The sequence below is a fragment of the Bacillus sp. FSL K6-2865 genome (assembly GCF_040311405.1).
Lineage (GTDB): Bacteria > Bacillota > Bacilli > Bacillales > Bacillaceae > Bacillus > Bacillus velezensis.
Window position 1 is genome coordinate 3,009,684 of sequence record NZ_CP152036.1, and the last position, 57,671, is coordinate 3,067,354.

Below are 57,671 nucleotides of genomic sequence, written 5' to 3' on the forward strand. Positions count from 1 at the left end.
CGTTCAAGAAGCCGGATACAATGTCTTATGGCCGAAACATTTGAGGGATCAGCCATGAGAGACAGCGTTTTTGTTTACTCGCCTTCTTATCAGACGTATCAATTTCATCAGGAACATCCGTTCAATCAGCGTCGTGTGCTTTTAACATACGATCTGCTTCAGGCGGCGGATGCGTTTGACGAAGGAGATATCGTCACACCGCGCACGGCCGCTAAAGAAGAGCTGGCTCTCGTTCATACGGAGGATTATATACAGGCGGTGGAACTAGCGGGTGCGGGCCGGCTCCCTGCCGCAGAAGGAGAAAGCTACGGTCTCGGAACGGAAGACACCCCCGTTTTTGCCGGCATGCATGAAGCCGCGTCACTTCTGGTGGGCGGCACCTTAACGGCGGCTGATTATGTCATGACGGGACAAGCCAGGCACGCCTGCAATTTAGGAGGCGGCCTTCACCACGGCTTCCGCGGCAGGGCCTCAGGCTTTTGTATCTATAATGACAGCGCCGTGGCCATCCAATACATCCAGAAGAACTACGGGGCAAAAGTGTTATACATTGATACAGACGCCCATCACGGCGACGGCGTTCAATTTACGTTTTACGACAGGTCTGATGTCTGCACTGTTTCTTTTCACGAGACTGGGCGTTATTTATTTCCCGGGACGGGACAGGTACTGGAAAAAGGAAGCGGGCAAGGCTACGGCTATTCTTTTAACATTCCGCTGGACGCTTTCACAGAGGATGATTCCTTTCTTCACGCTTACAATACGGCCGCCTCAGAAATCGCGGCTTTTTTCAAGCCGGATGTGATTCTTACCCAAAACGGTGCGGACGCCCATTATTACGACCCATTGACACACCTGTCCAATACAATCTCCATTTATCAGGAGATCCCGCGGCTTGCTCATTCATTAGCCCATCAATATTGCAGCGGCAGATGGATCGCGGTCGGCGGCGGCGGATACGATATTTGGAGAGTCGTCCCGAGAGCATGGAGCCGCATTTGGCTTGAGATGAAAGGGATTGATCCCGGGGAACGCATACCGCAGAAATGGATTGATAAATGGCAGAAGCACTCCCCCTGCACGTTGCCCGCTTTTTGGAGTGATCCTGAACAATTATATCCTCCGATTCCCCGCAAAGAAGAAATTTCAGAAAAAAATGCCCAAACCGTGGAAAAAGCACTTTTTGCCATCCGGTCTGAGCAGCGGTATAAGACTAAATAAAAAACGACCTTATGAGGAGGTCGTTTTTTTGATCACAATTTCTACACGGCGGTTTTCTTTCATATGTCCGGGACTTTTGTTGTCCTTCACAGGTTTCGTATCCGCATACCCGGCAGAGATAAACCGTTTGGCGGAAAAGTCTTCATTCGCGGTAAAATACCGGATCACACTCGCCGCTCTTGCAGACGACAGCTCCCAATTTGACGGAAATTGATAGGTGGAAATCCGGCGGCTGTCCGTATGGCCTTCTACCTGTATGTCATTCGGAATTGTTTTTAAAAGCACCGCGATCTGATGCAGAACCGGCTCGGCGTTTTTCAGCACATCCGCTTTTCCCGTCTGAAACAGAACGGCCTCCTGCAGCACCAGAACCACTCCGCGCTCATCGCGCTTCGCCGTCAATTTCGAACTCAAATGATGCGCTTTTATGTATGTCTTCACGTTTTGTAACAGCAAATCCTGTTCTTTATTTTCGTTTGCTTTGTCTGATGACGCCGGTTCACCCCCGCTGCCTTTTGTATGAATCGATGAAACGGCAGATTGAAATTTTTCCGCGTCTATTTGCGACATCGAAAAAAGCAATATAAAGAACACGAGAATGAGCGTGATCAAGTCAGCGAACGTCACCATCCATCTCGGTGAACCGCCGGAATGTTCCGCTTTGTTTCTTCTTTCAAAACGCTCTTTTCTAAGCTTCATGGACAGCGCCCTTTTTCTTGTTCGCAGGCTGTCCTTTACGCCAGTCTTCTCTTGAGCTGAAGACGACGAGCTGACTTTCGAGGTTGCGGGGATTTTTGCCCGATTGGATGCCGACAACCCCTTCGATCATGACCTGTTTGATGAAAATTTCACTTTCCGTTTTTTCTTCAAGCTTTGCCGCGATTGGGATAAACACCAAGTTGGCAAGCAGCGCTCCGTACAGCGTCGTCAATAGCGCAACGGCCATGTTCGGTCCGAGGGTATGCGGGTCATTTAAGTTTTTGAGCATGAGAACGAGTCCGACGAGCGTCCCGATCATTCCCCAGGCGGGTGCGAAATCACCGGCTTTTTCAAAAACGCGTCTTCCTTTTCTGTGTCTTTCTTCCATCGCGGCGATCTCAGAATCCATTACCAGCCGGATCGTTTCCTCGTCCCAGCCGTCAATCGCAAGCAAAAGCCCTTTTTTTAAAAACGGATCCTTGATCTCACGCGCCTGGTCATCCAGAGACAGAAGCCCCTGCCTGCGTGCCTGCTCCGAAAGGCTGACAAATACTCTGACAAGCTCTTTCACATTGTCATCCTGACGGGAGAATACCTGTTTCAGAACAGAAGGGGTTTTCTTTAAATCCCTCGGCGGAAAGCTGATAAAGATCGCCGCAGCAAGGCCGCCTGTGACGATTAAAAAAGAAGTCAGATCTAAAAATGAACTGATTCCCGCCAGTCCCGTCCCTGACAGAATACCGATTGCGACAATAATACAGCCTAACATAAAGCCAACGGGCGTCAGATAATCAAAACGTTTCATATCTTCTCCTTACTCAAGTAAAAAAGCAAGATTCCACCCCTCAGAGTGAAGCTTGCTTTTCCGTTTTTTTATGACTTGGTTGATTGTCTTAATTCGATGCGGTGAGGCAATTCGACGATATGCTCTTCAACCGGCTCTTTGTTCATCAGTTTTGTCAAAAGTCTCATCGCCACGGCGCCGATATCGTACGTAGGCTGCACGACTGTTGAAAGCTGAGGGCGGACCATCAGGCTCAATCTCGTATTGTCAAAACCGATAATATCAAGATCATCAGGTATCGAAAGACCTTGATCTTGGGCCGCATGGATAATGCCGAGGGCCATTTCATCCGTCGCAGAAAGAATCGCCGTCGGTTTCCGGTCAAGGCCCATCAAGCTTTGAAGCGCCTCCATACCGGAATCATAGGTGTAATCGCCTTCCGCTACGAATTGCTCGTTAAACGGAATCGCCGCTTCTTCAAGCGCCCGTTTGTACCCTTGCAGTTTTTTCGAACGGTTGATCGGCTCTTGCATCGGTCCGGAGACGAATGCAATATCGCGATGCCCTTTATCAATGAAAAGCTTAACGGCATCATAAATCGCCTGTTCGTAATCAATGGCGACAGAAGGCGTCTCGCCCTGTTCTTCCACTGATGCCGCCAAGACGATCGGCACAGGAGAGCGCTTAAATTCTTCGACATGCTCGTCCGTAATGTTGCCGCCCATAAATACGATACCGTCCACTTGTTTGCCAAGCATCGTATTTAACAGATGCAGTTCTTTCTCAAGATTTTGGTCCGAGTTGCTTAAAATAATATTATATTTGTACATCGTCGCGATATCTTCAATTCCACGCGCAAGTTCAGAGTAGAAAATGCTTGAGATATCAGGGATGATGACGCCGACCGTAGTCGTTTTTTTGCTTGCAAGCCCTCTTGCCACCGCATTCGGGCGATAGCCGAGCCGGTCAATGGCTTCCAATACTTTTTTTCTGGTCGTCGGTTTTACATTCGGGTTGCCGTTCACGACGCGGGAAACAGTCGCCATACTGACATTTGCTTCTCTGGCCACATCGTATATCGTAATGTTGCTCACTGAAACCACTCCTTTTACTGGATACACTTATCCTTATCTATAGCATAAACACTTTATGTAAAGAAATGTCGTACGATTTCGCATTCTGTCGTTTATGATTGTAAGCGTAAGTCAGTAGTGTACATTATTTTTCATTATTCATCAAATTTAAATATCTCTCATGAAATTATACACGTTTTTCCCAGTGATGAAAACGTTCACTTTCATTTTATAATTAAATAAAATGAAGATACGAAAAAAAGCCGCGCGAGGCGGCCTTTAAAGAGCGAAACGTTGTATTATGCTTTTACTTTCAGCATTGGCTTTAATTCGTTCAGCCATTTCTCGAATTCAGGTATATCCATCTGCTGCGCAGAGTCTGAAAGGGCAACGGAAGGATCAGGGTGAACCTCGGCCATCACGCCGTCAGCGCCGATCGCAAGCGCCGCTTTTGCTGTCGGAAGCAGGAGATCACGGCGGCCTGTTGAATGTGTGACGTCAACAAACACCGGCAAGTGAGTTTCCTGTTTCAAAATCGGCACGGCAGAAATGTCGAGTGTGTTTCTCGTTGCCGTTTCGTACGTTCTGATACCGCGCTCACAAAGAATGATTTGGTCGTTTCCTTGTGACATGATGTATTCAGCTGCATTGATGAACTCTGAAATTGTTGCGGCAAGACCGCGTTTTAACAATACCGGCTTTTTAACGGAACCGGCGGCTTTCAGCAATTCAAAGTTTTGCATGTTCCGCGCGCCGATCTGAATGACGTCAATGTAATCAATCGCTTGCTCAATGTGGGCGGGCGTTACGATTTCACTGATCACCGCGAGGTCATATTCATCAGCGACGCGTTTAAGAATTTGCAGGCCTTCTACGCCGAGACCTTGGAAATCATACGGACTTGTGCGGGGTTTAAACGCGCCCCCGCGGAGGATTTTAATGCCTTGTTTTTTCGCTGCGGCCGCGACTTCGGCAACCTGCTCATAGCTTTCGACGGCACAAGGTCCGACGATGAATCTCTGATCGCCGTCACCGATTTTTTCACCTTTAATATCAACGATCGTATCTTCTGCTTTTTTCTTCCGGGAGACGAGCAACGCTTTGCTGTGATCCTCTTCTTGAAGTTCAAGTCCGGCTTTGAAAATTTCTTTGAAAATATGCTGGATCGTTGAGTTTTCAAATGGGCCGTCATTGCTTTCAATTATGCGGTTAAGCATTGTACGCTCTCTGACAGGGTCAAATCGGTTGACACCCTGTGCTTCCTTTGCTTTACCGATTTCTTTTACAACGGCTCCGCGTTCATTGATTAATTTAAGGATTTCTAAGTTTAGTGCGTCTGCCTGCTGTCTTAGGCTCTCTAATTCCTTGTTGCTCATCTTTTTCATCCCTTCTATGCTATGTTTTATTTTAATGGTTAACATGCATCTTACTACAGTTATGCGAAAATAGGAATATGAAATAATAAATTTTTTCACATTCGACTTTATCACAAAAACGCTTTTAAGCTTTTATGCGTTGAAGCAGTATATATTGATATCCTACATGATCCGGCTGAAATGATCAATAGTTTTTTTCAAAAAAAAACCGCCGGTATCAACCGGCGGCCAGCAATTATGAAAGGTGCTGCTCTATTGCGTTTTTTGTGATTTGTGAATGAGACGCGTGCCATTTCACTTCGCCGTTTGCAATGACGAATACTTGCGGGCTTTCATGTTTCACGCCGTATGTCTCGGCGATATAGTTTGAAAGCGGCCGGCTGTCCTGCACCTGCAGGTAATAAGAAGGCACTTCCGAATGCGCCGATGCAAAGGCGTCAAACTCCTGAAACGCGGCTTGGCTGATCGGGCAGGTTGTGCTGTGTTTCAAAAACACGAGCGTGTTTTCTTTCTCAGCGGCATTTTTGAACTCTTCCTCAGACGATATCAGCTGTTTTGTCATGTCGGTTATCTCTCCTTATTGAGGATCAGCGATTTGCCTGACCGGCTTTTTCCCCGGCGTCTTCCGCTTCGGCCTTGATGCTTTGGGCCGTGTCCTGCATTTCGCTTCTCGTCTCTTCGGCTTTCTCGGTTAGTGTGCTCTTAGAACGGTCTTTTAAATCCTTCACTTTATTCATAATCTGGCCTGACTGATCAGCTACCAGCTGGGTGATATTAGATGTTTTGTCTTTGGCGATGCTGACATATTGAGAGCCTTTTTCTTTCGCGTCGGCCGTCATTCTGTCCGTCTTATCCTTTAACGCAGAAGCCTGACTGCCGAGATCGTCGCGCAGCTCCTTACCTGATTTAGGCGCCAGAAACAACGCCGTTGTCGCGCCGATAATTCCCCCGATCAGCGTTCCGATTAAAAAATCCTTACTATTGATTCCATCTTTACTCATTATGATTCCTCCTTAGTGGATTTTTCTTATGATTAAAGCGATGTTTTTTTCTTTTGCTTCCACTTGTCCCATATTTCCATAGCGGCCTGGCTCCAGGTGACAACCTGACTGATCTTATCCTGATTCTCTCTTACAGAGGCCGTAACGGAACCTGCTGCCTGCTTTATGGATGTATTAAACTGCTGGACGGAAGTTCCCACTTCCTGGACAGCATGGACAACCGTATTTAATTTCTCTGATTTTTCCTGAATGTCTTCCGCGAGACGGTTTGTCTTATGTAACAGCTCGGTTGTCTCTGCGGTAATGCCTTTCATCTGCCCTTCAAGGCCGTCTAAAGTCGAGGCAACGTTTGTTAAAGTCATCTGCACGGACTTTAATGTTTTGGACAGATAGATGACGAGGATGAGAAATGCAACGGCAATGAGTGCGACGCTTAAGTAAAGAATGATGATCATCTAATACCTCCTTAATGCAGGATATAGTGGTATATACCCAATTCTTAAAATGATAAACATATATGAAAGATCTGTATGTATACTATTTCTCCGTTTCTCGGTAAATCCCTTTGCAGCACGCGCAAAAAAGCAGTGAGAGCCCCACTGCTTTTTCGTTACGCTATGACGTTTTCATAGGCTCTCATATATTTTTGAATGTCTCCGGCGCCCATGAAGATCAGCACTGCGCCTTCATGCGCTTTTAACACGGATGTGTCATTTTCTTCAATGAGTTCTGCGTTATCGATTTTTTCCTGAAGATCCGTGATCGTGAGCTTGCCGACGTTCTCGCGGGCTGAGCCGAAAATGTCACACAGATACACGCGATCGGCCGCGCTTAAACTTTCTGCGAATTCATCAAGGAATGATTGCGTCCGTGTAAACGTATGCGGCTGAAATACCGCGATAATTTCACGTTCGGGATATTTTTGGCGCGCCGCCTCAATCGTGACTTTGATTTCAGTCGGATGGTGGGCGTAGTCGTCGATCAGTACCTGGCTGCCGATCACTTTTTCATTGAATCTGCGTTTGACGCCGCCGAATGATTCAAGTCCGCGCTTAATCATGTTCACGTCTATCTCTTCATAGTGGCAGAGCGCAATGACCGCTAAGGAATTGAGGACATTGTGATGGCCGTATGCCGGGATGTAGAACGTATCGTAAAACGTATTGCGGACAAAGACGTCAAATGTCGTGCCTTCCGTATTTTTCACGATGTTTCTCGCTTGAAAATCATTTTCTTCTCCCGTGCCGTAATACACGACAGGCACATTGGCGTGAATTTTCGGCAGGTACTCGTCATCACCGCAGGCAATGATGCCTTTGTTAACTTGAAGCGCCATGTTTTGGAAAGCATCAAACACATCGTCAATGTTGGCGAAATAATCAGGGTGGTCAAAATCAATATTCGTCATAATCGCATAATCAGGCTGATAGCTTAAGAAATGACGGCGGTACTCGCAGGCTTCAAATACAAAGTATTCGCTGCTTTCATTTCCTCTGCCCGTTCCGTCCCCGATAAGAAACGAAGTCGGCTTCGCCTGCTGCATCACGTGTGCCAAGAGGCCCGTTGTGGACGTCTTGCCGTGTGCGCCCGTTACCGCGACACTTGTGTATTTTTTCATATATTCAGCTAAAAATTTATGATATCTGGTGACAGGAATCCCTTCAGCGAGCGCCTTTGCGATTTCCGGATGAGAATCAGGGAATGCGTTTCCGGCGATTACCGTTAAGCCGGGTTTGATGTTATCGGCGCTGAACGGATAGATCGGGATATTTCTTTTTTCAAGGGCAGCCTGAGTGAAAATCTGCTTCTCGATATCCGATCCCTGCACCTGATACCCTGTATCATGCAGGATTTGAGCAAGCGGGCTCATACCTGTCCCTTTTATTCCAACAAAATGATAAACAGTCATAATCGTACCTCCAACAAACGTCTATCTGTTCCCCAGTATATGACGCTCATTTCATTTTGCGACCGCCGCGGGCGAAAAGCCCGCACAGCGGCGCTTCCATTTATTTTTACGTTATCGTCAGTATCTGTAACTTTCTTTTTGATTAAACCTGCCGCATGATATTTCAGCGCGTGACAGTGATGCAGTTTTGATGGTCCATCCACTATCATACCATGTTTGTGAGAAAAATGAACGATATTCTTATTCTTGAGCAATGTCAGCGGCCGTAATCAGCACTTCACGGGGTTTGCTGCCCTTCGCTTCTGAGATCATGCCTTCGGCTTCCATCATGTCAATCAGCCTCGCGGCGCGGTTATAACCGATTCTGAACCTTCTTTGAAGGCTTGAGGTGCTGGCACTGTTTTGCTCCACGACGAATTGGCACGCCTCAGGAAACAGTTCGTCTTCTTCCTTAAGGGCGGTTCCCTGCCTGATCAGTTCTTCCTGTTCAAACAAATAAGAAGGCGGCAGCTGCTTTCTGACATGAGAGACGACGCGGTCAATTTCTCTGTCGGATACAAAGTTGCCCTGCAGGCGCACCGGTTTTCCGGTACCGTTTTCCCAGTACAGCATGTCGCCTTTTCCGAGCAGCTTTTCCGCTCCCGCCATGTCGATGATCGTTCTGGAATCTACCTGGCTTGAGACGGAGAATGCAATCCTCGTCGGTATGTTTGCCTTGATCATACCGGTAATGACATCGACAGACGGACGCTGTGTCGCGACAAGCAGATGAATGCCGCAGGCTCTCGCTTTCTGCGCGATTCTGGCAATGCTTTCTTCCACATCGTTCGGCGCGACCATCATTAAATCGGCAAGCTCATCAATGACCACTACGAGGTACGGAAGCTTTTCGCCTGTCTTATGATCGGCGGTTAATTCATTAAAGCGGCCGATATCTCTCACACCCGAATGGGCAAACAGTTCATATCGCCGTTCCATCTCTTCCACAACCCATTTTAACGCGGCGGTCGCGGCTTTTGCGTCCGTGATGACGGGACTGACCAAATGCGGAATTTGGTTATAAGGCGCAAGCTCGACCATTTTCGGATCGATCAGAAGCATTTTGACATCACTCGGATCCGCCTTATAAAGCAGACTGACCAAAATGGTATTGATGCAGACGCTTTTTCCCGATCCTGTCGCACCCGCTATCAACCCGTGCGGCATCTTTTTCAAATCAATGACGACCGGGTTTCCGGAAATATCGACACCGAGCGCGGCTGTAAGCGGAGACGGATTCGTCCTGAAAGCGGCGCTTCTGATCATCTGCCTTAAATCGACGACTTTGCTTACGCGGTTCGGAACTTCAATGCCGATCGTGTTTTTACCGGGGATCGGCGCCTCAATCCGAATATCCTTGGCAGACAGGCTCAGTTTAATATCATCTGCTAAGTTTGTAATTTTGTTTACTTTCACTCCGGGCTCAGGATGCACTTCAAAACGTGTGACGGACGGGCCTTGTGTGACATGAACGACTTGGGCGCGCACATTAAAGTTTTTCAGTGTAACGTTTAAAAGCTCGCGCTGTTCTTCAATCCACGATTGGTCGTCATGTCTTTGCGCCGGCGGTACGTCCAGAAGCGACAGATTCGGAAAGACATAGCTCGCTCCGCCCTCTGGCGTCTTCGCCTGCTTGTGTTTATCGCTTTTAAGCATCATGACGTTAAACGGAACATTGCGCTCTTTCGGCCGCTCCGCTTTTTTCACAGTCTGAGGCTGTCCTTGATGCTCCGTTTTTTCTTCGGCAGGCCGGGACGGGGCATCGGCCGTCTCGATGCTTGCAGGTTCAGGCTCGGGGTCTGAATGCCGCGTGACTTCATTGTACTCAGGCTGCGAGTCTGTTTCCTGTTCCGCGTCGGTTTCAGCTGATTCGGGCTTGTCTTCAGACTGCGGCTGAACTTCCTCATCGTATCCGGGTTCTGTGTATGTATACACCGTTTCTTCTGCGGTTTCAAAAGGCGGTGCTTTTTCCGGCTCAGGCTCCTGATATTCCTCCTGCGGCGCCGCTTGTTCCTCTGTGTTTTCAGCCGTTCGGGATTCTTCATACTCAGGCTCTTTAATAGGCTGCGGGCGGGTTTGTTCATGCTCTTGTTCTTCTGTAAAGCCGGCAGACTCCGCGCTTTCCGTGTGCTCCCGCTCTTCAGTCTGCTGCGGTTCTGCTGCTGCAAACACTTGCTCTTTTGCATTCTCAGCCTCGGTGTGAAGCTCCTCTTTTTTAACGGCCGGGATTTCTTCCGTTTCTTGTTTCGCAAACGGTTCTGGCCGGTCATTCGTCTGTTTTGTTATGCCGGATGTTGTGAAGACGGGCTCTTTTTCTGTTTCCTGGCCGGCTTTTGGCGGAACAAATTGCTCCTCTGAAAGCAATGTTACGTTCTCTTCACGCCGCTTTTCGGAATTAGGCGCTTTTTTTATGCTGTGCTGAGATTGAAAGCCGTAAACCGGTGAAGGAATGGATGACGGTTTAAAGGGCTTTTTCACCGTTTCAGGCTCTTTATGTGTATGCTGTTTCCGCTCGGTTTGCTCCTTCCCGGCGGCATAATCCCGGGACGGCTGGCGGCGTTCGTGCCTTTCCCGCTGTCTTTGGTTTTGCTCCGTTCGCTTATAGCCGTCCGGAACGACGGGGAAGCGGAAATTCCCTTTCGGATATTCGTAATATATTTTAGGATCTTCCATGCGCGTGAATTTGCCTTCTGGCTGATCCGGTATCTGCTGTTTCGGGATTTGGGCATGCGTGTTTGGTTCACGTTCATGCTCTTCTTCTTTTTCACCTAAAAATAAGTCAAAAAATTTATTCAGCCAACTCATGTTTAATCACTCTCTAACTCCCTTTTTAGTAGTCTGGGACGATATTTAGTATACCATTGCCGGGCGGCTCAGAAAAGATTAAGCTCCCAACTGAAGAAAGCCGTTAAGCAGGCCTGCTTAACGGCTTTCTCTCACATCATTCGATTCTGTGCGCTTATTTATGGGAGTTAGAATTGAAATGCTTCGCCGGCCTCGCGGCTGTCTTCAAGAACAAGAATCCCTTTTTCCGCCGGCGCATCCGGCAAAGCGAGTTCTTTCGCGGAGCAGATCATGCCGCTTGACGGAACGCCTCTTAATTCAGCGTCTTTAATCACAAGTCCGCTCGGCATCACCGCGCCGACTTTAGCGACGACGACTTTTTGCCCTTTGTCCACGTTCGGCGCGCCGCAAACGATTTGGAGGGTTTCCTCTCCCACATTCACTTGGCAGATATTCAGTTTATCCGCATTCGGATGTTTTTCTTTCGATTCAACGTGACCGACAACAAATTTCGGAGAAAGGTCAACCGTCAGCGTTTCTGAAACGCCGTTTCTGTTCAGTATTTCATTCACATCCTGAACGAATGTCTCAGACAAAGCGACGGGGCCGTTGTCCTCAATCTGTAGATAAGAAGACACATTAAAAATGTTAAAACCCGTCGTTTCTTTTGTTTCTTTGTTAAAGATTCTGATGACATCGCCTTCTCTTTCATAGGCGATTTCTTCGCGTGCCGCATCTTTAAGAGAGATCAGAAGCGTATCTCCCACACCTTCTTTATTGTAAAAAGCGTTCATAAGAAAAATCCTTTCTAATCCTTTTTCGGCCGGCTTTTCGCCATGATAAACACAGGTTCCAGTCTGCCTTCATTATACAGAAATGAAAGGGCCGTAATCGGCACCGTGCCGCTTGCAAAGAAGCTCATGGACATTTGCCCTAAAATATCATAACCCGATTCATTTCGAATGTCAGCAAGTATTAATACATCCTGATGCGGGACGGAAATCGCCAATTCGCCTTCAGCGGCCTGCTTGTATTCATGAAGAATCGAATCATTGAGAATCCGGCTGGCGTCATAGCCGTCATTCGCCCTGAAAAAATAAAAATAATTGTCCGCAACCGTATCCTGTTTCACAACTGAAGGAAGAGAGCGAAGATTGAATGACGCCGTCTCCCTGATCCGTTCTTTTGTCCAGTTTTCTTTCTCGAGCATACGGCTGTCAATTAAGCGGTACGTCTTGCCGAGGTCAAGCGCGTAGTAGATTCTCGTTTCGGCCGTATGGTCATCATACACGAGGGGAATGCCGTCGCTCGTTTGATCGGGAAATGATGTGGAGCGGATGACCGGATAGATACCGGCTTCCTTTCCGGACATCTCCTGTCCGCTGCCTTCCATCGCCTCCATTGCTTCTGACACATAGTAGACGATTTCGTCGATCGCTTCTTCTTTTTTCGTCTCCCACTTCGCAATGATCGGCGGGAGCTCCAATGTGATGCCTTTTTTGGTCGTTTGATCCTCAACACGGAGGGTGTCTTTTTCTCTGTCAAAAAAGAAGGATCGGTTCTCGTGCTGCAGGCGCTGTTTTAATAAATCCGCCAGCTTCCTTGACGTCATTTTCAAAGCCCGTGGCCTCCTTTATGCTTTAGCAAGGGAATCGGTTAAAAATTGCTCAATTTCTTCTTTTGTTTTACGGTCTTTGCTGACGAAGCGGTTCACTTCTTTTCCTCCGTTAAACACAACAAAGCTCGGAATGCCGTAAATTTCCCATTCCGCGCATGTATCAATAAATTGATCGCGGTCTACGTAGTAATAAGTGAATTCAGGAAAGTCCGCTTCCAGCTCAGGGAGAAACGGCTCCACAAAGCGGCAGTCCGGGCACCAATCCGCTGAAAACATAAATACCGCCCAATCGTCTTGTACCGCTTTTTGCAATTCTTCCGTGCTTTCAATCTTTTTCATTGTCATTCCTCCATCTGGATTATGAGTTTTTTATATGCTGATGTTTGTCCAATTGGATCATACCAGACTGTTTACAGCAAGACCAACTATATGCAATATCATTATCATATTTCATTTGCATTATCAAGCAAGTTTCGTTTACCATTTTGCTTGTAGCCGTACGAAAATCTGAATATGTACATAAGGAGGGGCAAAAGATGCATTTTGTCGTGTATTTAGCGGGTGAAATCCACAGTAATTGGCGGGATGAGATTAAGCAAAAAGCAACGGCGCTGGACCTGCCGATTACGTTTGTCGGCCCGATGGAAAACCATGAACGCTCAGACAATATCGGAGAAGAGATTATGGGCGTGCAGCCCGATTCTGTTTTAAAAGACGCCAGAGCTTCTGATATCAACAATTTCCGTACAGAGGTGCTGATGGAAAAAGCCGATTTTGTGATCGCCCTGTTTGGCGAGAAATATAAGCAGTGGAATACCGCGATGGATGCTTCTTATGCCATCGCAAAAGGAAAGCCGCTCATTCTCATCCGCCCGAAAGAACTTCATCATCCGCTGAAAGAGCTTTCCGGAAAAGCGAATATCACGGTCGAAACCGTCAATCAAGCGATGAAAGCACTCTCTTATTTATTTGAAACAGAATAAGCAGGCCGCCTTTATGCGGTCCTGCTTATTTTTTCACACATTTTCTCTGATCGTTTCGACCGTCTGTTTGTCACTCGCCATGACCAGCTTAATGAGCATTTCTTTCGCCGCGGCATAATCATCGACATGGATGATGGCGGCATTTGTATGAATGTATCTTGAACAAATGCCGATGACGGCAGACGGAACCCCGCTGTTTGATATGTGGACCCGTCCGGCATCCGTTCCCCCGCCTGAAGCGAAATATTGATAAGGGATATTGTGCGTTTCCGCCATATCAAGGACGAACTCTCTCATCCCGCGGTGCATGACCGTCGTTCTGTCGAAAATGCGGAGCAGCACCCCCTCGCCGAGACGGCCGAACAGCTCCTTATCGCCGCTCATATCATTTGCCGGGCTGGCATCAAGCGCGAAAAAGAGATCAGGCTGAATCATGTTGGCCGCTGTCTGCGCCCCTCTCAAGCCGACTTCCTCCTGAACGGTGGCCCCGGCGTACAGATTGTTCGGCAGGTCTTTTCCGTGCAGCTCTTTTAATAGTTCAATGCTTAACCCGCAGCCGTAGCGGTTATCCCACGCTTTGGACAATATTTTCTTCTCGTTGGCCATCGGGGTGAACGGGCAGACAGGCACGACCTGCTGTCCCGGTCTGATCCCCATTTTGACCGCGTCCTCTCTGTCATCGGCACCGATATCAATCATCATATTTTTGATCTCCATCGGCTTTGCGCGCTGGGCATCCGTTAAAATGTGGGGCGGGATGCTTGAGATGACGCCGATAATCGGTCCGTTATCCGTCTGCACCTCGACGCGCTGGGCAAGCAGCACCTGACTCCACCAGCCGCCGAGCGTCTGAAATCTCAGCATGCCGTTATCCGTAATCTGCGTTACCATAAACCCGACTTCGTCCATATGGCCGGCTACCATAACGGTCGGCGCATCTTCAGCGCCGCGCCTTACTCCGAAAACACTTCCGAGTCTGTCCTGCACGATGTCATCCGCATATTTCGCAAGCTCCCGTTTCATAAAGGAGCGGACCTGATGTTCGTTTCCCGGTGCGCCGGGAAGCTGCGTCAGCGTCCGGAAAAGCGTTTTCGTTTCCTCATTCATATTTTCCCCTCATTTCTATGTAATGCTTTTATTTTATTAGAAAAACAACCGTTTTCCAAGCGCTCAGATTGAATGGGCTGGAAAACCGCCGCTTTACTTAACACCGTCTGGCATCTTCTGTATAATAAAAATTACGACATAATTGGAGGTGCTTCATATTGAAATTACGTCATTTTCTCTTAGGTGCAGGAGTCGGATTATGCGCTGCCATCGCAGTGAAAAAGTATGCGATGAAACCTTATATCTCTTCAGAAAAAGCGCTCCGTATCGTGAAAGCGGCTTTTAAACAGCGCGGGCCGATAGACGGATCATGGATTTACACAGAGCCCGAGCCCTACCAGGTAAACGGAGAAACCATCCAGGTATACAAGACCGGCGTGACACGTTCGGCATTCGGCGAACTGGAGCAATATGAAGTTATGGTCAATGCAAAAACAGGCCAGATTGTCGATGTCGTTGATTCTGTCGCCTCATAATTCGGACAAGCAAAAAATAAAGCCCAAAACCATCAGCGTTTTGGGCTTTATTCGGTTACATCGGCCGAATTCGTTTATATACGGGGTGCCACATCGCGTCCTGCACCGCTTGGATCAGATCCTCGGGTTCCGTTTCCGCTACACCGTCCTGAATCGCAGCTTTAGCTACAGCTACCGCCACAGTTGCCGATACCGTCCTGAGATCCTCCACTTTCGGAAGCATCGGCGCCCCCGGCTTGCCGACATCCACCATACCGGCGATGGCATTCGCGCAGGCAACGAACATATTGTCCGTAATGATCCTTGCTTTCGTCACAATCGTGCCGAGTCCGAGTCCCGGGAAGACGAGCGCGTTATTCGCCTGTCCGATATGGTAGGTAACGCCGTTATACGCAACAGGCGGAAACGGACTACCCGTAGTGACAAGCGCGCGGCCTTCCGTCCATTTAATCAAATCTTCAGGTTTTGCTTCTGATAATGTCGTCGGGTTTGACATCGGCAAAATAGCGGGCCGTTTGACATGCGAGGCCATTTCTTTGACGATTTCTTCCGTAAATGCGCCTGATACGGTGGATGTGCCGATCAGAATCGTCGGCTTGGCCTGACGCACCGTCTCCGCCAGATCAATTGATCCGCCTTCACCGCTGCGGCCGTACTCTTTCACTTCATCAGCAGGGCGCGCGTACGGAACCTGAAAATCACGCAAGTCCTTCATATCATCCGTTAACAATCCGTTTCTGTCGATACACCAAAAATGGCTGTAGGATTCTTCTTCGCTTAATCCGTCATGCACCATGGCTTCGCGCAGCTGCTCAGCAATTCCGATACCGGCCGTTCCCGCGCCGAAAACGACGACTTTATGCTCTTTTAAAGGCACTTTTGATGCTTTTGCACACGCTAAAACAGCCGCAAGCGATACCGCGCCTGTTCCTTGAATGTCATCGTTAAACGTACAGACTTTATCTTTATACCGTTTTAATATGCCGCGGGCGTTAGCCGTACCGAAATCCTCCCAATGAAGCAGCGCATTCGGGAATGTTTCCCGGGCAAGCGAGACATACTCATCAATAAAGCGGTCATATTTCTCGCCGCGCACTCTTGAATGCTGGTTTCCGACATACAGCGGGTCATTTAAGAGGCTTTCCTGATTTGTCCCCGCGTCCAATACGACCGCAAGCACTCGTGACGGATCAATTCCGGCCGCCGCCGTATACACCGCGAGTTTTCCGACAGAAATGGCGATGCCGCCGACGCCCCAGTCACCGATTCCCAGAATGCCCTCGGCATCTGTGGCAACGATTAAATCAATGTTTTCATTTTTTCCGAACTGCTGAAATGCGGCGCGCATTCCCTCAGGATCATCTATTGACAAATACAGACCGCGGGGTTTTCTGTACTCATGGCTGTAACGCTGGATCGCGGTGCCGACGGTCGGCGTATATACGATCGGCAGCATTTCGCCTAAATGATCATTTAACAGTTTGTAAAATAACGTTTCATTCCGGTCATGGAGAGCGGTCAAGTACACATTTTTGCTCAGCTCATCAGGCTGCGAACTGAATTGTTCGTAGGCCCGCCTCGCCTGCTCTTCGATTGTCAATACTTTCGGCGGAAGAAATCCCTCGAGCCCGAGTTCCTTTCTTTCCTCCTGTGTAAAGGCCACCCCTTTATTTAAAAAAGGCGTAGAAAGCACTTCTAATCCGCGCAGTGTTGTTTTGATTTCTCCATCTTTCGTCACTTGAAATTGATTCACCTGTCTCTTCCTTTCAAAGCAATTTGTCTTAGGTTTGCTTTTATTCCCGAAATTCATACAGGCAAATCATCGATCCGCTTATTTTTTCTCCCGTTTGACAGAGGCAGCCACTTCGCCGTCTTCTCCCCATTTTACCGCTCTGTAAATCGCGTCGTGATAGAAAATCAGCCAGGCGTCTTTTTCTGCCGCGAACGTCTGCCATTTCTGCTTTTCTGGAATAGAGGTCATCGGATAATCATCATAGGCCAGCACCCATAACGGATTTTTATGCGCATTCGTCGGCATCAGGTCGGCAAAATGCACAGCCGTCTCCCCTCCGTCTTCTAAGACGATGACGCTGTGGCCGTCGCTGTGGCCGCCGGTGTGGTGCATCGTAATGCCTTCTGTCAGCTGATACTCGTTCTCAAAGGTTTCGACCTGACCTTGTACCGCCTCCCAATTTTCTCTCCAATATGTATTTTTCGATCTGATATTAGGATTTCTCATTTCGCGCCACTCTGTTGCAGAAGTGATAATGCGGGCATTCGGGAAAACAGAGACAAGCTCCTCTCCGCTGTACTCCGTCAGGCCGCATGCATGGTCAAAATGAAGATGGGTCATCGCGGCAATATGAATGTCCTCACAAGAAAGCCCGAGGTCACGAAGAGATTGTTTCAGATTGGATTCCTGTGTTACGCCGTAATTCCTTTTTTGTTTATCAGAGAATTTCCCTCGGCCGATACCCGCGTCAACCAATATATTCAGGCCGTTTTTTCTGATCAGAATCGGGTCTGTTCTTAATTCAATCTGGTTTTTGTCATTTACGGGGTATTTTCTCGACCATAAAGGTTTCGGAACAACGCCGAACATCGCTCCGCCGTCCATATGCGTTACACCGCCGTCCAGCCATGTTAATGAAATATTCCCAATATTCAATGTCTCCATCTTGATCCCTCCTGATGTAATGGTAGCAAATGGCGGCATAAAAAAACAGACTCCCGCATCAGAGTCTGTCTTTTGTTCTCCATTCAACTTCGGCCCGATAAATCGGCTGGCCGAGCGCGGAGAATTTTTCTTCGTATTCTGTCATAATATTGCCCTTCGGATCGCTGTTGTGCAGATCAAGGCTGACTTCCGTCAGAAGCAGGCCGTATTCGGAAAAGCTTTTCAGAGAGTATTCGAATAAACCGCGGTTATCGGTTTTGAAATGAATCTCACCTGTTTCGCCCATCACTTCTTCGTATTTTTTCAAGAACGTTTTAAAAGTTAAACGGCGCTTTTCGTGGCGGTTTTTCGGCCACGGGTCAGAAAAGTTTAAATATACGCGCTTGATTTCTCCCCGTTCAAATACGTCATTCAGTGTTTCCGCGTCTATATTTAACAAACGGACATTGTGAGCCCCGCTGTCCTTAACTTTTTGGACGGCAGTGACGATGACGCTTTTAAACAGCTCAATCCCGATATAGTTGATATCCGGATTCTGCTTGGCCATTCCTGAAATGAACTGCCCTTTTCCGGTACCGACTTCAATATGGATCGGGTTGTCATTGCCAAAGACCGTGTTCCACCGCCCTTTATACTGGGCCGGATCACTGATGGCGATGTCAGCGTTTTCTGCCAGAAAATCATTCGCCCAAGGTTTATGGCGCATTCTCATATGATTGACACCTCTATCTATAATTTCGAGTAACAACATACCATGAAACATAAAGAGCCGCAAGCGCCTTTTAAAGGCGCCGGCTGCATAAAAAAAGAGGCTCCCCGGTCCGGAACACTCATGTGATGCATAAAACCGCACCGCTTTGCACAATGTATGACACAGAAAGGATGTGTATATGAATCATGGGCTTAACAAGCGAACATCAGGTCCGGTTATTAAAGGACATACTGGCCGACCATCAATTGGATTGCTGCGGCACGGTTGCCGAGTATGAACAGCTGGAGCGCGTCATCAAATCACTGATGGCCAACACCGGGCTTGATTCAAATATAAAAAACGTGCTCGAGGATGTCTACCGCTACAGCCAGTCCGGCATCACGGCCGATTCCATCGACACGCATATTCAGGAGCACCAAAACCATTTGTCCCAATGGGTGGAGCAGATGGATTCGTACTCCTGACTACTTGACAATCCGCTTCATCAGGGCATGAAGCTCTTCCATGGCATCATGATACGCTTTGTCGTTTCCTTTTGATTTGTGCCAGGCGATGAAGGTGATGGTCTCCGATAACATGTACCACGCCATCCGCAGCCGAAGCCCTTCCGTGAGCTTCATGCCGTACATCCCAAGCCAGCTGTCCCACGCTGGCTCTTCGACGTAATGATACAATAAAGGGCCGAGATCCATGGCCGGATCAGCTATCATGGCGCCGTCCCAATCTATTAAATACAGCTGGTTGTCTTCAGACAGAAGCCAGTTATTATGATTCACATCACAATGGCAAACGACTTTTTCACCGAATTGCACCTGATCCACATGAGCTTCCAAATAAGCAAGGCCTTCCTGAATAAGCGGCGAAAATTGCCGCACGGCAAAGACGGCCTGCTTCAGCTGCGACAAAAGGGCGCCCGGATCAAGCGGTTCTTTTCCCAATCTTTTCAGCATGTCGAGCAAAGCTTTTGATGTGTGGATTTTGCGGAGCAGCTCAGCCACCGGGCGTCCGCTCATATCCTTTGCCTTCAGCTCCCTGCCCGCCATCCAATGCTGAGCCGTAATGACGTCCCCGTTTTCCATCCGTTTCGTCCAAACCAGCTTCGGAACAATGCCTTCGGCAGATAACACGGCTAAAAAGGGCGAGCTATTACGTTTTAAAAAAAGCTGTTGGCCGTTATGTTTCGCATAATATGCATCTCCTGTAGCTCCTCCGGCGGGGAAGATCTCCCAATCGCTACCTAGTAATTGTCCCAACCAGTTCATATCAATGTTCAACCCATCATTTCTTAAAATATTTTAGAATAGGCCTCCAGCCTGTCTCTATTGGCGGAGCGGCCTGTCATAAACAATTTCATGAGAATAAAAAAGACAGCTATTGAGAGTCTCATATGCTAATCAATAGCCGTCCTATAAATTTTAGCGCTACAGCACAAACTTCGTCAAGCATAACTAGCAAGAACACCTGTGAATTCTGAAGATTTATGCCGCGAACCGCTCTTTGCCGTGAAACATTTGACGGGTTTCATTTGTTTATTATGTTTTTATTTTCAACGGCGTACCGCCCGGCATAAGCCGAAACGGCGTCGTTCCGATCAGCTCGCCGTCAGCGTGAAACGGAATTTTCCCATCTGTTTCAAAAACGAATTCCTTCCCCTTTATCATCGTCACTCCGTCCATTTTGATATGCCGGCCGAAGCTCATCGCCCATAAAAAACGATACAGTGAGAAAAAGGACAGGTTTTCTGCGATGACAATATCAAAATGGTTTTGACGGGGATTTGCTGAAGGCGCCGCTTTCATGCCGCCTCCGTAATAAGGGTGATTAGCCGCAATGACAAACCAGACATTGCGGAATTCACGCTTCTGGCCGTCTGCCGTGCAAACAAATCTGAACGGCTGAAACCCCGAGGCCGTATGTAAATGCGCGAGCGGGTAAATCACAAAGCCGAGACGCAAAAACCGAAGAACGCGCGATAACGGAAAATTCGCGGCTGCCTTCAAAACTGAGGCATCGAAGCCGACAGACAGGTGGTTAATAAAATAAAGTGATTGCGCTTTGTCATGAAAAAAGTTGATGTTTCCCGCAAAAAATTTCCGTGTGAGCGGGCGGTGCAGACTTTTGATTTCTTGGAGGAGCGCCGACTTCTTAATACCGAGCCCTTTGGAAAAGTCATTGTACGAACCGGCGGGCACAAAGGTCAGCTCAATCTGATCCGTTCCTTTCAGTCCGTTAATGACTTCATGCATCGTCCCGTCACCGCCGATGACGAACAGCCGCTTAAGCTTATGATCCTGCATCATTGAAATCTGTCTCGCCAGCACCTCCGCATGTCCGGGATGCCCGGTCAAAAAAGAGCGGTGGCTGACCCCGCGCCTGGTCAGCTCTTTTTGAACTGATTTCCAGACACGCCGGCCCCGCCCGCCTCCTGAGACCGGATTAATAATAAAAAACCATTGACTCATCGTTTGTTTTCACCTGCTTCATAGATGAAGAGACAGCCGGCAAACGTCCGCTTTAATCAAGCCATTCCTGTCTCCGGCTTGAATCGCTCAAGCCGTAAGACAAAAGAGCCTTCGCCGCCTTCAGCTGGTGGTGCTTGATCGGCGCCGTATTTTTCTGCTGCTTTTCCAGCCACCCTGCGGCAGTCCGTTTATCAGCTATTTCCAGCCCGTACGGCGGCTCCGGGTAATCAATATAAGACGTTCTGCTGAGTAAAAGCTTCCGCACGGGAATGTCGGCCTGCTTTTCTTTTACGATTTGCGAAACGACCGAGCCCGTCCGCTGCAGGCTGAGAGCCGGATTCAATACTTGGCGTGTGCTGCCGGAGCCTCTTTCTTCCCAAAAACGGTGTTTTGATCCGATATATACGCTGTCCTCTTCCGCTTCCATAAAAGCAGCGCAGAAAATCTCCAGCGGCGAGATGATGATCATGCTCAGTTCGACGGACGCCTGCTGAATTTGCAGAACCGGATGATACATCACAAAATAGGAATCGGGCAGCTTTTGAGCCAGCATTTTTAACATCCCGTCCCTTTTGACCGCCTGCGAAAGCTCAGACTTTTGAGAAAGCGTGGAGCTCGCCCATTTTAATTGAAAGTCATACAGCTGATCTTTGAAAAAAGGCGCAAGCTCAGACTTTTGAGACGGAAGGTTCCCGAACAGCGCCTCTTCTCCCTCCGGCTCATCAAACCATTGGTGCCTCTTTTCATTTATATCGGCCGTATTTTCTTCTTTTCTCTTTTTTAAGGAAAATTTTTTCCTGGCCGGCGCTTGATCGGTTTCCCCGCCGGCAGCCGTTTCCGTTTCTTTTTCTTCCGTCATCCGGTCAAACGCTTCAAGAAGCGCCTCAAAGCGTTCTTTCTTCAGCCGGATAAACTGGTTCATATAATGATATGGATCAAGTTCATATCTGGATATGCAGTCGTGAATTTTGATGATCTGTGCCATGTGATTTCTCCACTCCGAATATTTGTTTATGTCAATTGAAACTGTGCGATTTCTTCGTATTTAGGCGACCGGTCAAGATGGGTCTGAAACAGGGAAAACCGGCTGACGGCACTTTGCACCCTGCCGCTTTCAAACGGCACATCGTCAGGAAACGGCCGGTCTCCCGCCCACTTCCGCGCCATCGTCATATGAGGGTGATACGGGCGTTTTTCCACTTGAAAACCGGCTTTCAAAACAGCCTGTTTTGTTTTTTCCCGCAAATCAAAGAGCAGTTCATTCCGTTCGGGCTCAAGGTGAAGCACTCTCGGCTGTCTGCGGTCGCCGAAAATATCCAGATGCTGAAACTGTACGGTAAACGGCTGCGCTGCCGACGCAGCATCTGCGAGCAGAGACGATAATTTCGCAAGCCGTTCTTCATCCGCGGCTCCGAGAAAAATGAGTGTAATATGATAGTCATGCGGGTGCACCCATTTTTTGAATGATAACGCCGGCTCCTTTTTGGCTGCTTCCCAAATCGGTTCAGCAATGTCAGCCGGAATCGGAATGCCGATAAAATAATGCGGCAATGAAGCTCTCATACGAGGATCTCCCCCTCTTTGGTTATGGTGTTATTATAAAACGGATAAGCGGAGAGGAGAACCCTGTCCGCTCATTATGATAGGATATTATGTACCGAACGTTTTATACAGAAAGGAATGAGCCGGCCTTGAAAATCGTAAACAGCACGGCGGAGCTGATCGGCGGCACACCGATCGTAAAGCTCAATCGTCTTCAGCCAGAACATGCAGCACAGGTCTATTTAAAATTAGAATCGTTTAACCCGAGCGGCAGTGTCAAAGACAGAGCGGCTTACAATATGATCATTGAAGCGGAAAACAGCGGGCATTTAAAACCCGGCTCCGTCATCATCGAACCGACAAGCGGCAACACAGGCATCGGCCTGGCGATGAACGCGGCGGCGCGCGGCTACAAGGCAATCCTCGTCATGCCTGACACGATGACGAAAGAACGCATCAACCTCCTGAAAGCGTACGGCGCGGAGGTTGTGTTAACACCGGGGGCGGAAAGAATGCCCGGCAGCATCAAAAAAGCGAAAGAACTCGCCGAACAGATTCCGGGAAGTTTTATCCCGATGCAATTCGATAACGGCGCAAATCCAGATGCCCACCGAAAAACGACCGCCATTGAAATCTATCAGGCCGTTCAGCAGCTCAACAGACCGCTCGGTGCTTTTGTGGCAACGGCGGGAACGGGCGGAACCATTACCGGAACCGGAGAAACGCTGAGGGAGCTTTTCCCGGATATGATTGTTCATGTCGCCGAGCCCGCGGGATCTCCCGTCCTGTCTGGCGGAAAACCCGGCGCTCATAAGCTTGTCGGGACAAGCCCCGGATTTATTCCCGGCATACTGAATCAGGACGTTTACGATGAAATCATGAAAATATCTGATGAAGATGCGTATACGACAACACGCCGTCTGGCCCGGGAAGAAGGTATACTCGTCGGCCCGTCTTCAGGCGCCGCCTGCTTCGCCGCCATTGAAACCGCAAAACGCCTCCCTTCCGAACAGATCGTCATCTGTATGACGGCCGATACGGGAGAACGTTATTTATCAACGGATTTATGGTCATTTGAATGATAAAAAGGGATGCCGCTTTCGGCGTCCCTTTTTATTATCACTTGGCAAGCTCATAAATGGCTTCGGCGTATAAAGCGGTTGACCGGAGAAGGTCATCGATTTCAATGTACTCATCCTTTTGATGCGCGCTGTCAGGCCGGCCGGGGAACAGCGGCCCGAACGCGACGCCCGCCGAAAGGGATCTCGCATACGTTCCTCCGCCGATTGAAATCAGATCCGCTTTCTTTCCCGTCTGTCCTTCGTAAACCTTTTGAAGCGTCTTTACGAGCGGATGATCGGCAGAAACGTGGTGCGGTTTGCTGTCTTTAAATTCTTCAAGCCGGAATTCTTCAGCAGACGTAAAAGCATCACGGATGACTTTGCTGTCTGAAGTGACGGGATAACGGATGTTGATGCCGAGTTCTCCTTCCTCACCCTTTCTGTATGTAAAGGTGCCGACATTCAATGTAAGCTCTCCGCTGATGTCATCCCTGCAATTAATTTTCAGTTTTTTGCCTCGTGTATCATTTGAAAAATAGTCACTGACGGTTTTGACAAAGTGCTTTCCGGCTTCATCCAGCTCTGTTCCGTTAAGGCATTCAGCAAGCTTTAAGCCGGCATTGACACCATTATCCGGTTCCATCGCGTGGCATGATTTTCCGTATACCCGAAGCGTCAGTTTTCCATTTTCCGAAACTGCTTCACCCTGTGTTTTTGACTGCTCAAGCCATTTGCTGAAATATGCGTGCACGGCATCAAGACCGTCCCCTTCAATAACCGCTTCAGCCGCATCCGGCACCATGTTCAAGCGCAGTCCTGAACGGAATGACAGAAGCCCGTTTTTTGCGTCTTTGTCAGAAGCGCTTTTTACAATGCGCAGTGATGCATCTATAATTCCTTTTTCCGCGTTAATGATCGGAAAATCCGCGTCAGGAGCAAAGCCGATGTCAGGCATTTTTTCGTGTTTGAAGTAGTGATCCACGCATCTCCAATCACTTTCTTCATCCGTTCCGATGATGATTCTCACGCGTTTGGATAAAGGGAGCTGCATGTCTTTGACGATTTTCAGCGCATAAAACGCCGCCATTGTCGGCCCTTTATCATCTATGGCGCCTCTGGCATATATCCGGCCGTCCCTGATATCGGCTGAAAACGGATCGCTCGTCCAGCCGTCTCCGGGCGGAACGACATCGACGTGGCACAGAACGCCGACGATTTCGTCACCCGTTCCCCATTCAATATGGCCCGCATAGCCATCAAGATTCTTTACGGTGAAGCCTTCTTTTTCACCGAATTCCAGCAGTGACGTCAGGCTGGCATTGACGCCTTCTCCAAACGGCCGGCCGGGACCGGCTGTTGATTCGTCCATTACGCTGTTGATCTGCAAAAACTTCTGCGTGTCACGGATCAGATCTTCTTTGTTTCTGATGACTTCAACTTCCCAGTTCATCACAAATCCCCTTTCTTGATAAAGACTTGCAAAATGTCGATAAAACGAATAATATAGATGATGTTTTGAAAAAATGTTCGTCATTGGAGGTACTTATGTTTCATCTCGACAAGCATCAAACGACAATAAAAAGAGAAATTACCGCGGGATTGACCACCTTTTTCACAATGGTGTATATCATTGTCGTCAATCCGGTGATCCTTTCCAATGCGGGAATTCCGTTTGACCAGGTGTTCACCGCGACGATTATCGCTTCCATTGTCGGAACTTTATGGATGGCTCTCGCTGCGAATTTTCCGATCGCCATTGCCCCCGGCATGGGCTTAAACGCGTATCTCGCCTTTCACGTTGTCGGCACAGGCAGCGGCATTACGTATCAGACGGCTTTCAGCGCCGTTTTTATTGCGGGAGTCATCTTTATTATTTTATCGTTAACGCCTTTAAGAAAACAACTTATAGAAGCGATTCCGGACAATTTAAAATACGGAATTACGACCGGCATCGGCTTATTTATCGCTTTTATCGGCTTACGCCAATCCGGAATCATCACGGCTGATAAATCTAATCTGGTCGCACTCGGCGATCTTCATTCGCCCGCCGTCATTTTAACGCTTATCGGACTTATCATCAGTATTGTACTGATGGTGCTGAATGTTAACGGGGCTCTGTTCATCGGCATGGCGCTGACCGCTATCATTGCCTTTTTGACCGGACAGATCCATTTCGCGAAAGGATTCATGTCCTTCCCGCACCTGCCGGAGGGGCTTTTGATCACAAATCCGTTCGGAGCCCTCGGGGATGTCGTGCATCACGGTCTGTACGCCGTTGTGTTTTCTTTTCTTCTCGTTACGATTTTTGACACGACCGGCACCATGATCGGTGTCGCCGAACAAGCGGGACTGATCAAAAACAATCAGCTGCCGAATGCCAGAAGAGCGCTTTTGGCTGATTCGACCGCTACGACGGTGGGAAGCATCTTCGGCACCAGCCCGACGACCGCGTTCGTTGAATCTTCAGCAGGTGTGGCGGCCGGCGGAAGAACGGGTCTGACGGCGCTGACGATTGCGGTTATGTTTGCCGTTTCCATGTTTTTCAGCCCGCTTGTCAGCGTCTTATCGGAAGTGTCAGCGATTACGTCACCGGCTCTGATTATTGTCGGCAGCCTGATGATGGGTGCTGTGTCGAATATCCGCTGGAATGAGCTTGATGAAGCGTTCCCGGCCTTTCTCGTCATTTTGGCGATGCCTTTAACGTCCAGTATTTCAACCGGAATCGCACTCGGCTTCATTTCATATCCGCTTGTTAAAGCAGCTAAGAAAAAATGGCGCGAAATCCATCCTTTAGTCATCATCTTCGCCGTGCTGTTTTTTATTCAGCTTTTTATTTTGAACGGACATTAAGAAAAATCCCTTTCCTTTTTCGGAAAGGGATTTTCACATATAAAGAACGGAAAGAATCGCGGCAATGAGACACCAGGCGGAACAGATGACTTGGATGACGGTTAATGCGCTGTTTCGCGCCCTGAAATAGTCATCACTGTCTCTCTTGATACCGCTTAAAACCGGTTTATCCGTGATCCGGTCAAATAAAAGTGACGCGGCATAGCGGCTGACGATCGCAAACAAAATGAGGACTGCCGGCTTCATTAAGAGCGGAAGAACGAGAATAAGAGCCGTAAAAGCCGCGGTTAAAAGGTAAAGCTGCCGGAGATACCCGCCGTTTCGGATCAGCACTTTAAAGAATAATTCTTTCCACGCCGTATACGCCGACCGTTTTGTAAAGATGTGCTTTGAGCCGGGATATAAAAACGGCTTGCTCCGCCCTTTATGTTTACCATTCGGGAGCTGCACATCATGGCTGAGCATCAAAACAGAGGCCGCGAATGAAAGCTTGCGCCTGTTCTCCTCAAGCACTTCTTCCTCAAAGGCCGATAATGTCTCCGTCCCTTTCCAAGTCAAAAGAGCGGAACAGATGAACAATATACATCCCGCCGGCCAAAGCCAATACCATTCGGCGGCAAAGACGATCATAAAAAACGCACCCGCCATCAGAACCATCACTTTCAGCCAGCCCGCCGCCTGATTCCCGAATGTCCGCCTGCTGTTTTTTCTGTGCCGGTGCACCGCTAATATCGCGGTATGGAAGCCGAACAGACAGCAAAACATACCTGAATATGCCGGTAAGGTACAGTCACCGTATTGGCGCCATAAGGGAAATAACAATACGGCAAGCGCACCCCATTTGATAAGGGAAAGGAACATCGAATACAAAAGCGCGTACCGTTTCAGCTTTTGCATCAGAAGTTTTGCATGCACCAAAAATACGTGATCCGCTTCCAGCAAAAAGGTATGAATAAAACCCGTGCACAACAGCAGGGCACTGAATACATACAGCCAGCCCCATCCTAATACTCCTGCCGCTCCATTAAGAAGCCCCCTGCCGTTCAGCCATTCAGCATATTGATAAACGGCAAATGCGGCAGCGGGAAGAACGATATACAGCGCGACCGTCCAATCAATGACCGTCTGAAACACCTTCCATTGATACCGCCAATAATGAAACAGCCTTTGAAAAAACAAAGCCCGCCCGGTCATCGCTGACTGCTCCGAACCGCTGAATAAAAGCAATCCAGCAGTGAACGGCTCCCCGTTTTTTCCTGAAGCTCCTCTAACGTGCCTTGAAGAAGCAGAGCGCCCTGATCCAGCAAATAAAACCGGTCGCAGATTTTTTCCGCTGTATCCAGAACATGAGTGCACATTAAAATCCCCGCGCCCCTTTCTTTCTCAGCAATCAGCATGTCGGTAAACAGCTTTGTTGAGATCGGATCAAGTCCGATAAAAGGCTCATCAATGATGTAAATATCCGGCTTCGCCAAAAATGCCTGTATGAGCATCAATTTTTGCTGCATCCCTTTTGAAAAACCGGAAGGCAAATCATGTGTTACAGACGTCAGCGAAAACTCTTCAAGCAGCCGCCCTGCCCGCTCACGGCATTCTTCCCCTTCTATACCCCGCAATGACCCGGTCAGCTCGAGGTGCTCCCAAAGCGTCAGTTCATCATAAAAACTCGGACGCTCCGGTATGTAAGCATAAGATGAATCATTCCACTCAATACCGCCTTCTATATCCCGGGACAGCCCGAGAACCGCCTTTATCACTGTGCTTTTCCCCGCGCCGTTCGCTCCGATTAAACCGGCAATTTCACCCGCATTGACTGACAGAGATACATCAGAAATCACCTTCGGCCTGTCAGCATAACCGGCGCAGACAATGTTTGCATTCAATAATTCTCCCAAACTTCTCACTCCCCCGTTTTCATACGGACATGTATAAAAAAAGTTTCAGTTTCCATAATAATAAAAGCGGACCGGGCATAGTAATGCACCAAGGCGGCACCCATTTGGAAAAAATTATCTGCGCTTATTCCTAGATTCATGTTGTCCATATCGTGTATAATGGAGGCAGTTAAAAGAGAAAAAACAGAATGTCATCCTTTGTTGCTTATTCGTACGAAGTTTTAGAGTCGAAAGTTGTGGTATATCAAGTCCATCCGATCTTATGATAGGGAGTGGTTTTTTGAAACCTTCAACAAATCGTATGCTGACTCGGATTAAATCAGTTTACATGTTCATCCAGGAAAAAGGCCTTGTGACAACACAGGAACTGGTTGATGAATTCGGCATTACACCTAGAACCATTCAGCGAGACTTAAATGTGTTAGCATACAATGATCTTGTTCATAGTCCTAGCCGAGGCAAGTGGGAGACAACACGAAAAAAAGTGAAAATTACATCTTAAGCGAACAATTACATAAGGCCCTTTTCGGCCTGACATGCTGCAAGGCAAAGCAGCGTCTTTGCCTTGTTTTTTGTTCCTCTATATAAAAAGCCCAAAACAAATCTGTTTTGGGCTTTTCTGATATCGATTACACTTCAGCGCCTCTCAGCGTTTCGAGCTCTTCTTCAGTCAGCTCGCGGAATTCTCCCGGTTTAAGATCCGGGTCAAGAGAAACAGCCCCCATCGAAAGCCGCTTCAAATAAGCCACTTCATTTCCGACAGCCTTTGCCATCAGCTTCACCTGATGATATTTGCCTTCTGTAATGGTCAAGTGAATCACCGTTTCATCCGGGCTTTCTGTAATGATTTCAACGGCTGCCGGCTTCGTTTTATAGCCTCCTTCAATGACGACGCCTCTTTCCAGATGAACGATGTCTTCCGGTGACAGAGGCGAGGTTAACCGGACCTCATATGTTTTAGGCACATGCTTTTTCGGAGAAAGCAAGCGATGAGTGAGCTGCCCGTCATTAGTCAGAAGCAAAAAGCCTTCCGTATCCTTATCAAGACGTCCTGCCGGAAACGGTTCAAATCGCTGTTCTTCAGGCGTCAGCAGATCAACCACCGTTTGCTGGCGACTGTCTTCGGTAGCGGACAGGACTCCTTGCGGCTTATTCATCATGACATAAATAAATTCACGATAGTCTGCCGGCTCTCCGTATACCGTGATGTCCTGTTTTTCCGGATCGACATGGGTTTTCACATCTTTCGCCGGCTCTCCGTCAATCATGACAGCCCCGGCCTTGACGATTTTTTTCACATCTTTTCTTGAGCCGAATCCGCTGTTGGCAAGCAGTTTATCAAGTCTCATCCTGATCCTCTCCTTTAAAAAGAAAAGCCCGCGATAAGCGGACTATTCATTATTTCTCAATGGGCGGAATGCCTGCCTCTCCTCAAAACACGGGGCAGACGGTTTCCAAACATTTTCTGTAAAAATCCGATTCGGTACGCGGCAAACATGTACACCGCACCGCCGACAGCGGCGCAGACAAAGACGACAATCGCCGCATGCACCTGGCCGCTTTGGTATGTTACAAAGAAACTGAGCAGCCATTGAGTCAGCTTGACCGCGACTCCCATCACGACGGACAGGACTGCGATTAAAATGACCCGTTTTATAAGTACCGTATACGAATAGCCCGCATGGCGCTTAATCATAATAAAACCGTACAGAAGAGAAGCGATATAACCGAGCGCCGTTGCCAAGATGGCCCCGTCTCCCTGAAACAGCTTGATCAGCGGCACGTTCAGCACCACTTTTATAATGACGCCGATGAAAAGGCTCACGACAGCAAATTTCTGCTTATTAATCCCTTGCAGGATCGCGGCGTTTACGGTAAACAGAGAAAACAGAATCGCGACAGGCGCGTACCAGAACAATATATCCTGTCCGATATCCGGGCGAAGACTTTCAGAGCCGTAGAAGAACGTATAGGCCGGACCCGATAACACGGACATCCCGACAACTGCGGGAATAACCAAAAACAGAATGATTTGCATCGTCTGGTTAATCTGCTGGTTCAAAAGCTTATAATTCCTGCTCGTAAACGATTCAGTAATCGTCGGAATCAGCGTCAGACCGAAAGCGGTCGCCAGAGAAACCGGGATCATGACAAGCTTCGGCACATAAAGAGTGACAATCGCAAGCATGTCCTGGCTGATATCCTTATGGCCTGCCGCAATCATCGCTTTATTAAACGTATTCGTATCGATATAAGAATACAAAGGAATCGCCAGTCCGACAAATACGTAAGGAGCGGCATAACTGAAAAGCTCAATGAACATTTTTTTATAACTTAAGTTCGCAGACGGGACGAGATTCGGCTTCATCGCCAGAAGATCGCCCTTCCGCTTATTCCAGTAAATATAAAGGACGACAAGCCCTCCGAATGATCCGATCAGCGCCGCAAAAGTCGCGTATCCGACTGCGATGACAAGGCCGCCGTTGATCACTCTTAAAATCAAATACGTTGCGCCCAATAAAAAGATGATCCGGGCAAGCTGCTCCACAACCTGTGAAACGGCTGTCGGCCCCATCATCTGATGACCTTGGAAAAAACCGCGCACAAGACTCATAATCGGCACGACCAAAAGTGCCAGACTCACCATCCGGATGACATAAACGACGTGGTCAATCGTAAGTCCGTTGTTACTCGTGCCGCCGAGAGATGTTTCCGCAAAAAACGGCGCCGAAATATAAAGAATTGAAAAAGCGATCATCCCGGTTACGAGCATAACCGACATTCCCGCTCTCAGCATCCGCCTGCTCGTCTCATAGTCTCCTTTGGAGTTATATTTCGAGACAAATTTTGAAACCGCGGCGGGAAATCCCATCGTGGCAATGTTTAAAAACAGTGTATATTGATTATATCCGTATTGAAACAAAGCTCCGCCCGTCGCTCCGACCATCGCTCCGAACGGGATCAGATAAATCATCCCTAAAATCCGCGATATATAGGTGCCGAGCGTCAGCACGAACGTGCCCCTTAACAATTTGCTTGACATGTTTCCTCATCACCATTTTCTACGAAGATTCAACTTTTCTATTTTAACACAACTGGGCAATTAGACGGTAATAATTACAGCGGGAAACTTTTTGGGAAAACTCTTTAAAAAACAAAATACGTTTAAGGATTCCCTTTCTTTCGCTATAATAGCAGAAAGCGGACATTTCCGCCTATTATACGTAAAAAAGAAAGTTGTTGATGAAAGATGAAACATTATGACGTGATTGTGATCGGCGGCGGCCCGTCCGGTTTAATGGCTGCGATTGCGGCAGGCGAAGAAGGCGCGGACGTATTATTAATCGATAAAGGAAACAAGCTGGGACGGAAGCTGGCGATTTCCGGCGGCGGGCGCTGCAACGTGACCAACCGCCTCCCCGTTGAAGAAATCATCAAACACATCCCCGGCAACGGCCGCTTTTTATACAGCGCGTTTTCCGAATTTAATAATGAAGATATCATCGCCTTTTTTGAAAAACTCGGCATTCAGCTGAAAGAAGAAGACCACGGGCGCATGTTCCCGGTGACGGACAAAGCGCAAAGCGTTGTCGATGCGCTTTTGAACCGATTAAAACAACTGAATGTCACCATCCGCACAAATGAAAAAATCAAAGAAGTGCGGTACGAGAACGGCAGGACAGCAGGCATTACGACAAACAATGACGAACACATTAACGCAGACGCCGTTATTATCGCGGTCGGCGGAAAATCAGTCCCGCATACCGGCAGCACCGGAGACGGCTATGCATGGGCGGAAGCGGCCGGTCATACCGTGACCGAACTCTTTCCGACGGAAGTGCCGGTTACGTCGTCAGAACCGTTTATTAAACAAAAAACACTTCAGGGGCTGTCTCTTAGAAACGCGGCCGTCAGCGTTCTGAATAAAAAAGGCAAACCAATCGTCACACACGTGATGGACATGCTGTTTACCCATTTCGGCTTGTCAGGCCCCGCCATTCTCCGCTGCAGCCAGTTTGTCGTCAAAGAACTGAAAAAGCAGCCAGAGGTCAAACTCCGCATCGATCTGTTTCCCGGCATCAACGAGGAAGAGTTATTTCAAAAGATGCACAAGGAACTGAAAGACGCACCGAAAAAAGCGCTCAAAAATGCGCTGAAGCCGTGGATGCAGGAACGGTACCTGCTTTTTCTTCTGGAACGGAACGGTCTTGATCCGCAGACAAGCTTTACGGAATTGCCGAAGGATCAATTCAGGGCTTTTGTCAAAGACTGCAAACAATTTACGGTTGCCGCTGACGGAACGCTTTCTTTGGACAAAGCGTTTGTCACAGGCGGAGGTGTTTCCGTAAAAGAGATTGAGCCGAAACAGATGGCGTCAAAAAAAATGGAAGGCTTATATTTTTGCGGAGAAATACTCGATATTCACGGCTATACCGGGGGCTACAATATCACTTCAGCCTTTGTTACGGGGCATCTCGCCGGTTTGAATGCAGGACGTTTCTCACGCTCGCTCTAAATGGTTTAAAGCGCACTTACCTGAGCGTCCCCGTTGATAATTGACCAAAAACATGATAGAGTTTTCTGCGTTTTGTTTCACCTGATTGAGGGAATAGGAAGAAAGGATTGATCTGCAATCGTACGACCATACTAAAACAAAATGGCGTATTGAAAAAAATAGTCAGAGGGTGAGAACGTTTGAAGAAGAACATCTCCAGTGTTTTTTGGATTGTGATTGTCATCACAGCCGCTGCGGTTTTATGGGGGGCCATTTCTCCTGACAGCCTGCAGCAAGTCACTGATACGGCACAAAAATTTATTACGGATTCTTTCGGCTGGTATTATCTGCTGGTCGTTTCTATATTTGTCGGTTTCTGTCTCTTTCTCATTGTAAGTCCGATCGGCACAATAAAACTCGGAAAACCCGGGGAAAAACCGGAATTCGGCTTATTATCATGGTTTGCCATGCTTTTCAGCGCAGGCATGGGAATCGGTTTGGTATTTTACGGGGCTGCGGAACCGATCAGCCATTACGCCATCAGCTCTCCCTCAGGTGAAACAGAAACGCCCCAAGCATTTCGTGATGCGCTCCGGTACACATTTTTCCACTGGGGGCTGCACGCTTGGGCCATCTATGCGGTTGTCGCTTTATGTATCGCATATTTTCAATTCAGAAAAGACGCGCCCGGTTTGATCAGCAGCACACTGACACCGCTTTTGGGCGATAAAGTAAACGGGCCGATCGGCAAAGCGATTGACTGTATCGCCGTGTTTGCGACCGTTGTCGGTGTGGCGACAAGCTTAGGGCTCGGAGCGACTCAGATCAACGGCGGTCTGCATTATTTATTCGGCATTCCGAAAACATTTTCCGTTCAGCTGATCCTGATCGCTGTCGTGACCGTGTTATTTTTGATTTCTGCGTGGAGCGGCATCGGCAAAGGGATTAAATACTTAAGCAATACCAACATGGCGCTCGCGGCTATTTTAATGATCTTTATGCTCATTGCAGGCCCGACGGTGCTGATTATGAACTCATTTACCGATTCTATCGGCCAATATATCCAAAATATCGTGCAGATGAGCTTTCGCTTGTCTCCGAATGATCCCCAAAAACGCGAATGGATTAACAGCTGGACCATTTTCTATTGGGCCTGGTGGATATCCTGGTCGCCGTTTGTCGGCATTTTTATCGCCCGTGTATCAAGGGGCCGGACGATCCGGGAATTTTTAATCGGGGTATTGGTGACACCTTGTATATTGGCTTTCTTATGGTTTGCGATCTTCGGTGTATCCGCGATGGATCTTCAGCAGAAAGGCGTATTCAATGTCGCGGGAATGTCAACGGATACGATGCTGTTCGGCGCACTCAGCCACTATCCGCTGACAATGGTGACATCCGTATTAACGCTTGTTCTGATCGCTGTATTCTTTATTACATCAGCGGATTCAGCGACATTTGTGCTTGGAATGCAAACGTCTTACGGCTCTTTAGACCCGTCAAACCGGGTGAAAATCATCTGGGGCGTCATCCAGTCCGCCGTGGCAGCGGTTTTGTTATATTCCGGCGGTCTGGCCGCACTGCAAAACACCGCCATTCTTGCCGCGGTTCCGTTTTCAGTCGTGATTCTTCTGATGATTGTGTCTCTGTACAAGTCATTAGCGAGCGAGCGAAAAGGAATCAAACAAGCGGAGAAATACCAAAAACCGAGAAGTCCCCGCGTCAAAAAAGCATAATGCACAAAGAAGCCCGGCATTTCGTCCGGGCTTCTTTATTTTCGGTATAAAATGAGAGCGGAAAAACAATAAAGCTGCTCACCTTCAGGATCACAGGCCGCCGCTACCGTATATTTAATATCAACGAGCTGTTCATCAGAAATCCCCTTTAAAAATGTATTGACTTCAGTCTGCAGATCCTTTTCATGCTCCTCATCAAAAACAGCTATCTTCAGCACATCACCCTCTCCTTTCTCTATCAATTTATTCCGGTTCAATTGAAATATGATAGAGAAAAACAGATTTTCTTTTTTACTGATTTTTACTAAAAGTAACCAAAAATAGTTGTTGAAAACGCTTACTCTCGTATGATAATATCATTTTAACAATAACCAGGTCATTTCTGTTTAGTAAATATTTAGTTAAAAGGAGATGCGAAATGGTCCGTCTCAAAGATATTGCCTTACAGGCATCTGTATCCAGCGCGACAGTATCGAGAATTTTGAATAAGGATGACTCTTTGGCTGTGACTGATGAAACAAGAGAAAAAGTTCTGAGGATCGCCGATGAGCTGGGCTATCAGCCGTCGGCAAAAAGACGGAAGAACCGCAGCCGCAGCGATTCAGCGCCCCTGATCGGCGTTGTCAGCTGCCTATCACCGGAAGAAGAACGGCAGGATCCTTATTTTTCGGCGATCCGAAAAGGCATTGAGGAAGAATGCTTTCGGCAAAAAATTTTTATCACATCTTCTATCCATCTCGGTTCTTTTCAAAAGCATATGTTTTACGAACTGGACGGCGTCATCGTCATCGGCAGCCTGCAAGACGAGGCGCTTACGAATATCAGCGCCGCTTTCAGGCACGCGGTGTTTGTTAACGGCACCCCCGATCCCGCCCGCTACGATTCTGTCAGCGTGGATTTTTATGCCGCAGCGCAAAAGGCGATAGAACATCTTCTGTCGCTCGGTTACCAGCGGCTCGGTTATATCGGCGGCCGGGAGCGGGAGCATACCGTCATAGACGGTGTAAACAGCAATAAAACGATTGAGGATAAGCGTCTGACCGCTTTCTTACAAATGGCCGGCGCCGAGCCGGAGCATGTACTGATCGGCGAATACAGCATGCACGAAGGGTTCCGGCTGATGAATGAAGCCATCAAAGGCGGAAGTCTCCCCGATGCCTTTTTTATCGCAAGTGATTCGATGGCTGTCGGCGCTTTAAAAGCCTTGCAGGAAGCCGGCCTTCAAGTCCCGCGCGATACGGCGGTTGTCAGCTTCAACGGAATTGATGAGGCAGAATACGCCAGCACGCCGTTATCAACGGTAAAAGTATACACGGAAGAGATGGGCCGGACGGGTGTCAAATTGCTTCTCGACCGTTTAAACGGCAGAACCGTCCCGCTGGCCGTGACGCTCCCCACTTCATTGATTGTCAGACAAAGCTGCGGCTCACAAGAAAGGAGGTGACGTGTCCCGCAGCGTTTATATCATATTTAAAGGAGGAAAAGATGATACGCTTACTGGCTTTGTTTCTTTCTTTTACTTGCATGATACTTCCCGGCTGCTCGGCAGAACAGAGCGGCGCCGGAGAAAAGCAGAAAACATTGACAGTCTATTCCACCATATCCTCAGACAGCGAACGCGCCGTATTCAGAAAGTTGGCTGATTCATTCCAAAAAGAACATCCGGACATTCAAGTAAACGTTCATTTCCCAGGCAATGACTACGAAAATATGATGAGGGTCAGGATGGCGGCCGGTGATATGCCCGATCTTTTCGACACACACGGCTGGGCCAAAATCCGCTACGGAGAATATACCGCCGACCTCAGCGGCATGTCTTGGACGAAGCGGCTCGATCCGAATTTAAACAGCATGCTCAAAGACGCCAAAGGCAGAATATACGCCTTCCCTCTGAATCAGGCAAAGGACGGACTGGCCTACAACCGCACAATGTTGGAAAAATACGGAATCAAACCGCCGGAAACAATGGATGATTTTATGAAGGCACTGAGACAGATTAAAGAAAAAAGCGGCGGAACAGTCACCCCCTTCTGGTTTGCCGGCTATGAGAAAAGCTCATTTGCCCAATATTACGATCAATTCGCCGCACCGCTTCTCATCACAGATCCCGCACACCGTTACAAAAAACAACTGTTAAACGGAACCTTCCGCTGGACACACTTCACCTATTTATCTGACAAACTGAAAGAGATGCAAAAGGAAAACCTGCTCAATATAGATGCCGTGACGGCAAAACGGTCCCAGCTCATTGAACTGATGGCGCAAAACAAAATCGCCTTTACGCTGCAGGGCGGCACCCTCGGCCAAGACGTCGCTCAAATCAATCCGAAGGTAAAAGTCGGCATCATACCGACCCCGGCCGTCCACAAGGGAGACGCGCCGGTTTGGATCGGAGGCGAACGTTACACGCTGGCGGCATTCAAGGATTCCCCGCGGCTTGAAGAAGCGAAACAGTTTATCGCATTTATGGCCCGACCCGAGCATGCAAAATCAATTGCCGAAGCGACCTCGCTTCCGGCCGGATTAGTGAATGTGCAAACGGACATTTTCTACGCAAATGACTATAAGCGCTATCAGCATATTAAGGTGCAGCCTTATTTTGACCGCCTTTATTTGCCGAACGGAATGTGGGATGTGATGGGAACAGCCGGGCAGGAGCTGATGGCCGATATCTTAACCCCCGCTGAAATTTCAGCGAAACTCGGCAGGGAATATAAGCGGCTCCGGCTTCAATCTGATTCACGGGGAGCTGAAAAAGAATGAGTGATCTTGCAAAAGAAACCCAAGGATTTCAACATCAAAAGCCGGTAAAACCGGCGTCACTATGGTGGATGTACGTCCCCGCTCTTGCCACGGTTTTTATTTTCATGATTTTTCCGTTTGTCAAAGGCGCTTTTATTACATTTACAAACTGGAACGGCTTCTCACAGACGTATCAATGGGTGGGGGTTACTCAATATAAAAGGCTTTTTACAGATCCGGACACGTGGCTTGTTGTGAAAAACACTTTGCTTTACGGCATCGGAAGCACTTTTTTTCAGAATATGCTCGGACTTTTATATGCGCTGCTTTTGAATCAGAGCTTAAAAATGAAGGCGCTCACAAGAACGATCGTCTACTTGCCCGTCATTATCAGTCCGCTGATTATGGGATACATTTGGTATTTTATTTTCTCATATGACGGGGGTGCGCTGAATGATGTGCTTGGCGCACTGGGAATCGGTCCTGTCAACGCCTTGGCAAGCCCTGCGGCAAACCCGTGGATTATCGTCATGATTAACACGTATCAATACGCAGGCATTGCGATGATTGTATATTTGGCGGGGCTGCAAAGCATTCCGAAAGATTATTACGAAGCCGCAAAAATGGATGGCGCGGGAGGTCTTCAGCCGTTTTTCACCATCACCCTGCCTTTATTGATGCCGGCTGTCACCATCAACATGGTCATCAATATCATCGGCGGGCTGAAGCTGTTTGATGTCATTTTCGCGCTGACCGCAGGCGGGCCGGGCAATTCCTCTCAATCGATGTCAACGTTTATGTATGATTTATATTTTAAACGGCAGGATGCGGGATATGCCGCCGCCCAAGGCGTGTTTATGTCCGTCATGATTCTTGTCATCAGCTTTTCGGCTCTCGTGTATTTCAAGCGAAAGGAGACGGAAATGTCATGAAAACAGCCCGAATGCGGATTTTTACGCTGTTGGCAGCCGTTATCTCGTGCGTTCATATTGTCCCCTTTTATATTTTGCTGACCACGTCATTAAAAGCAAAAGGTGACTACAGTTCAAAATGGTCGCTGCCATCCGCCTTTTCACTTCAGAATTTTCGTGAAGCATGGGAACGTGCCTCTCTCGGACAATCCTTTCTGAACACGATCATCATTACAGCCGTTTCCGCCGCTTTATTAATTTTCATGGGTTCGCTTGCCGCATACCCGCTCGCAAGAAGAAATACAAAGCTGAACAAAATCGTCTTCGGCCTTTTGATTTCAATCATGATCATCCCGCCTTTGACTTCCATGGTTCCTTTATACAAGATGGTCGCTGATGCGGGGCTGATCAATACGCATGCCGCAGCCATTCTCATTAATACGGCTGCATATATGCCGCTGACCGTTTTCTTATATTCAGGGTTTATCCGCTCCTCCATTCCGAAAGAGCTTGAGGAAGCCGCCAGGATCGACGGCGCGGGATTGATCAGGACTTTTTATACAATCGTGTTTCCTTTGTTGAAACCGATTACCGCAACGGTCTGCATTATTTCCTGCGTGTTTATCTGGAACGATTACCAATTTGCGATTTTCTTTTTACAAGATCAAAAGGTGCAGACATTGACCGTGGCCATGGCGGGATTCTTCGGCGAAAACGCGAACAATCTTCACTTAGTCGCCGCAGCCGCAATTATGGCGATGCTGCCGATGGTCGTATTGTTTTTGGCGCTTCAAAAATATTTTATCTCAGGGCTGTCCTCCGGGGCGGTCAAAGGCTGAGAAGAAAAGGGAGGAATTTCTGTTGAAGAAAATTACGTTTATCGGAGCGGGGAGCACGATTTTCGCAAAAAATGTACTGGGGGACTGCTTACTGACTGAAGCATTAAACGGGTTTGAATTCGCGCTTTATGATATTGACGCTGTACGGCTGAAAGAATCCCAGCTCATGCTGGAAAACATGAGAGACCGCTACAATACGAGTATATCCATCATCTCCTACGATGACCGAAAACAGGCGCTGAAACACGCCGGCTATGTGATAAACGCCATTCAGGTCGGCGGCTATAAACCCGCGACGGTTATTGACTTTGACATCCCGAAGCGGTACGGTCTCCGCCAGACGATTGCCGATACCGTCGGAATAGGCGGCATTTTCCGTTCCCTTCGCACCATCCCCGTTTTATTTGACATCGCAAAAGACATGGAAGAGGTCTGCCCGGATGCGTGGCTGTTAAACTATACAAATCCGATGGCCTCTCTGACCGGAGCGATGCTCAGACATACAAATGTCAAAACGGTCGGCCTGTGCCACAGCGTCCAGGTATGTACCAAAGATCTGTTTGACTCACTCGGCATGGATCACGAAGGGACGGAAGAACGCATTGCCGGCATCAACCATATGGCTTGGCTTTTGGAGATTAAAAAAGACGGAATTGATTTATATCCGGAAATTAAAAGACGGGCACGCGAAAAACAAAAGACGAAACATAAGGACATGGTGCGGTTTGAGCTGATGGATAAATTCGGCTGCTACGTAACGGAATCATCTGAGCATAATGCCGAATATCACCCGTATTTTATAAAAAGCCGGTATCCGGAGCTGATAGATGAACTCCAAATTCCGCTTGATGAATATCCGAGGAGATGCGCGGAACAAATCAACAATTGGGAAACGATGAGAGACGGCATAATCAACAACCAAAACCTGACGCATGAACGCTCAAAAGAATACGGTTCGAGAATTATTGAAGCGATGGAGACGGGCAAACCGTTCACATTCGGCGGCAATGTGCTGAATACCGGGCTGATACCGAATCTGCCGGCGAAAGCGGTCGTTGAAGTGCCTTGCACAGCCGTCAAAAACCACATTATGCCGTGCTATTCGGGCGAACTTCCCGAGCAGCTCGCGGCGCTCAACAGAACAAACATTAACACACAGCTTTTAACCATCGAAGCGGCCGTTACATTAAAAAAGGAAGCCGTATATCAGGCGGCCATGCTTGATCCGCATACGAGCGCCGAGCTTTCCATGAATGACATCATATCTTTGTGCGATGACTTATTTGAAGCGCACAAAGACCGGCTTCCGGCTTATCACTGATCATTCGCGTTCCGGTCCTGGGCGGCCGGACGCTTTTATATGTTCAGTACCAGTTTGACCGTCTGTAAAGTGTGTCCTTTAAAGTCTTCTTCAAATTCACATATCCATTGAAACCCTTTCGCTTGATAAAAGGATAAGGCGATGCGGTTCTCTTTTTCTGCATGGACATAAAGCTTTTTTACCCCGCCGGACTGCCTGATGCATTCTTTAAGGAGTGCCGTGCCTATCCCGCTTCCCTGGCAATCCGGGTCAATATAGATGGCGGTCAGCTCCGCATTTCCGTCTTTTTGAACCGGGGTGGCATTTGCAAAACCGAGCACTCGCCCCTCTTCTTCTGCCACAAAGAACAGAGAATGCAAGAGCCGGCGTTCCATCATCTCATCCTGATAGGCGGATTCGAGAAACTGATCTTGAATATGTCTGGGAATAATCCCTTCATACGTATGATGCCAGCTTCGTTCTGCGACTTGCCGGACCTGTTTGATATCGTTTGTTTTCATCGCGCGGATCATTGGTTTCACCTGATTCGCCTCCCGTTTTTTTATAAAAAAAGAAGAAAAAGACGCACGTCCCTTTTCTTCTTTCACTTCAAAGCGTTATTTCTTCGGCTTTGTTTCGCCTTCCCACTCCAGCATGCCGCCTTCAACATTAACCGTACGGAAGCCCTGCTCATGTAAATACATACAAACGTTCATGCTTCTTTTTCCGGAACGGCAGATAAATACATATTCCTTGTCCTTGTCTAACGCATCCATCTTCTCAGGGATGTCCCCCATGCGGATGTGAACGGCCTCCGGAATCATTCCTTCGGCAACTTCTTCGTCCTCTCTGACATCAATCAGATACAGCTCTTCTCCCGCTTTTAATTTTTCTTCCAGTGCGGCTGTGCTGATTTCATTTATTTTCAATGTGTGACACTCCCATTCATCTTTATGGTGTTAAGTATACCAAAGCCCGCGGTGCAATTTCTATGATAGAGACTGATAAAAAAGCCCCTCTCTGTAGGAGAGGGGCTTCGCCCGGTCAGTTTGCCACGATATTGACAAGCTTGCCCGGTACGGCAATGATTTTTCGGATCGTTTTTCCTTCAAGCTGCTCTTTTACTTTTTCGTCAGCTTGTGCGAGCTGTTCTAACGCTGCTTTATCAGCATCAGCCGGAACCATTAATTTCGCTTTTACTTTTCCGTTCAGCTGGACGACGATTTCCACTTCATCGTCCACCAGTTTTGATTCGTCATAAGCAGGCCAAGCCTCGTATGCAATCGAACCTTCGTGGCCGAGTTTTTCCCACAGTTCTTCCGCCAAATGCGGCGCAATAGGAGAAAGCAGCTTCACAAAACCTTCGATATATTCTCTCGGCAGTTCATTCGCTTTGTAAGCTTCATTAATGAAGACCATCAGCTGAGAAATGCCCGTGTTAAAACGAAGGGCTTCGAAGTTTTCTGTCACTTTCATGACCGTTTCATGATAGACGCGCTCAAGAGTTTCGCCTGCGCCTTCTGTCACTTTGCCCGTCAGCTCGCCGTTTTCCTCGATAAACAAACGCCATACGCGGTCAAGGAAGCGGCGCGCTCCATCAAGGCCTGATTCAGACCAGGCGATAGATGCATCAAGCGGCCCCATAAACATTTCGTACAGGCGGAGCGTATCTGCTCCGTGAGACGCCACAATTTCATCCGGATTGACGACGTTTCCGCGGGATTTACTCATTTTTTCATTATTTTCCCCGAGAATCATTCCTTGGTTATACAGCTTTTGGAACGGTTCTTTCGTCGGCACGACACCGATATCGTAGAGGAATTTATGCCAGAAACGCGCGTACAGAAGGTGAAGCACGGCATGCTCCGCTCCTCCAATGTAAATATCAACGGGCAGCCATTTATCCAGTTTCTCAGGTGAAGCGAGCTGATCCGGATTTTTCGGGTCGATAAAGCGGAGGAAATACCAGCAGCTTCCCGCCCATTGCGGCATCGTGTTCGTTTCTCTTCTGCCTTTTTTGCCCGTTTCAGGATCAGTGACTTCCACCCACTCTTTAATGTTGGCAAGCGGTGATTCACCTGTTCCGCTCGGTTTGATCTCATCGGTTTTCGGCAGAATCAGCGGCAGCTCTTCCGCCGGAACGGCTGTTGACGTGCCGTCTTCCCAATGAATGACCGGAATCGGCTCGCCCCAATAGCGCTGGCGGCTGAACAGCCAATCACGCAGACGGTATGTCACTTTTTTCTCACCGTTTTTCGTTTCTTCAAGCCAGGCGATCATTTTTTCAATCGCTTCCGCTTTATTCAGTCCGTTCAGAAAGCCGGAATTGACATGCTCTCCGTCCCCCGTGTACGCTTCTTCTTCCGTGTTTCCGCCTTTTACGACTTCTTTGACAGGCAGGCTGAACACTTTGGCGAATTCAAAATCACGTTCGTCATGCGCCGGCACGGCCATTACAGCGCCTGTTCCGTAAGAGGCGAGGACATAATCCGCTATCCAGATCGGCAGCTTTTCCCCATTTGCAGGGTTTACGGCATATGCGCCCGTGAAGACGCCCGATTTTGTTTTCGCAAGATCCGTCCGTTCCAGGTCACTTTTCGCCTGAACTTCTTTAACATAAGCATCTACCGCTTCTTTTTGTTCAGGCGTCGTGATGGCCTCAACAAGCTCATGCTCAGGAGCCAGTACGGCATAAGCCGCGCCGAACAGCGTGTCCGGTCTTGTCGTAAACACGGTAAACGTGTCATCAGTGCCGTCGATTGCGAAATGCACGTTTGCGCCTTCTGAGCGTCCGATCCAGTTGCGCTGCATGTCTTTAATGCTTTCCGGCCAGTCAAGGTCTTCTAAATCTTCAAGAAGCCTGTCCGCATAAGCGGTGATTTTCAGCATCCATTGTCTCATCGGGCGGCGTTCAACCGGATGGCCGCCCCGCTCGCTTTTGCCGTCAATGACTTCTTCGTTCGCAAGCACCGTTCCGAGCGCCGGGCACCAGTTGACCGGCACTTCGTCTACGTAAGCGAGCCCTTTTTCGTACAGCTTGGTGAAGATCCACTGCGTCCACTTGTAATAGTCCGGATCAGTCGTATTGATTTCACGATCCCAATCATATGAAAATCCGAGCGATTGAATCTGGCGGCGGAAATTATCTATATTTTGTTTTGTGAACTCAGCCGGATCATTCCCCGTGTCAAGCGCGTATTGCTCGGCAGGAAGCCCGAACGCGTCCCATCCCATCGGATGAAGCACATTGTATCCTTGCATGCGTCTCATGCGCGAAAGGATATCGGTTGCCGTATAGCCTTCCGGATGTCCGACATGAAGGCCGGCTCCTGAAGGATACGGGAACATGTCAAGCGCGTAAAACTTCGGCTTGTCATTCTCTTCACTGACGGCGAACGTTTTATGATCCAACCAGTAATTCTGCCATTTCTTTTCTATTTTTTCGTGCTGAAAACTCAACGTAAAAACCTCCTTCTGATTGAATACGGCGTATGTAGTCCAAGTATTGACGGGATGAGAAAGATTATATTCAGATTATTCTAAAACTAAAAAAAACTCCCTCATCCCAAAAAGGGACGAGAGATTTTTATTTCCCGCGGTACCACCCTCGTTAGCGCGGTTTTAAGCCGCACTCACTTGATACTTTTAACGCAGTTATGCGTCAGCGGTTTTGCCGCTGCAACTCTGAGGCGAGTTCGGAAACAGACTTGATTGACTTGCACCGGCCGTCAACTCTCTGATTGCAAAATCTGCTTCTTACTGCTCCTCTTCACTGTTCTTATCGCTACCGTAATCTTACCTGTATTTTATAGAATTCTGTTCATAAGTGCAAGCAGGTTTGTATACAATGGGAATGTACCCGGAACGGGTCATGAGCGGGGATATTATTTTGATGGAGGATTTTTTTGCTGGTGTGGTTTTGCTTCGGCCGAATCACTGTTTTGTTCTCTGACAAAATCAAAGCTCCTGAGAACAGCTTCTCCGCCGTAGCCTGCGATTATGGATAAGATGACGAGTTGAATTCCTGAATCGGGGTCAGCGGATAAGACAAGTAAGATGGAAGCAGCCATTCCGATAAAACCATCTTCCAAAAAACCGAGATAGATAAACCGCTTTGTCATTCTGGGTTTCTCCAGCCTGCCTCTCTTTTTCACATGACCGAGAACCCCCATGATGCCTCCAATTACACAAGCAATTATTACCTGATGCAGCATCTTCATCACCTTCCTAAAGCCCTTATTTAGTAAAGCGACTTCAGGCCATCCAGCCCCCTTACGAATACGATGATTTTCGATATCTACATACCGGCGATTGAGCAGGAAAGTAAAAAGCTTGTTTCTTCCATTATATGTGAACACATGATCGGTAAGCTTGATGCATTAGATTCATTTTTCACCCAGTGACAATGACCTAGTTACTTACTTAGCGATGATGTGCCTTCCCCTTATATATTCAGTGTATATGAGGACAAGCCCGAATGACAAATTGCAAACTCCGGCTGCTTGAATCAGAACATATGTTATGCTACGGTTACTGTAGATTCATTTAAAAAGGGGAGAAACAATGGCTGAAAAAGCGCACAGCTTTACGGCCAAAAGGGGGTTTTACATGGCTGACTCAAATGTATTCGGAAAACTGGAGCAGCTGGAGCTTATCAAAAAGGCGCTTGATCACGCACGCATCGGCGTGGTGATTACAGACCCCTCTCTTGAGGACAATCCCATCATATATACAAATCAGGGATTTATGGATATGACAGGCTACTCTTCCGAAGAGATATTAGGTAAGAACTGCAGATTTCTGCAAAGCAAAGAAACCGACCGTCAACAAGTCGCGAAAATAAGAAAGAGCTTAAACCAGAAAGAAAAGATCACGGTACGGCTGAAAAATGTCAAAAAAGACGGCACCCCATTTTGGAATGAACTCAACATTGATCCTCTGTATGTTGAAGACAAGCTCTATTTTGTCGGTTTTCAAAAAGACATCACAGAGCAGAAAGAATACGAAAAGCTCCTTGAGGATTCCCTCGCAGAAATCACGACGCTGTCAACGCCGATTGTTCCGATCCGAAACGGCATCTCCGCTTTGCCGTTAGTGGGAAACTTAACGGAAGAACGATTTGATTCAATCGTGACAACTTTGACGGACATATTAACCGCATCTAAAGATGATTACTTAATTATAGACTTATCAGGTCTGGCCGAGGTAAACGAACAGACCGCTGACCGGATTTTCAAATTGCACCACCTGCTTAAATTAATCGGCACGGAATTGATTATCACCGGGATCAAGCCTTCCCTCGCCATGAGAATGAATCAGCTTGATGCCAGCTTTTCTTCATTAAAGACGTATTTAAACGTTAAGGACGCGGTCAACGTGCTTCCGGTCGTATAAACAAAAAAATCCCGCCGAAACAGCGGGATTTTTTTATGTCGTCATCGCACTTGGACGTTTTGTTTATTAACGGTTTTCAAGCGTTTGTCGTACAGCACCGTCGCTGCGATGCTGACAACAAGAAGCACCATCAGGATCAACAGCAGCACGCTCATGCCGTACTGATCAACCAGCACGCCGCCAAGGAGCGGCCCGATCATTCTGCCGCCCGTCGCCGCACTGTTGACGAATCCTTGGTAAAACCCTTCTTTCCCCTTAGGCGCAAGCTGATTGGCAATGGTAGGCACGGCAGGCCAGACAAGCATTTCTCCGACGGTTAAAATCACCATTGCGGTGAGGTACATCGGAAATTGCTTGGCGCTGAGAAGCACGCCGAACGAAACGATAAAAATACAAAAGCCAATGACCATCTGCGTTTTTAACGCACCGGACCATTTTTTCAGAACAACTCCTATGAGAGGCTGTCCGGCGACAATTAATATTCCGTTTACGGTCCAGAGCACACTGTATAATGAAAGCGGCATACCGATGCTTTGAGTATGTGACGCAACGGTTGTGGACCACTGCGAATAGGCAATCCACCCGAGAACATACCCGCCGCTCAATATGAGAAGCGCCGTAAATTTCGTTCTGCTGCTGACAGGCTCGTAGTCCAGAACAGAAGCCTGGCTCGCATTTCCGGTTTTGATATTTCGAAACCCGAAAAATACGATAAGGAAAAACAGCACATACAGCATAGCATTGGCTAAAAACACGTACGTAAACGAGTACGCCGCAACCATCCCGCCGAGTGCCGAGCCCACGGCGACACCTGCGTTCTGAGCTACATAAATCGCATTAAAAGCTCTCCGCCCGCCTTCTTTCCATACCGCTCCCGCCATGGCGTAACTGGCCGGAAACACGATACCGGAACCGAAGCCGACAATGATGAGCAGCCAAATATAAACGGGCCATTGATGAAACAGAACGAGTCCGAGAAGACTTGCCAATGTGATCATAATGCCCAGCATAATGGATTTGAATCCGCCGATTTTATCAAACAAAAATCCGCCGCATAAATTCCCCGCCACACTGGCCCCGGAATTCAGCATCAGAACAATCCCCGCAACAGTCAGCGATTTCCCTAAATGATTATGAATATAGATCGTATTCAGCGGCCACAAAAAAGATGCGCCCGTCACATTGATAAACATTCCGATGATTAATATCTTCAAAGCACGCGGCATACCGATCCCCCTCTCTATATAAAAAACCCCATGAAAAAACGGAAACCGCAAGCCGCGGCTCCGTATCGAACACGTTATCATAGCACATTCATTCTATCGCCGCGGACGTCTTTTTTCAACATCAGAATCTGAAAAAAATAATGCCGGAATGTTGAAAAAATTACAAATGATTGGATTCACAAAAACAGGCCGGCCTCATGCTCTTTTCCTCAGCAGCCAAAACGGGATATACAGAATGAAAAAGCTCAATATCACCGCCGCTTCCATTGATAGAAGATACCACGGCCAAGGTCCGAAAACATTCAGAAGCGAAGCGGTCTTCGGTTTTTTCATTAAATATAAGTAATTTGCATTCAGCACACGATCAATAAATAAGACACACGCCCCGTACAGATTTACGATCAGCACCGATACCCACAGTCCGCGCACCGACGGTCTATACTTTTCTGCAGCGGCCATGAATAGACAGGTAAGAAAAACACAGCCGTGGGAGACGAAAAACACGATGTACCGAAAATGAGGGAAAGAATACGCCCCTAAATCAGGTGTTGCCATCGCCTGTACGGCGCTGCCCAAACCGGCAAAATAGAGGAAGGCGAACAGTTTTTTGCTTTTTGTCATGACCATCAGCATCGCCAAATAGACGGAAAGGTCGCTCAGCTGCAGCGGCAGAGCTGTTTTCAGCGACCAGGCATGATGACAAAGCAGCCATATATGATAGCTGATCTGCGACACGGCAAGGAGAATGAACAGCACATATCGGAAAACGCGATTCGGCCGGCCGTGATTGAGCTGTTTCCGGAATATGATCACGCACACCCCAAGCAATCCGATGACCAAAAGCGTGAAAATGTGTTCCCTGGAAAATAGATGAAAGGCCCCTGTTTCAGATTTCAATTGAAAATACTTCTGCATAAGGCTCCCCCGCGCGAAAAAATGACGTATGTCTATTCTTTTAAAAATCGCTTTCTTCTATTCATAAAAAAAAAGCCTCCGCTTATGCGGAGGCTCCTCAACTTGTTTTACAAGGCGGATTGAATGACCTTTTTATAGTATAGCACCGACAGCATGCCGAAGATTGAGTACAGCAGCGTATACAGCGCCATGACGATGATCATCGGCGTCCACACTTCCGTTCCGAATAAAAACCATCCTGACTGAACGGCAAAATAGCTGTGGAACAGCCCGAGAACGAGCGGGATGCCGAAATGATACGCCTGCTTCCGGCGGATGCCTTTCAGCAGATCCCCCGTTGTGAAGCCGAGCTTCCGCAATATCGTGTAATCAGCCTTCTCATCCTCACACTCGCCCATTTGTTTAAAATAAAGGATACAGCCTGAGGTGATCAGAAAGGTTAATCCCAAAAAGCCGACAATAAACATGATTAGCCCCATGTTTTTCTTTTGGGTGTCAGCCGTTTCAAATTGCGAAAGCGCACCGTCTGAATAGTGCTGCGCTTGAAACAGACCATCAGCTTTTTGGATGTCCTCTTCACGTTTGAGTGTAATGCCGAAAAATCGATTGGATTTTCCCTGGATGGACGGGTCGATATCTTTCTCGATCCGGTCGAATACCTGCTGCGTGACAATAACGGTCGGCAGCCCTCCGCTTGTAAATGTATATGACAGGAGGAAGTCGTTCTTCAAGCCCTTATACGCCAGCGGTATTTTATCCGTTTTGCCGTTTATATCAATGGAACCTGACGTTTTCAGGTCGAGAAATCTTTTCATCATATCATTATATCCGGTAAACACGGCTTCTCCGTCAGAAAGTTCCGTCCCTTCCGCGTCTTTCTCGCTTATAATCGGCAGCGCCAAGCTGGACGGGTCTTGTTGAAAGCTTTTCATGTCGCCGTTTATGATGTTCTTCATATTGACACCGGCTTGAATGGTCTTGATTGTTTTCACTTTGTGTTCAATTCCGTTTTTCTTCAATAAAGCGGTAAATGAGTCAGTCTCCTTTTGGTTATCAAACGCAAAGTCCGCGGCTGTATTTTGCTCAGCCGATTTTTCCGCGGAATAGTACGAGATATAGCTTAAAGACAGCAAACCGATTGCCAGCGCCGAAAGAGTCGTAATAATCGTCAGCAATACGGCGTTTGACTTCATCCGGAACATGATGGATGACAAAGACAGCACTTCACTGACATTCAGATACCCGCCTTTTGATTTCCGGATGAGATTTGCCAGAAAGCTGACCGAACCTTTATAAAACAGATAGGTTCCGATAATGACCGAGCCGAGAATAAACACCATGGCCGAAAACAGTTCATTCATGCTCGTAAAACTGCCTCCGAATAAATCCGCGGACACGGCATAGCCGGCGATAATGGCCGCAATACCGACAACACCGATCGACATCTGCACCCAAGAAAGCCGTCTTATGCCGCTTTCTGACGATGACGCGGTTTTAAATAAAGACAAAATGCTTTGCCGTTTAATAAATAAGTAATTCATCATCATAATCAGCACGTAAATCGCCCCGAACACAATTAACGTCTGAACGAGCGCCTTGCTTGAAAAAAACAGTGAGACAGAGGCTTTCACACCGACTGTATGAAACAGCATCATCATACATAATTTCGAGAGAGAAAAGCCGGCAAAAATACCGATCCAAATCGATCCGAAATACAAAATGAAATTTTCTGTGCTGAGTATGCGGAAAATGTGCATTTTCGTCATGCCGATTAATCGGAATAAGCCGATTTCCCGGCCGCGCCGTTTAATAAAAATGGTGTTGGCGTATAAAAGAAATACCGACACGATCGCCACAAGCAGTACAGAGGCTGCCCGGATTGCCGCCGCTCCTTTTATGGAGCTTTTCATTTCATCAAGCGCCGGATCGTATTGCATCGTGACAAACGCGAAATAAAGGGCGGCGCTGAACACCAGCGCAAAAACGTAAAGGTAATAGTTTTTCAAATTCTTTTTCAGGTTCTGGAAGATCAAATGATGAATACTCATGCCTGAACCCCGCCCAATACACTTTGCGTTTTCATAATATCCTGAAAAAAGTCCGGTCTGTCCTGGCCGCCTTTATTCAGCTGTGTATACACACGGCCGTCTTTAATGAAAACCACACGTCCGGAATAGCTGGCGGCAACCGGATCATGCGTCACCATCACAATGGTGGCGCGGCGTTTTTGATTCAGGCGGCTGAGTTTATTCAGTAAATCCATGGCAGCCTTTGAATCGAGCGCTCCGGTCGGCTCATCAGCAAAAATAATGCCCGGCTCGTGAATAACAGCTCTTGCGGCAGACGTCCGCTGTTTTTGCCCGCCGGAAATTTCACTCGGATACTTATGTCGCAAATCATAGATCCCAAGCTCCTCTGCCGTCTCGGCAAATCGCAGGTCCGCCTCTTTCTTAGACATTTTCGTAATGGATAACGGCAGGAGTATGTTTTCTTTCACGGTCAGGGTGTCCAATAAATTATAATCCTGAAAAATAAAGCCGAGATGCCGTTTTCTGAATTCGGCAAGCTGTTTTTCTTTCATGGATGTAATCTCCGTCTCATTCAGTTTAATGGTGCCCGCGCTCACTTTATCAATGGAGGAAAGCACATTCAAAAGGGTCGTTTTCCCTGATCCCGACGGGCCCATAATGCTGACGAATTCCCCTTTGTGAATCTGAAGATCAATTCCTTTCAGCACCTCTTGTTTATTCAGCTTGTTTCCGTAGCTTTTTTGGATATTGCCTGCTTCTAAAATCATCACGTTCTGATTCTCCTTTTACATTGGTTATCTTTATTTTAAAAACAGAAGCCGTTTTTTTCGTTTGATTAAGCGAACAAAAGAGAAAAGCATGTGACACTTTTGTCACACGCTGAACATGCTGACGGCATCGTTCTGTTTCGGAAACACCAAGGTAAAAACCGTGCCGCTTTCCGGCTCAGAGCGCACGCTGATCTGGATAAGAAGCGGAGCCGCGGCTTTTCGAGCCAAATACAGGCCCATCCCCGTTGACGCGTGATCACGTCTCATTCGCGTCGAGGTAAATCCCTTTTCAAAAATGCGCGGAAGATCTTTGGGCTCGATGCCGATGCCGCGGTCTTCGATATCCACATGCACCCGCCCGTTTTGTTCATAGCTTTTTACGGTAATGTCATCCGCCTCACTGTATTTGACGGCATTGCTTAACAGCTGCCTGATGATGAAGGAAAGCCATTTTCCGTCACTGAGAACGTCCGGTGAATCGAGCTGAATGTCAAACCCGATCCCTTTTTGTATACACCAAGATTGCAGATTTTTAATTTCTTTGAAAACGAGCGGCCTGAGCTGAATTCGCTGGAATGATAAATCATTTTCAATAAAGGACAATCGTTTCTGATGAAGCTGCTGGTCCAGAAGATGGTGAATCCGCAGCCATTCATACAGCAAAGGGGCTTTGAGCGGCTGTTCATCAAGGCGCTCAATCATGAGATGCATCGCTGTCAGCGGTGTTTTGACCTCGTGAATCCATGACATCAGATCGTCCTTTTCATGCTCTGAACCCGCCCGAAGATCAAGTGAGCTTTTTCTTAACTGCTCTGTCTGCCCTTCAATGCTTTCTTCAACGATAGACTCAAACGGACTGTCAGGCGCTTTAAGGTAAGACATGTCTAAATTGGCGTCCCACTCTCTTAAGCTTTTATAATAGGCGGTCTCTTTACGATAGCGGAACAAGAGAAATACAAGAAACACAAGAAGCGACAGGTAAACGAAATACAGCACCGAAAAAAACGGAATAGACGGATCAATATATGCCGCAAAAAGGAGCACAGCCTGCTGAAAAAGAAACATCGCGATCCAGCTCTTTCTTTCGAGCAGAAATGATTTAATCATAAAGACCGTCTTCTTCCTTTGCGATGTATCCCTGCCCCACCTTGGTTTCAATCATTTTCCCGATGCCTAATTGATCGAGTTTTTTCCGCAGCCGGTTGACATTCACCGTCAGCGTATTATCACTGACGAAACGCTCATCATTCCATAGGCTTCTGATGAGTTCTTCCCGGCTGACGATTTTATTTTTCTGCTCAGCCAGCAGTTTTAAGATCAGCATTTCGTTTTTGGTCAGCTCGACCGAACCGTTTTTACGGCTGACCGTGTTGGTTTCTGTGTCAATGACCGCCCCGCACCATCTTTTCATCAGCGCCGGTTCTGTGCCGTATTGATGCACACGGCGGAACACCGCCTGTATTTTCGCGATTAACACATCAAAGTGAAAAGGCTTCTGAATAAAATCATCTGCCCCGAGCTGCATCGACATGACCATATCCGCGGGATGATCGCGCGAGGACAAAAAGAGAATCGGCACGTTTGATTGGGAGCGTATCATTCTGCACCAATGAAAGCCGTCAAATTTCGGCAGCTGTACATCAATGATCACCAAATCAGGCTTGATTTCGGTAAACTCCCGGATGACCCGGCTGAAATCTTTTATTCCGTGCACCGCAAATGACCAGCCCGTTAATCTCTCTTTCATCTCGTGAAATAAAGTGTTATCATCTTCTATTAACAAAATGTGAAACATGGTATCCGCCCTTTTCTGATAGATAGAGGAAAAACCGGCTGATGTCCAGCCGGCTTTTTTCCTTTACAGTTCTCTTCTTAATGCGGTCAGAACGTTGGTTTTTGTCGCTTTGCGGGCCGGATTCATACCGGAAATCACCGCGACCCCCGCACAAATAACAACTGCGATCACAACGAGGCTGAGCGGGATATAGGAGAAGGTATAATGAAGATCTTCGGCTCCGGTGTTTCCCCCTACCGCTTTCAAAATAACCGGCACAGCCAGATTGACGGCAAAACTCACTCCGTAAGAAATGATAATCCCGATGACAGAACCTAATATCCCGATATAGGCGCTTTCCATCAGGAACATTCTGCGAATGATGGACGGGCTTGCGCCGATCGCTTTCATAATCCCGATTTCCTGCGTTCGTTCCGTCACCGCCATCGTCATCGTATTGAAAATACCGATGGCAGAAATCACGACGGCGATAAAGCCGACAAAGATCAGGCCGATTTTAAAGACGAGGAAAAAGGTGTTGACGCCCTTCAGCTCGGTTGTGACAGATCTGACATAAAAGCCGTCATCCGTGAGGTCATGGGTAAGCTGATCGACATGATCGAATTTGTCCGCATACACATTGATGCTTTTTTCCGCATTTCCATTCTTCAGATCCAAGAATGTTGAGAAGTCTTTCTTGAATTGATCACTCACAAAAATATTTGTATCCTCCATCCAATCTTGGGACGGTTTTTTTGTAATTCCGACTACTTTAAAGTCGTACGTTTTCGTTTTCTCAACGTCTCCGTCTTTGTTTGTTTTGGAGATGCTCAGCTGTATCGTTTTATTAAGCAGGTCTTTCGTATAGCCTTTTGGTTTTTTCACCTCCGACATGTCGCCTTGGTGATCATTTAACTCTTTGTCGTAAGCGTCAGCCTCTTTTTTCGTCAATAGGTTCTTCGCAAAATCATAGCCGACCACGATTTCATTCTCTGTACGGGCGACTCTTCCCTGATCAAGCTCCATATTGGCTTTGACTTCATCGTTCATGTTTGTCAGCACAATGGCTGAATCTTCATTTGTTCGGTTTCCCAATGACGCTTTGTTCGGTTCATACACTTGTGTTCTTTCAACGACAGACTTGACATTTTTATACTTTTCCAAGTCTGATTTCTTCACGGCTTTTCCGTTCTCTTGGCCGAGTACATTGATTTCCGTAACAATCTGCTGGCTCATCGTAATGTCTGTAATCGTTTTTTGGATGCCGAATCCGACGGAAGCCAGCACCACTAAAAACGCGCACGCCATTGTCGTCGCCAGCACCGTCATGAAAACACGCAGCCGGTTTTTCTTCATATTTCTTCTGATAAAGTGAATCTGATCCTTAAATCTCAACAGTAACGCCCCCTTTTAATACACCGTCATGCAGCTGGAATTTTGAATGCGCGATCGAAGCGACTTCATCGTCATGCGTAATGATGACAAATGTAATCCCGCGCTCCCGGTTCAGCTGCTGAATTAATGCAAGCACCTCAAGTTCCGTTTCTGAATCAAGGCTTCCCGTCGGCTCATCAGCTAAAATAATTGACGGATTTAAAATCAGGGCTCTTGCGATACTGACACGCTGCTGCTGGCCGCCTGACAGCTCATTCGGATAATGATTCGCATGATTCTCAAGTCCGACCCGTTTCAGCATATCCGCGACTTTCTGCTTGCGTTCAGACGGTTTGACGCCTTTTAAAGCAAGCGGCATTTCAACATTTTCATAGGTTGTCAGACTCGGAATGAGCTGAAAACTTTGAAAAATAAAACCGAAATGCCCGAGGCGGAACTGCGCCCACTCTTTTTCACTGAAGCCCGTCACATCAGTGCCGTTAATGACGATACGGCCCTTCGTCGGCGCTATGTATCCGGATATTAAATTCAGAAGCGTTGATTTTCCGGAACCGCTCCGCCCGACGATACAGGCAATTTCCCCTTTTTCAACGGTCAAAGAGACATCCTTCAGCACCGGAACCTCACTCTCTCTGCCTTTCCTGCCGATTTTAAATGAATGATCAATATGCTGTACTTCTATCACGTACACCACTCCCCCTTATATCTGTTTCGTTTTTTTATAGATGAAGTAATAACTGATGAAAAACCCGATAACCGTGCCGATAAGCATGCCGAATATGTAACCGGTATACGAACCGTTATAAGCATATCCGCACACCCCCGCACTTCCCAGCATACTGAGCGACATGACGAGCACTTGAATGATGCGTTCAATGTGTTTGCTCAGGATAAAATGTCCGCTTCGTTCACTCGGCATTTTAAGGAAATTCACATAGCCGAATAGATAGAAACAAAATCCCATTAATGCGGAGATTAACAATGCGTGTTTCATGTAATACATCCATGATGTATGGATGTAAGCGGCAGGCATGAAATAGATCAGAAATCCGCTCCAAGGGAAATCAATATCCGGCACAGCCTGCCTGCCAAAAAGGAACTCAGCGTTTAACAGGTAAATCGTCATAACCACGATCGGAAAGACGGAAACCGTGAACGCTGTGATCAGCTGCGCCGCTAAATTGCCCGTTATCGTGCCGGCAGCTGCCACTAATGCATAAATCATCAAGCTGATGACCAGCATCCCTGCGCTGAACGATTGAAAATGATGGACAGCGTCAGGTTTAAGCGCTAGAAACAATATGTCAGATACTCCGTAAGAAACAAATTGCGAGCCGGCTAACACAGCTGCTCCCAAGAAAAACTTCGTATGAAATATCCGGCTTCTCGAATACGGAAGGCTCAGTGTAAACATCCTTTCAGCCCGGCCTCCTCTTATCAGAAAAAGCCCCATCATAACCGGAGGAATGAAATGAAGCCCAATCAAATTCCGATTGCTGTAATCAATGCTGAACGTACAAACTGAACCTGAATATTGATGAAGCACACTCAAACAATCCTTATAGTGAAAATACTCATTTATAATTGCAAAAGGGCCTAAGATAGATAAGAACCCCGCTGTGAGAAGCAGCAGCGTCTGCCGCTGCTTCCATTCTTTATAAAGCAAACCGCTAATCGGCACCTTGCCTTCCTCCAAACTGCTCATTTTCAAACAGATCTACATATGCTTTGACTTCCTGTAAACCGTAAAATAACTGATGAAAAACCCGATAACCGCGCCGAAGATAATGCCGGCTAAATAGCCGAACATCGTGTCTGTGACCCCGTATCCGAAAACGCCGAAACCCATAACGGCAAAGGCAATCACCAAGATCTGCGCCGGCCGGTCCAACTTACTCCAAAGAAAGAATCTGCCGTTCCGTTCATTCGGATGTTTCAGAAAGCTGACGTAACCGATCAGATAAAAGACAAGGCTCATCACAATCGGAATGATTAAAACCAAATCCCTTTCTCTGATCCAGTCGTTAAACACATATCCAATAGGGGTTACAAATATAAAAAGACGGGATTCGATATAACTGCTGATAAAAGAAAATTGACTTCCCACACTAATATCGAAAACGACCTCCAAATTCGCGGCCGGCAGACCGATGAGTAAAAAGGGCAGAACCGTGACGGTAAACGCCGTTAACAGCTGGGCGAATATCTGTCCCGTTAATGCGCCGGATGCCATTAACAAGGCGTAAGCCATAAAACTGATGACAATCATTCCGATTGAAAAATGATCAAAATCGTACGTATGGCTCGGTTTCAGCAAAGATATCAGCAATGACGCCGCTCCATAGCCTATCGCCTGAGGAACAACAATGACTGCTGCGCCAAGCCAGAATTTCGTCTGAAAGATTTGGCCTCTGCTGTATGGCATGCTTAACAAAGCATCCATCGTTCCCTTTGTCCGTTCCAAGCCTAATAAGAAGACAGCAATGATGACACTCACAATCCAGCTGAAGGAAAGAGGCGACCCATTCGTATAATTGACAACGAATTCACAATCTTGAAGAGCTTGGTTATTCAAACATTCTTGATATGTTGAGTAGTTGTTATAAACCATAAAAGGGTTTGCCGCCATTAAAAGAATGCCGCTGCATAAAAACAACCACTGATTTTTTTTCCATTCTGTGTACAACAATCCCCGCGGTATCATTCCGGTCCTCCTCTCTTACACATGCTTTGTTTTTTTATAAATCACAAAATAACTGACTAAAAATCCGACCGCTCCCCCGACAATCATTCCGGCCACATATCCTGTCATCGTATGTCCCGTCGAGTACCCCGCCAGGCCAAAACCGAGCACGGCGATTATGATCACCACAATCTGAATGGGCCGGTCAAGCTGTCTCCAAAGGAAAAAACGGCCGTTCCGTTCCACCGGCTGCCTGACATAGCAAAAGTACCCGATGGCATAAAATACAATGCTCATCACTGCCGGGATGAGTAATATATACTTGCTGGCAGATACCCAATCTGTATCAATGTACATGATCGGATTCAAGTATTGAAAAAGATTGTATACTTTGATATAAGCATCGACTGACGGCATCAGCTCATACATGCCGGCTCCGAAGATGACTTCTACATTGGACAACGGCAACGTAATGATCAAGTATGGTGATATCGACACAGTAAACGCCGTTAACAGCTGGGCGAACGTATTCCCCGTTAAGCAGCCCGCGCTCGCAACCAATGTAAAAGCCAAAACACTCACAATAATCTCTCCGACGCTGTAATGGTGAAAGAAATATACGCGCTCAGGCTTTAACAGAAGAATGAGCAGCTCAGCCAGCCCGTAGCCGATCACCTGAGCGCCGGCAATGACCGCCGCTCCGAGCCAAAATTTAGTGTGAAACACCTGAGCGCGGGAATAAGGCAGACTGAAAAGCGCATCAATCGTTCCTTTCGTACGTTCCAGTCCGAATAAGCAAACCGCCAAAATGACAGCGGGCGCCCAGTTTAAGTTCAGCATTCCGCTATCCAAAGAATTCACATAAAACTTACAATATGCTCCGTGGGTGTCCAGACAGCCTTGATAAACCAGATAGGTATTTAACACTTCAAATGGATTGACCGCCGCTAAAAAAATGCCGACCATCACAAGAACAGTTCGATTCTGCACCCATTCCCTGTACAGCAATCCCCTGTCTACCATCTCCGGTTCCCTCCAAACTTCGCGATGAAGACCTCTTCTAAGTTCACAGGAAGTTCATTCCATACTTTCGGCCGCAGCTCTTGCAGAAAGTTCTTTTTCTTCTCATCGTTCTTTTGAATCAGCACCGTATAAAACACACCGGCATGGTCGAGAATCGGTATGTTTTGTT

General features: G+C 47.6%; 58 protein-coding genes and 1 other annotated feature (2 of these 59 cut by a window edge). Of the genes, 16 read left to right on the forward strand and 42 right to left on the reverse strand.

Going from position 1 to position 57,671, the window contains the following annotated elements:
* Both NYE42_RS14780 and NYE42_RS14785 read left to right on the forward strand, forming a co-directional pair.
* A protein-coding gene (locus NYE42_RS14780; RefSeq protein WP_256683611.1) for an acetoin utilization AcuB family protein crosses the window boundary here: on the forward strand, positions 1 to 58 show its 3' portion. Its footprint begins 587 nt before the window's first position; 58 of the gene's 645 nt are visible here — the last part of the coding sequence; the start codon falls outside the window, past its left edge; it ends in the stop codon at positions 56 to 58.
* The gene (locus tag NYE42_RS14785) at positions 55 to 1,221 is read left to right on the forward strand and encodes an acetoin utilization protein AcuC (RefSeq protein WP_043021714.1); all 1,167 of its coding nucleotides are present in this window, start codon (positions 55 to 57) and stop codon (positions 1,219 to 1,221) included. Before NYE42_RS14780 ends, NYE42_RS14785 begins: the two co-directional genes overlap by 4 nt.
* Before the next feature lie 9 nt (positions 1,222 to 1,230).
* Here NYE42_RS14785 and motS read toward each other — a convergent pair whose 3' ends face one another.
* From motS to NYE42_RS14845, 12 genes are all read right to left on the reverse strand, one after another.
* Positions 1,231 to 1,920 carry a flagellar motor protein MotS gene (gene motS, locus NYE42_RS14790; RefSeq protein WP_352426561.1) on the reverse strand — a complete coding sequence of 230 codons (690 nt, stop codon included), beginning with the start codon at positions 1,918 to 1,920 and terminating at the stop codon, positions 1,231 to 1,233.
* Positions 1,910 to 2,725 (reverse strand): flagellar motor protein MotP, encoded by an 816-nt coding sequence (gene motP / locus NYE42_RS14795; protein WP_007408775.1) that lies wholly within the window; start codon positions 2,723 to 2,725, stop codon positions 1,910 to 1,912. Before motP ends, motS begins: the two co-directional genes overlap by 11 nt.
* Before the next feature lie 68 nt (positions 2,726 to 2,793).
* A complete protein-coding gene (gene ccpA / locus NYE42_RS14800) occupies positions 2,794 to 3,798 on the reverse strand; it encodes a catabolite control protein A (protein WP_003152385.1) in 1,005 nt (334 codons plus the stop codon).
* Between the two features lie 278 nt (positions 3,799 to 4,076).
* A complete protein-coding gene (locus tag NYE42_RS14805) occupies positions 4,077 to 5,153 on the reverse strand; it encodes a bifunctional 3-deoxy-7-phosphoheptulonate synthase/chorismate mutase (protein ID WP_003152383.1) in 1,077 nt (358 codons plus the stop codon).
* A 235-nt stretch (positions 5,154 to 5,388) separates the two neighbouring features.
* Positions 5,389 to 5,715, reverse strand: coding sequence for a bacillithiol system redox-active protein YtxJ (ytxJ, locus tag NYE42_RS14810; protein WP_007408776.1), 327 nt, complete (start codon positions 5,713 to 5,715; stop codon positions 5,389 to 5,391).
* Positions 5,716 to 5,740: 25 nt separating this feature from the next.
* On the reverse strand, positions 5,741 to 6,154 hold the full coding sequence (locus tag NYE42_RS14815; RefSeq protein WP_003152380.1) for a YtxH domain-containing protein: 414 nt from the start codon (positions 6,152 to 6,154) through the stop codon (positions 5,741 to 5,743).
* A 32-nt stretch (positions 6,155 to 6,186) separates the two neighbouring features.
* Positions 6,187 to 6,609, reverse strand: a complete 423-nt coding sequence (locus tag NYE42_RS14820; protein ID WP_007408777.1) for a DUF948 domain-containing protein — start codon at positions 6,607 to 6,609, stop codon at positions 6,187 to 6,189.
* Positions 6,610 to 6,764: 155 nt separating this feature from the next.
* A complete protein-coding gene (gene murC / locus NYE42_RS14825) occupies positions 6,765 to 8,063 on the reverse strand; it encodes a UDP-N-acetylmuramate--L-alanine ligase (protein WP_352426562.1) in 1,299 nt (432 codons plus the stop codon).
* Between the two features lie 240 nt (positions 8,064 to 8,303).
* Complete coding sequence (locus NYE42_RS14830; protein WP_095352851.1) at positions 8,304 to 10,907, reverse strand: DNA translocase FtsK; 2,604 nt, start codon at positions 10,905 to 10,907, stop codon at positions 8,304 to 8,306.
* 167 nt (positions 10,908 to 11,074) lie between these two features.
* A complete protein-coding gene (gene ytpR, locus NYE42_RS14835) occupies positions 11,075 to 11,680 on the reverse strand; it encodes a YtpR family tRNA-binding protein (protein ID WP_022552814.1) in 606 nt (201 codons plus the stop codon).
* A 14-nt stretch (positions 11,681 to 11,694) separates the two neighbouring features.
* A complete protein-coding gene (locus tag NYE42_RS14840) occupies positions 11,695 to 12,504 on the reverse strand; it encodes a DUF1444 domain-containing protein (protein ID WP_012118213.1) in 810 nt (269 codons plus the stop codon).
* Between the two features lie 15 nt (positions 12,505 to 12,519).
* The gene (locus NYE42_RS14845; RefSeq protein WP_003152373.1) at positions 12,520 to 12,843 is read right to left on the reverse strand and encodes a thioredoxin family protein; all 324 of its coding nucleotides are present in this window, start codon (positions 12,841 to 12,843) and stop codon (positions 12,520 to 12,522) included.
* A gap of 197 nt (positions 12,844 to 13,040) precedes the next feature.
* On the opposite strand from NYE42_RS14845, the gene NYE42_RS14850 reads away from it, so the two are divergent.
* Positions 13,041 to 13,487 (forward strand): YtoQ family protein, encoded by a 447-nt coding sequence (locus NYE42_RS14850; RefSeq protein ID WP_095352850.1) that lies wholly within the window; start codon positions 13,041 to 13,043, stop codon positions 13,485 to 13,487.
* A 33-nt stretch (positions 13,488 to 13,520) separates the two neighbouring features.
* On the opposite strand, the gene NYE42_RS14855 is transcribed toward NYE42_RS14850, so the two are convergent.
* Positions 13,521 to 14,594, reverse strand: a complete 1,074-nt coding sequence (locus NYE42_RS14855; RefSeq protein WP_352426563.1) for a M42 family metallopeptidase — start codon at positions 14,592 to 14,594, stop codon at positions 13,521 to 13,523.
* A gap of 158 nt (positions 14,595 to 14,752) precedes the next feature.
* Here NYE42_RS14855 and NYE42_RS14860 point away from each other — a divergent pair, with 158 nt between their 5' ends.
* Complete coding sequence (locus NYE42_RS14860) at positions 14,753 to 15,070, forward strand: PepSY domain-containing protein (protein ID WP_015240403.1); 318 nt, start codon at positions 14,753 to 14,755, stop codon at positions 15,068 to 15,070.
* Positions 15,071 to 15,125: 55 nt separating this feature from the next.
* Here NYE42_RS14860 and NYE42_RS14865 read toward each other — a convergent pair whose 3' ends face one another.
* The 3 genes from NYE42_RS14865 to trmB form a co-directional block, all read right to left on the reverse strand.
* Positions 15,126 to 16,823, reverse strand: coding sequence for an NAD-dependent malic enzyme (locus NYE42_RS14865; protein WP_144663869.1), 1,698 nt, complete (start codon positions 16,821 to 16,823; stop codon positions 15,126 to 15,128).
* Positions 16,824 to 16,901: 78 nt separating this feature from the next.
* On the reverse strand, positions 16,902 to 17,747 hold the full coding sequence (locus NYE42_RS14870) for an MBL fold metallo-hydrolase (protein ID WP_015418024.1): 846 nt from the start codon (positions 17,745 to 17,747) through the stop codon (positions 16,902 to 16,904).
* Between the two features lie 58 nt (positions 17,748 to 17,805).
* Positions 17,806 to 18,459 carry a tRNA (guanosine(46)-N7)-methyltransferase TrmB gene (gene trmB / locus NYE42_RS14875; protein ID WP_003152359.1) on the reverse strand — a complete coding sequence of 218 codons (654 nt, stop codon included), beginning with the start codon at positions 18,457 to 18,459 and terminating at the stop codon, positions 17,806 to 17,808.
* A 185-nt stretch (positions 18,460 to 18,644) separates the two neighbouring features.
* On the opposite strand from trmB, the gene NYE42_RS14880 reads away from it, so the two are divergent.
* The gene (locus tag NYE42_RS14880) at positions 18,645 to 18,923 is read left to right on the forward strand and encodes a YtzH-like family protein (RefSeq protein WP_003152357.1); all 279 of its coding nucleotides are present in this window, start codon (positions 18,645 to 18,647) and stop codon (positions 18,921 to 18,923) included.
* Here the strand turns inward: NYE42_RS14880 and NYE42_RS14885 are convergent, their stop codons facing one another.
* From NYE42_RS14885 to thpR, 4 genes are all read right to left on the reverse strand, one after another.
* The gene (locus NYE42_RS14885) at positions 18,924 to 19,721 is read right to left on the reverse strand and encodes a phosphotransferase family protein (protein WP_003152355.1); all 798 of its coding nucleotides are present in this window, start codon (positions 19,719 to 19,721) and stop codon (positions 18,924 to 18,926) included.
* A gap of 270 nt (positions 19,722 to 19,991) precedes the next feature.
* Positions 19,992 to 20,921 (reverse strand): YegS/Rv2252/BmrU family lipid kinase, encoded by a 930-nt coding sequence (locus NYE42_RS14890; RefSeq protein ID WP_020956225.1) that lies wholly within the window; start codon positions 20,919 to 20,921, stop codon positions 19,992 to 19,994.
* Between the two features lie 52 nt (positions 20,922 to 20,973).
* Positions 20,974 to 21,906 carry a hypothetical protein gene (locus tag NYE42_RS14895; protein ID WP_241457623.1) on the reverse strand — a complete coding sequence of 311 codons (933 nt, stop codon included), beginning with the start codon at positions 21,904 to 21,906 and terminating at the stop codon, positions 20,974 to 20,976.
* A 26-nt stretch (positions 21,907 to 21,932) separates the two neighbouring features.
* Entirely contained in the window at positions 21,933 to 22,484 is a 552-nt protein-coding gene (thpR, locus tag NYE42_RS14900; RefSeq protein ID WP_088461252.1) for an RNA 2',3'-cyclic phosphodiesterase, read from the reverse strand.
* Between the two features lie 89 nt (positions 22,485 to 22,573).
* On the opposite strand from thpR, the gene cysK reads away from it, so the two are divergent.
* Positions 22,574 to 23,545 carry a cysteine synthase A gene (gene cysK / locus NYE42_RS14905; RefSeq protein WP_095352847.1) on the forward strand — a complete coding sequence of 324 codons (972 nt, stop codon included), beginning with the start codon at positions 22,574 to 22,576 and terminating at the stop codon, positions 23,543 to 23,545.
* 37 nt (positions 23,546 to 23,582) lie between these two features.
* Here cysK and pepV read toward each other — a convergent pair whose 3' ends face one another.
* Positions 23,583 to 24,974, reverse strand: a complete 1,392-nt coding sequence (gene pepV, locus NYE42_RS14910; protein WP_094032172.1) for a dipeptidase PepV — start codon at positions 24,972 to 24,974, stop codon at positions 23,583 to 23,585.
* Between the two features lie 95 nt (positions 24,975 to 25,069).
* Here pepV and NYE42_RS14915 point away from each other — a divergent pair, with 95 nt between their 5' ends.
* The gene (locus NYE42_RS14915; RefSeq protein ID WP_014418668.1) at positions 25,070 to 26,374 is read left to right on the forward strand and encodes an NCS2 family permease; all 1,305 of its coding nucleotides are present in this window, start codon (positions 25,070 to 25,072) and stop codon (positions 26,372 to 26,374) included.
* A gap of 33 nt (positions 26,375 to 26,407) precedes the next feature.
* Here the strand turns inward: NYE42_RS14915 and NYE42_RS14920 are convergent, their stop codons facing one another.
* Both NYE42_RS14920 and NYE42_RS14925 read right to left on the reverse strand, forming a co-directional pair.
* Positions 26,408 to 27,568 carry an ABC transporter permease gene (locus NYE42_RS14920; protein ID WP_342497027.1) on the reverse strand — a complete coding sequence of 387 codons (1,161 nt, stop codon included), beginning with the start codon at positions 27,566 to 27,568 and terminating at the stop codon, positions 26,408 to 26,410.
* Complete coding sequence (locus NYE42_RS14925; RefSeq protein ID WP_064115643.1) at positions 27,565 to 28,269, reverse strand: ABC transporter ATP-binding protein; 705 nt, start codon at positions 28,267 to 28,269, stop codon at positions 27,565 to 27,567. The genes NYE42_RS14920 and NYE42_RS14925 overlap by 4 nt, the downstream gene beginning before the upstream one ends.
* Before the next feature lie 280 nt (positions 28,270 to 28,549).
* Between NYE42_RS14925 and NYE42_RS14930 the strand changes: the two genes are divergently transcribed.
* Positions 28,550 to 28,771, forward strand: a complete 222-nt coding sequence (locus tag NYE42_RS14930; protein ID WP_003152337.1) for a DeoR family transcriptional regulator — start codon at positions 28,550 to 28,552, stop codon at positions 28,769 to 28,771.
* Positions 28,772 to 28,898: 127 nt separating this feature from the next.
* On the opposite strand, the gene NYE42_RS14935 is transcribed toward NYE42_RS14930, so the two are convergent.
* Together NYE42_RS14935 and NYE42_RS14940 are read right to left on the reverse strand one after the other, a co-directional pair.
* On the reverse strand, positions 28,899 to 29,618 hold the full coding sequence (locus tag NYE42_RS14935) for a pseudouridine synthase (protein ID WP_144663865.1): 720 nt from the start codon (positions 29,616 to 29,618) through the stop codon (positions 28,899 to 28,901).
* A 56-nt stretch (positions 29,619 to 29,674) separates the two neighbouring features.
* On the reverse strand, positions 29,675 to 31,312 hold the full coding sequence (locus tag NYE42_RS14940) for a polysaccharide biosynthesis protein (RefSeq protein ID WP_003152313.1): 1,638 nt from the start codon (positions 31,310 to 31,312) through the stop codon (positions 29,675 to 29,677).
* 207 nt (positions 31,313 to 31,519) lie between these two features.
* On the opposite strand from NYE42_RS14940, the gene NYE42_RS14945 reads away from it, so the two are divergent.
* Positions 31,520 to 32,785, forward strand: a complete 1,266-nt coding sequence (locus NYE42_RS14945; RefSeq protein ID WP_342497028.1) for an NAD(P)/FAD-dependent oxidoreductase — start codon at positions 31,520 to 31,522, stop codon at positions 32,783 to 32,785.
* Between the two features lie 179 nt (positions 32,786 to 32,964).
* Positions 32,965 to 34,500, forward strand: coding sequence for a BCCT family transporter (locus tag NYE42_RS14950; RefSeq protein ID WP_007408799.1), 1,536 nt, complete (start codon positions 32,965 to 32,967; stop codon positions 34,498 to 34,500).
* Between the two features lie 35 nt (positions 34,501 to 34,535).
* Here NYE42_RS14950 and NYE42_RS14955 read toward each other — a convergent pair whose 3' ends face one another.
* A complete protein-coding gene (locus NYE42_RS14955) occupies positions 34,536 to 34,718 on the reverse strand; it encodes a sporulation protein Cse60 (protein ID WP_003152309.1) in 183 nt (60 codons plus the stop codon).
* A 200-nt stretch (positions 34,719 to 34,918) separates the two neighbouring features.
* Here NYE42_RS14955 and NYE42_RS14960 point away from each other — a divergent pair, with 200 nt between their 5' ends.
* Genes NYE42_RS14960 through melA form a run of 5 tightly spaced genes read left to right on the forward strand, consistent with a single transcriptional unit; the run spans position 34,919 to position 40,313 of the window.
* On the forward strand, positions 34,919 to 35,944 hold the full coding sequence (locus tag NYE42_RS14960; RefSeq protein WP_095352843.1) for a LacI family DNA-binding transcriptional regulator: 1,026 nt from the start codon (positions 34,919 to 34,921) through the stop codon (positions 35,942 to 35,944).
* A gap of 41 nt (positions 35,945 to 35,985) precedes the next feature.
* Entirely contained in the window at positions 35,986 to 37,263 is a 1,278-nt protein-coding gene (locus tag NYE42_RS14965) for an ABC transporter substrate-binding protein (protein ID WP_095352842.1), read from the forward strand.
* A complete protein-coding gene (locus tag NYE42_RS14970) occupies positions 37,260 to 38,174 on the forward strand; it encodes a sugar ABC transporter permease (RefSeq protein ID WP_069006855.1) in 915 nt (304 codons plus the stop codon). The genes NYE42_RS14965 and NYE42_RS14970 overlap by 4 nt, the downstream gene beginning before the upstream one ends.
* Positions 38,171 to 38,992: a carbohydrate ABC transporter permease gene (locus NYE42_RS14975; RefSeq protein ID WP_095352841.1), complete on the forward strand. Its 822-nt coding sequence runs from the start codon at positions 38,171 to 38,173 to the stop codon at positions 38,990 to 38,992. Before NYE42_RS14970 ends, NYE42_RS14975 begins: the two co-directional genes overlap by 4 nt.
* 22 nt (positions 38,993 to 39,014) lie before the next feature.
* Positions 39,015 to 40,313, forward strand: a complete 1,299-nt coding sequence (melA, locus tag NYE42_RS14980; RefSeq protein ID WP_007408804.1) for an alpha-galactosidase MelA — start codon at positions 39,015 to 39,017, stop codon at positions 40,311 to 40,313.
* Positions 40,314 to 40,348: 35 nt separating this feature from the next.
* On the opposite strand, the gene NYE42_RS14985 is transcribed toward melA, so the two are convergent.
* From NYE42_RS14985 to NYE42_RS15000, 4 genes are all read right to left on the reverse strand, one after another.
* Positions 40,349 to 40,825, reverse strand: coding sequence for a GNAT family N-acetyltransferase (locus tag NYE42_RS14985; RefSeq protein ID WP_257008637.1), 477 nt, complete (start codon positions 40,823 to 40,825; stop codon positions 40,349 to 40,351).
* 84 nt (positions 40,826 to 40,909) lie between these two features.
* Complete coding sequence (locus NYE42_RS14990) at positions 40,910 to 41,221, reverse strand: rhodanese-like domain-containing protein (protein ID WP_003152299.1); 312 nt, start codon at positions 41,219 to 41,221, stop codon at positions 40,910 to 40,912.
* A gap of 115 nt (positions 41,222 to 41,336) precedes the next feature.
* On the reverse strand, positions 41,337 to 43,751 hold the full coding sequence (gene leuS / locus NYE42_RS14995) for a leucine--tRNA ligase (RefSeq protein WP_095352839.1): 2,415 nt from the start codon (positions 43,749 to 43,751) through the stop codon (positions 41,337 to 41,339).
* Between the two features lie 109 nt (positions 43,752 to 43,860).
* Positions 43,861 to 44,074: a binding site (T-box leader), on the reverse strand.
* A gap of 102 nt (positions 44,075 to 44,176) precedes the next feature.
* Positions 44,177 to 44,512 carry a DUF4257 domain-containing protein gene (locus NYE42_RS15000; protein ID WP_015418038.1) on the reverse strand — a complete coding sequence of 112 codons (336 nt, stop codon included), beginning with the start codon at positions 44,510 to 44,512 and terminating at the stop codon, positions 44,177 to 44,179.
* A 388-nt stretch (positions 44,513 to 44,900) separates the two neighbouring features.
* Here NYE42_RS15000 and NYE42_RS15005 point away from each other — a divergent pair, with 388 nt between their 5' ends.
* Positions 44,901 to 45,686, forward strand: a complete 786-nt coding sequence (locus tag NYE42_RS15005) for an STAS domain-containing protein (protein WP_022553638.1) — start codon at positions 44,901 to 44,903, stop codon at positions 45,684 to 45,686.
* Positions 45,687 to 45,727: 41 nt separating this feature from the next.
* On the opposite strand, the gene NYE42_RS15010 is transcribed toward NYE42_RS15005, so the two are convergent.
* The 12 genes from NYE42_RS15010 to NYE42_RS15065 form a co-directional block, all read right to left on the reverse strand.
* Positions 45,728 to 46,912, reverse strand: coding sequence for an MFS transporter (locus NYE42_RS15010; RefSeq protein WP_095352838.1), 1,185 nt, complete (start codon positions 46,910 to 46,912; stop codon positions 45,728 to 45,730).
* Positions 46,913 to 47,107: 195 nt separating this feature from the next.
* Positions 47,108 to 47,827, reverse strand: coding sequence for a TIGR02206 family membrane protein (locus NYE42_RS15015; protein ID WP_144663861.1), 720 nt, complete (start codon positions 47,825 to 47,827; stop codon positions 47,108 to 47,110).
* Positions 47,828 to 47,934: 107 nt separating this feature from the next.
* A complete protein-coding gene (locus tag NYE42_RS15020; protein WP_007408811.1) occupies positions 47,935 to 49,875 on the reverse strand; it encodes an ABC transporter permease in 1,941 nt (646 codons plus the stop codon).
* A complete protein-coding gene (locus tag NYE42_RS15025; RefSeq protein ID WP_007408812.1) occupies positions 49,872 to 50,627 on the reverse strand; it encodes an ABC transporter ATP-binding protein in 756 nt (251 codons plus the stop codon). The genes NYE42_RS15020 and NYE42_RS15025 overlap by 4 nt, the downstream gene beginning before the upstream one ends.
* Positions 50,628 to 50,729: 102 nt before the next feature.
* The gene (locus NYE42_RS15030) at positions 50,730 to 51,734 is read right to left on the reverse strand and encodes a sensor histidine kinase (protein WP_199022110.1); all 1,005 of its coding nucleotides are present in this window, start codon (positions 51,732 to 51,734) and stop codon (positions 50,730 to 50,732) included.
* Positions 51,727 to 52,422 carry a response regulator transcription factor gene (locus tag NYE42_RS15035; protein ID WP_014305616.1) on the reverse strand — a complete coding sequence of 232 codons (696 nt, stop codon included), beginning with the start codon at positions 52,420 to 52,422 and terminating at the stop codon, positions 51,727 to 51,729. The genes NYE42_RS15030 and NYE42_RS15035 overlap by 8 nt, the downstream gene beginning before the upstream one ends.
* A gap of 63 nt (positions 52,423 to 52,485) precedes the next feature.
* Positions 52,486 to 53,796, reverse strand: coding sequence for an FtsX-like permease family protein (locus NYE42_RS15040; RefSeq protein ID WP_015240422.1), 1,311 nt, complete (start codon positions 53,794 to 53,796; stop codon positions 52,486 to 52,488).
* Positions 53,786 to 54,481, reverse strand: a complete 696-nt coding sequence (locus NYE42_RS15045) for an ABC transporter ATP-binding protein (RefSeq protein WP_007408816.1) — start codon at positions 54,479 to 54,481, stop codon at positions 53,786 to 53,788. Before NYE42_RS15045 ends, NYE42_RS15040 begins: the two co-directional genes overlap by 11 nt.
* Before the next feature lie 15 nt (positions 54,482 to 54,496).
* Complete coding sequence (locus NYE42_RS15050) at positions 54,497 to 55,477, reverse strand: ABC transporter permease (RefSeq protein ID WP_352426564.1); 981 nt, start codon at positions 55,475 to 55,477, stop codon at positions 54,497 to 54,499.
* A 36-nt stretch (positions 55,478 to 55,513) separates the two neighbouring features.
* A complete protein-coding gene (locus NYE42_RS15055; RefSeq protein WP_144663856.1) occupies positions 55,514 to 56,500 on the reverse strand; it encodes an ABC transporter permease in 987 nt (328 codons plus the stop codon).
* A 15-nt stretch (positions 56,501 to 56,515) separates the two neighbouring features.
* Positions 56,516 to 57,502 carry an ABC transporter permease subunit gene (locus NYE42_RS15060; RefSeq protein WP_031378721.1) on the reverse strand — a complete coding sequence of 329 codons (987 nt, stop codon included), beginning with the start codon at positions 57,500 to 57,502 and terminating at the stop codon, positions 56,516 to 56,518.
* Positions 57,496 to 57,671 carry the final stretch of an ABC transporter ATP-binding protein gene (locus NYE42_RS15065; protein ID WP_020956239.1) on the reverse strand. It continues 703 nt past the right edge of the window, so the window shows 176 of its 879 coding nt (coding positions 704–879); its start codon lies off the right edge, out of view — the gene reads right to left on this strand; it ends in the stop codon at positions 57,496 to 57,498. Before NYE42_RS15065 ends, NYE42_RS15060 begins: the two co-directional genes overlap by 7 nt.

Excerpts from the sequence above, each read along its gene's own strand:
- NYE42_RS14870 (WP_015418024.1), bottom strand. The coding sequence starts at position 17,747 with ATGGAGACATTGAATATTGGGAATATTTCATTAACATGGCTGGACGGC.
- NYE42_RS15000 (WP_015418038.1), bottom strand. The coding sequence starts at position 44,512 with ATGAAGATGCTGCATCAGGTAATAATTGCTTGTGTAATTGGAGGCATC.
- cysK (WP_095352847.1), top strand. The coding sequence starts at position 22,574 with ATGTACCGAACGTTTTATACAGAAAGGAATGAGCCGGCCTTGAAAATC.
- NYE42_RS15055 (WP_144663856.1), bottom strand. The coding sequence starts at position 56,500 with ATGATACCGCGGGGATTGTTGTACACAGAATGGAAAAAAAATCAGTGG.
- ytxJ (WP_007408776.1), bottom strand. The coding sequence starts at position 5,715 with ATGACAAAACAGCTGATATCGTCTGAGGAAGAGTTCAAAAATGCCGCT.
- NYE42_RS14855 (WP_352426563.1), bottom strand. The coding sequence starts at position 14,594 with ATGAATGAGGAAACGAAAACGCTTTTCCGGACGCTGACGCAGCTTCCC.
- NYE42_RS14830 (WP_095352851.1), bottom strand. The coding sequence starts at position 10,907 with ATGAGTTGGCTGAATAAATTTTTTGACTTATTTTTAGGTGAAAAAGAA.
- NYE42_RS15005 (WP_022553638.1), top strand. The coding sequence starts at position 44,901 with ATGGCTGACTCAAATGTATTCGGAAAACTGGAGCAGCTGGAGCTTATC.
- NYE42_RS14890 (WP_020956225.1), bottom strand. The coding sequence starts at position 20,921 with ATGAGTCAATGGTTTTTTATTATTAATCCGGTCTCAGGAGGCGGGCGG.
- thpR (WP_088461252.1), bottom strand. The coding sequence starts at position 22,484 with ATGAGAGCTTCATTGCCGCATTATTTTATCGGCATTCCGATTCCGGCT.
- NYE42_RS15060 (WP_031378721.1), bottom strand. The coding sequence starts at position 57,502 with ATGGTAGACAGGGGATTGCTGTACAGGGAATGGGTGCAGAATCGAACT.
- NYE42_RS14845 (WP_003152373.1), bottom strand. The coding sequence starts at position 12,843 with ATGAAAAAGATTGAAAGCACGGAAGAATTGCAAAAAGCGGTACAAGAC.
- NYE42_RS14985 (WP_257008637.1), bottom strand. The coding sequence starts at position 40,825 with ATGATCCGCGCGATGAAAACAAACGATATCAAACAGGTCCGGCAAGTC.
- NYE42_RS14885 (WP_003152355.1), bottom strand. The coding sequence starts at position 19,721 with ATGAACTGGTTGGGACAATTACTAGGTAGCGATTGGGAGATCTTCCCC.
- NYE42_RS15015 (WP_144663861.1), bottom strand. The coding sequence starts at position 47,827 with ATGCAGAAGTATTTTCAATTGAAATCTGAAACAGGGGCCTTTCATCTA.
- motS (WP_352426561.1), bottom strand. The coding sequence starts at position 1,920 with ATGAAGCTTAGAAAAGAGCGTTTTGAAAGAAGAAACAAAGCGGAACAT.
- NYE42_RS15010 (WP_095352838.1), bottom strand. The coding sequence starts at position 46,912 with ATGCCGCGTGCTTTGAAGATATTAATCATCGGAATGTTTATCAATGTG.
- NYE42_RS14970 (WP_069006855.1), top strand. The coding sequence starts at position 37,260 with ATGAGTGATCTTGCAAAAGAAACCCAAGGATTTCAACATCAAAAGCCG.
- murC (WP_352426562.1), bottom strand. The coding sequence starts at position 8,063 with ATGACTGTTTATCATTTTGTTGGAATAAAAGGGACAGGTATGAGCCCG.
- NYE42_RS14915 (WP_014418668.1), top strand. The coding sequence starts at position 25,070 with ATGTTTCATCTCGACAAGCATCAAACGACAATAAAAAGAGAAATTACC.
- NYE42_RS15035 (WP_014305616.1), bottom strand. The coding sequence starts at position 52,422 with ATGTTTCACATTTTGTTAATAGAAGATGATAACACTTTATTTCACGAG.
- pepV (WP_094032172.1), bottom strand. The coding sequence starts at position 24,974 with ATGAACTGGGAAGTTGAAGTCATCAGAAACAAAGAAGATCTGATCCGT.
- NYE42_RS14940 (WP_003152313.1), bottom strand. The coding sequence starts at position 31,312 with ATGTCAAGCAAATTGTTAAGGGGCACGTTCGTGCTGACGCTCGGCACC.
- NYE42_RS14975 (WP_095352841.1), top strand. The coding sequence starts at position 38,171 with ATGAAAACAGCCCGAATGCGGATTTTTACGCTGTTGGCAGCCGTTATC.
- NYE42_RS14785 (WP_043021714.1), top strand. The coding sequence starts at position 55 with ATGAGAGACAGCGTTTTTGTTTACTCGCCTTCTTATCAGACGTATCAA.
- ytpR (WP_022552814.1), bottom strand. The coding sequence starts at position 11,680 with ATGAACGCTTTTTACAATAAAGAAGGTGTGGGAGATACGCTTCTGATC.
- NYE42_RS15020 (WP_007408811.1), bottom strand. The coding sequence starts at position 49,875 with ATGAGTATTCATCATTTGATCTTCCAGAACCTGAAAAAGAATTTGAAA.
- trmB (WP_003152359.1), bottom strand. The coding sequence starts at position 18,459 with ATGAGAATGCGCCATAAACCTTGGGCGAATGATTTTCTGGCAGAAAAC.
- NYE42_RS14880 (WP_003152357.1), top strand. The coding sequence starts at position 18,645 with ATGGGCTTAACAAGCGAACATCAGGTCCGGTTATTAAAGGACATACTG.
- NYE42_RS14960 (WP_095352843.1), top strand. The coding sequence starts at position 34,919 with ATGGTCCGTCTCAAAGATATTGCCTTACAGGCATCTGTATCCAGCGCG.
- NYE42_RS15030 (WP_199022110.1), bottom strand. The coding sequence starts at position 51,734 with ATGATTAAATCATTTCTGCTCGAAAGAAAGAGCTGGATCGCGATGTTT.
- NYE42_RS14815 (WP_003152380.1), bottom strand. The coding sequence starts at position 6,154 with ATGAGTAAAGATGGAATCAATAGTAAGGATTTTTTAATCGGAACGCTG.
- NYE42_RS14935 (WP_144663865.1), bottom strand. The coding sequence starts at position 29,618 with ATGAGACTTGATAAACTGCTTGCCAACAGCGGATTCGGCTCAAGAAAA.
- NYE42_RS14920 (WP_342497027.1), bottom strand. The coding sequence starts at position 27,568 with ATGACCGGGCGGGCTTTGTTTTTTCAAAGGCTGTTTCATTATTGGCGG.
- NYE42_RS14945 (WP_342497028.1), top strand. The coding sequence starts at position 31,520 with ATGAAACATTATGACGTGATTGTGATCGGCGGCGGCCCGTCCGGTTTA.
- NYE42_RS14895 (WP_241457623.1), bottom strand. The coding sequence starts at position 21,906 with ATGGCACAGATCATCAAAATTCACGACTGCATATCCAGATATGAACTT.
- NYE42_RS14820 (WP_007408777.1), bottom strand. The coding sequence starts at position 6,609 with ATGATCATCATTCTTTACTTAAGCGTCGCACTCATTGCCGTTGCATTT.
- NYE42_RS14850 (WP_095352850.1), top strand. The coding sequence starts at position 13,041 with ATGCATTTTGTCGTGTATTTAGCGGGTGAAATCCACAGTAATTGGCGG.
- motP (WP_007408775.1), bottom strand. The coding sequence starts at position 2,725 with ATGAAACGTTTTGATTATCTGACGCCCGTTGGCTTTATGTTAGGCTGT.
- NYE42_RS14805 (WP_003152383.1), bottom strand. The coding sequence starts at position 5,153 with ATGAGCAACAAGGAATTAGAGAGCCTAAGACAGCAGGCAGACGCACTA.
- NYE42_RS14965 (WP_095352842.1), top strand. The coding sequence starts at position 35,986 with ATGATACGCTTACTGGCTTTGTTTCTTTCTTTTACTTGCATGATACTT.